This is a genomic window from Marinobacter pelagius, from assembly GCF_900114925.1.
Lineage (GTDB): Bacteria > Pseudomonadota > Gammaproteobacteria > Pseudomonadales > Oleiphilaceae > Marinobacter > Marinobacter pelagius.
Genome location: NZ_FOUR01000005.1, coordinates 57,672 through 114,796, shown reverse-complemented (window position 1 = coordinate 114,796; position 57,125 = coordinate 57,672). Strand labels below are relative to the sequence as shown.

Here is a 57,125-nt window from a genome sequence, read left to right as displayed (position 1 = left end):
AATCGACGATCTCGGTAATCGATTCCCAGCAGATTCTCGTCTTCTCCAAGGGCAACCCGGATCTCCATCTGGCCACAGTGATAGACCGATTGCGGCTGCGATCCGGCTCCAGATTGCCCGGTGGCGGCACAGCCTCCAAGCAGTCCGGCAATGATCAGAACAGCTGTCCCTGTGCGGTATCGTACAAACATGATCTCTCCATTGATCCCGATAACAAGGCGGGTATTGTAAGCCGGTCGTGCCGGCACCGCCATGACACAGGTCCGCTGGCCGAGTTCCGGATTCAGCGGTATGGTAGGTGACCTGATTCATACCACTGAGGTTGCTGCCATGCCCGTCCGGCTCTACCAGTTCGCCATCTCCCATTACAGCGAGAAAGTCCGCTGGGCCCTGGACTACAAGGGTATCCGCTACCAACCGGTGAGCCTGCTGCCCGGCCAGCACGTCAAAACCGTCCGTGCGCTCACCGGCAAGGCTTCCTCGGTCCCGGTCCTGGAACACGATGGCGAGATCATCCAGGGCTCCTCCGCAATCATCGACTACCTGGACGAGACCTTCCCGGAGCACCCGCTGACGCCGTCCGATCCGGCTATCCGGGAGCAGGCCCTGACCTGGGAACAACGCCTGGATGACGAGGCTGGCCCGGCAGTACGTTGCTGGGCCTATCATTACCTGTTGCAGCGCCCCAAGCTGGTAGTTCCCATGCTGGCTTCCGGCACGCCCTTCTATAACCGTATTTTTCTGAGTCTGGCCTTCAGCCGGGTTGATGAGATCATGCGTGACTGGATGAAGATCAACCAGAAAACGGCGGATGCCTCACAGCAGGTTCTGGAAACCCTGCTCACCGAACTGGCGGACACCTACCAGCGCCAGCCCTACCTGGCCGGCGACCATTTCTCCCGCGCCGACCTCGCCGCCGGTGCCTTGCTCGCGCCGCTGTTCCAGCCGCCGCAATACCCGGTGCCCTGGCCGAAACGGCAGCGGCTGTTGCCGGACATGAGGAACACGCTTGACCAGTGGCAGGAACAGATCGAGCCACTGGCCCGCCTGTACCGGGAACACCGCCAGCGCTGATCCGGAAACTGGCGTAAAACGTCAATGGGCCTGACGCAAACCGACAATGCATTCCTGCCCGCCTGTGCCAATATAGACTCCAGGTAATGACCGGATCGGGACAGGTTATGGTTTTGATGGACATGATGCAGGCCGTACTCGAAGACAGCGGCCTGATGGCACTCTGGCAGCAAGTTGCGCCCTGGATAGCCCTGGATGAGCGCCAGCTGATTTTCGTGTTTGCCACGCCGGTCTTCATCGCCGTGGCTGTCTGGGAATACCTCAAGATCCGCCACGATCCCCGGCTGATGGATGCCCGGGAAGCGGTCCGGAACTTTGCGCTCGGCGCCGGTTACCAGGTCACCGAGCTGCTGTTTGCCGGCGTGATCGCCTTCCCGGTTTACGCCCTGTGTTATCACTACCGGCTGTTTAATCTCGAACTCACGTGGCTCACCGGCTTCCTGACCTTCCTCGGCGTGGATTTCTGCTTCTACTGGATGCACCGGGCCAGCCACCGGATGCGCTGGTTCTGGGCCGCCCACGTGGTACACCACTCCTCCGAGCGGATGAACTTCTCCACCGCCATGCGCCAGAATGCCACCAACATCTTCAATGGCATGTGGATCTTCTACCTGCCCCTGGCCCTGATCGGCTTCAATCCGGTCTGGATCGGTGTCGCCTATGCCTTTTCCCTGGTGTACCAGTTCTTCATCCACACCACCCTGGTGGGCCGGCTGCCCGGCTGGATCGAACTGGTGTTCAATACTCCCAGCCATCACCGGGTCCACCACGGCCGCAACCCCGGCTACATTGACCGCAATTATGGCGGCACCCTGATTGTCTGGGACCGGCTGTTCGGAACCTTTGTGGACGAGGACGCCAAGGAACCGCCCGACTATGGCATTACCCGGCCGGTGCCCTCGAACAACCTGCTGGTACTCTGGACCCACGAGTACGTGGACCTGTTCCGGGACATGGCGCGCCCCGGCGGCATCTGGTCACGGCTGGGCCACCTTTGGCATGCCCCGGAATGGCAACGGCCGGATGCCTCACGGGACTCCCGACAAACCCGGGACTGACCCCACAGGAGTGGTCTGTTGTCTACTTTGAGCGATCCGGGTTCGAATACGCGCCCGGCCTGTGGCATGATCCTGTTCCAGTACTAACGGACTGAACCGAACGCCGAGGACCCATGGCTACAGCTTTTGATGTGTATTCCCGCCGGCACCGTACCTGGCGAAGATTCCGTACCGGCCTGGCGGGGCTGATATTGGCGACCCTTGCCGTATCCACCAGTGCCGAGATGCTGACCGCAGCGGTCGCCGCGAACTTCACCGGCACCATGGAAAAGCTGATCCCCGTGTTCGAGCAGAATACCGGCCACCAGATCCGGGCCAGCTACGGCTCAACGGGTAAGCTCTATGCCCAGATTCGCCAGGGTGCCCCCTTCGACGTGTTTCTGGCAGCGGATCGGGAACGCCCGGAATTGCTGGAAGAGCAGGAACTGGGGGTCACCGGCAGCCGCTTCACTTATGCCCGTGGTCGACTGGTGCTCTGGAGCCGGTCCGAGGACGCCTTCCAGGACCCCGAGGCCTATCTCGCCGCCAGCACCGGGCCCCGACTGGCCATTGGCAACCCCCGCACGGCACCCTATGGCGTCGCCGCCATGGAAGTGCTCGACGCCCTGGGCCTGAAAGACACGATCCAGCGGCGCCTGGTCCGCGGTGATTCCATTGCCCAGACTTTCCAGTTCGTGGCCACCGGCAATGCCGAGGCGGGCTTTGTCGCCCTGGCCCAGCTTCGGGCCTGGGACGGCGATAGCGGTGCCAACTGGGTAGTCCCGGCCTCGCTGCATCAACCCATCGATCAGCAGGCCATCCTGCTGGCCCGGAGCAGGTTCCCGGAAGCCGCCAGGGCCTGGCTGGAATTTCTGGGCAGCGAAGAAGCGCGGGCAATCATTGAAAAAGACGGCTACGATACCGGTGACACGCCGGAGCCCTGAAGCCGGCTGACAAAGGCGACGGAGATTTCATGGGCCCGGAATGGCAGGCCGTCTGGCTGACACTGAAACTGGCAGGCATCACCACACTACTGTTACTGATCATCGGCACCCCGCTGGCCTGGTGGCTGGCCCGCAGCCAGCACTGGTCGCGGCAACCGGTATCCGCCCTCATCGCCCTGCCCCTGGTGCTGCCGCCCACCGTGCTGGGCTTTTACCTGCTGATTGTGATGGGCCCGGATGGCCTGGTGGGTCAACTGACCGAACAACTTGGACTGGGTCTGCTGCCGTTTACCTTCGAGGGTCTCGTGGTTGCCTCGATCATCTACTCCCTGCCGTTCACCGTGCAACCGCTGCAGAACAGCTTCATGACCATTGACCAGCGCCTGCTGGAAGTGGCCGCCACGCTCCGGGCCTCGCCACGGGACCGCTTCTTTACCGTGGTCCTGCCGCTGGCGCGCCCGGGTTTCCTGAGCGCCGCAGTGCTGACCTTTGCCCATACCGTGGGCGAATTCGGCGTGGTACTGATGATCGGGGGTAATATTCCGGGGGAAACCAAGGTGCTGTCAGTGGCCATATATGATCATGTCGAGGCCCTGGATTATGGTGCGGCACACTGGCTGGCCGCCGGCATGCTGGCGTTTTCCTTTATCGTCCTGTTGAGCCTGTACAGCCTCAACGGCCGCCTTCAGCCCGGGGTAATGAAATGACCGTTTCCCGGGGAGTCCAGGCACGTTTCCGTTGCAGCTTCGGGGCATTCCGCCTGGACGTCGACCTCGACCTGCCGGGCAGTGGCGTCACCGCGCTGTTCGGGCATTCAGGCTGCGGCAAGACCACCTTGCTGCGGTGCATCGCCGGGCTCCAGCCCGCCGATGGCGCCCTGACCGTCAACGGTGAAACCTGGCAGGACGGTTCCCGGAGCCTGCCGGTGCACCAGCGTTCCCTGGCCTATGTCTTCCAGGAAACCAGCCTGTTCCCGCACCTGAGCGTGCGCCGGAACCTCAATTACGGCTTCCGTCGCATTCCGGAGGCCCGGCGCCAGGTGGGTTTCGACCAGGCAGTGAGCTGGCTGGGGCTTGACCACCTGCTGGACCGCATGCCCGAGCGCCTGTCCGGCGGTGAACGCCAGCGGGTTGCCATTGCCCGGGCGCTGCTGACCAGTCCGGACCTGCTATTGATGGACGAGCCGCTCTCGGCCCTGGATGCGCGCAGCAAGCAGGACATCATGCCCTACCTGGAAACCCTCAGGGATTCCCTGGCCATTCCCATCCTCTATGTGTCTCACTCCACCGCGGAGGTCGCCCGGCTTGCGGATCACATCGTGATGATGGATAACGGCCAGGTGGTTGCCGAGGGGCCGTTGCAACAGACCCTCGCCCGCACCGACCAGCCGTTTGGCCTCGAGGAGGACGCCGGCGTGATCATGGATGCCGTCATCGGCCAGCGGGATGAGCAATGGCATCTATGCCGGGCGGATTTCGACGGTGGCCACCTGTGGTTGCGGGACGACGACACCCTCGACACCGGCCAACGGATCCGCGTGCAGGTACTGGCAAGGGACATCAGTATTGCCCTCAGCCAACTCACCGAACAGAGCACCCAGAACCTGGTGCCGGCCACCATCGATGAAATTGCCGCGGACCTGAGCCCGGGCACCTCAATGGTCCGGCTCATGGCGGGTAATACCCCCTTCCTGGCCCGGCTCACCAGCCGGTCGGTTCACACCCTGTCACTGCAGCCCGGCCAGCGGGTCTGGATGCAGGTGAAGTCGGTTGCCATCGTCGACTGACACCCCGGGCACGAGCTATGGCCTCTTCGGCCGCAGCCGGTAACGGCCCCAGCGTTTAACCTGTAGGCACTGAATCCATCCGATGCCCACCGACAGGAGACGTCATGAACCGGGTCCACCATCGCGTGCAAAGTGGCACTATCACGCTCCATGCCGTCACCGAGGGCGACCCCGGCAATGAAGCCCTGGTGCTGGTCCATGGCTACCCGGACAATCACCACGTCTGGGACCGGGTCGTCGAGCAACTGGTTCCGGATTTTTACCTGGTGCGCTATGACGTCCGGGGCGCCGGGCTTTCCGATAAACCCGGCAAGACCCGGGACTACCGGCTCCAGCAACTGGCGGGCGATCTTGAGGCCGTTGTCGATCAGCTGCTGCCCGGCCGCACCTTTCACCTGGCGGCTCACGACTGGGGGTCGATCCAGAGTTGGGAATCGGTGACGGCCGGACCGCTCATGGATCGGATCCGCTCCTACTCCTCGATCTCCGGCCCCTGCCTGGATCATGTCAGCTACTGGCTGAGGGAACAGTCGACGGACCTGCGGGGCGGGGGCGCCGCCAGAGTGCTCAGGCAGCTGGCCAGTTCCTGGTATGTGTTCCTGTTCCAGTTACCGGTGGTGCCCGAAACCCTTTGGCGGCTGGGACTGGATCGGGCCTGGCCCGGCATTCTGCGGAAATACGAAGGTATTGCCGATGCCCGCTTCAGCGAACTGCAGCAGGGTGACGGCATGTTCGGTGTCAAACTCTACCGTGCCAATTTCCTGACCCGACTGTGGCGCCCGGCACTGCGCCATGCCCGGTGCCCGGTGCAGCTGATCATTCCCAGAGGGGATAACTACGTGGGGAAGCAACTGTTTGACCAGCAGGTGCGGTGGACGGGAAAGCTGACAAGGAAGGAGGTGGACGCGCCGCACTGGGCGCCACTGACTGCGCCCGGCCCGGTGGCGGACGCAATCAGGGAATTCGCAATGAGCCGGGCAGGTTAACGGGTGCCGTACACCACCATGGTCTTGCCCTTGACCCGCACCAGGCCCTGGTCCTCCAGGGTCTTGAGCACCCGGCCCACCATCTCCCGGGAGCAGCCGACGATCCGGCCGATCTCCTGGCGGGTGATCTTGATCTGCATGCCATCGGGGTGAGTCATGGCATCCGGCTCCTTGCACAGGTCCAGCAGGGTACGGGCCACCCGGCCGGTAACGTCCAGGAATGCCAGGTCGCCCACTTTGCGGGTGGTCTGACGCAGGCGGGAGGCCATCTGTTCGCCGATGAAGTACAGCACCCTCGGGTCCTGCTGGGCGATCTCGCGGAACTTGGTGTAGCTGATCTCGGCCACTTCGCACTCGGTCTTGGCCTTGACCCAGGCACTGCGGGAATCCATGTTGTCGAACAGACCCATCTCACCGAAGAAGTCCCCGGCATTCAGGTACGCCATGATCATTTCCCGGCCGTCGTCATCCTCGATGATTACGGTGACGGAACCCTTGACGATGTAGAACAGGGAATCGCTCTTGTCACCGGCGTAAATAATAGTGCTCTTGGCGGGGTAGCGACGGCGGTGGCACTGGGACAGGAAATAGTCCAGGTGCTTGGTTTTCTGCTCAACCGGCTTGACGATAGTAGCCATAGTGCGAGTCATGCCTCCTCAGATACTGGCGGGTCCCGATGGTTATTCTTCACCCGGCTTTCCCTGCGGGTTCGTTAATTTTTCTTCAAAAACACGCCAACTTATAACAAGAAGGCCAATGGCGGGCAACCGGAAAGAGCGCACTCCTTGACCTCGATACCGTTTTCGGCGGCTGCCCGGGGATTCCGACTGTGCTAGCATCCGGCCTCATTGACACCCAGTTCTGACCAACGGAGACCATCACGACATGAAAGCGACCATCGACTGGACCGGCAATGCCAGCTTCAGGGCTACCAGTGGCAGCGGCCACAGCGTACAGATTGATGGTCCGCCCGACCATGGTGGCGAGAACCTGGGGCCCCGCCCCATGGAAATGCTGCTGATGGGACTGGGCGGGTGTTCCGCTTTTGATGTGATGAGTATCCTCAAGAAGAGTCGACAGGATGTGACGGCCTGTCATGCGGAACTCGAGGCGGAACGTGCCGACGCCGTGCCGGCGGTGTTCACCAGAATCCATCTGCATTTCGTGGTGACCGGGCACAACCTCAAGGAAAAACAGGTCCAGCGGGCGGTGAGCCTGTCGGCGGAGAAATACTGTTCCGCTTCCATCATGCTGGAAAAGGCCGGCGTGGAGATCACCCACAGCCACGAAATCCGCGAAGCGGAATAAGGCCTGTCCAGCCAGCCGGAACCGGCGGGAATTACGGATGCTAAAATGTCATTGCAGATACTATTCAACGTCACTCGCGGTGTGCATAATACGCGCCTTCTCCGCCGGTCTGCGCAAAAGGTGAACAATGAGTCACCCGGTCAGTAGTCGGTGGCGGCCTCGGCAGGGCTGACACTACAAGATAGTGCCCTGCAGTCATTCATCTCCAATGTCCGGAGGGGCTGAGCATGGAAACCAAACTCCAGCTGCACGGTTTCAACAACCTGACCAAATCCCTGAGCTTCAACATCTACGACATCTGTTACGCGCAGACCGAAGAACAACGCGAAGCCTATATTGATTACATCGACGAGATGTACAACGCCGAGCGTCTGACCCAGATCCTGACCGACGTGGTCAAGATCATCGGCGCCAACATCCTGAATATCGCCCGCCAGGACTATGAGCCCCACGGGGCGTCCGTCACCATGCTCATCGCCGAGCATGAGCTTACCGATGGCGAAGCCAACAACGAGGAATCCCCGGGTCCGCTGCCAGACACCATCGTGGCGCACCTGGACAAGAGCCACGTGACCGTGCACACCTACCCGGAGAGCCATCCCCACGATGGCGTCAGTACCTTCCGGGCCGATATCGACGTGTCCACCTGCGGCCTGATCTCGCCGCTGAAGGTGCTGAACTACCTGATCCACAGCTTCGACTCCGATGTGGTCACCGTGGACTATCGCGTGCGCGGCTTCACCCGGGACGTGGACGGCACCAAGCACTACATCGATCACGACATCAACTCGATCCAGAACTACCTGACCGAGGATACCCAGAACGCGTATCAGATGATCGATGTAAACGTGTACCAGGAGAACCTCTTCCACACCAAGATGATGCTGAAGAACTTCAACCTGGATAACTACGTGTTCGGCGTCAACGCCAGCGACCTGGATCCGGCCGAAGCCCAGTCCATCGAGGACCGGCTGCGGCGGGAAATGCTGGAAATCTTCTATTCCCGGAACGTGGAATAGTCTCTCCGGCGGCGGTCTTTCGGGATCGCCGCCGTTTCTTCAGTTTTTTTGATCTGCCCCGCCAGAATTCTGCGTTTTCATCTCTCCGGACTCCCGTGTCTAATACAGACATACCTGAACGCAAGGAGGACGAGATGACGCTTCGCTCCGTTAAACAGACCATTCCCGCACTGGAAACCTCTGATGGTGCCGGTGTCCGCATCAAGCGCTCCCTGGGCCAACACCAGTCGGTCCGGCTGGACCCGTTCCTGATGCTGGATGAATTCGGCTCCGCCGAGGCAGCCGACTACATTGCCGGCTTTCCTTCCCACCCCCACCGCGGCTTCGAGACGGTCACCTACATGATCGAGGGGCACATGCTCCACGAGGATCACCTGGGGAACCGCGGGGATCTTCGCAACGGGGGTGTCCAGTGGATGACCGCAGGCAGGGGCATCATCCATTCGGAAATGCCCCAGCAGGAAGAGGGCGTGATGCGGGGTTTCCAGCTCTGGCTGAACCTGCCGGCGGCGGAAAAGATGACCGATGCCGGTTACCGCGACATCCAGCCTGAGGACATTCCCGAGATCCCCGTGACGGGCGCTCGCATCAAACTGATTGCCGGAGAGCTGACCCTGGACGGCACCCGCCATCAAGGTGCGGTGACCGGTGGCAGCACCGAGCCGCTGTACGCCGACATCCACCTGGACTCGGAAGGACAGGTAACGCTCCCGGTAGCCGCGGGCCACAACGCCATGCTGTACCTGTACGAAGGGGAAGCCCGCCTCGGCGATCAGGCCCTGCGTCGCAGTGCCGCCAACGTGCTGGGTGAGGGTGACCGGATTACCGTCACTGCCGGGGCCAGCGGCGCCCGCCTGCTGCTGATCGCCGGCAAGCCGATTGGAGAACCAATCGTGCAGTATGGTCCGTTCGTGATGAACACCCGCGAGGAAATCGAGCAGGCACTGAGGGACTACCGGGACGGGCGGCTGACCGCCTGATGAGGCTTCAGCCGTAGGTCCGTCGGCTCATCAGGCGCTGAACCATGGGCCGAAGCACCAGGTCCATGGCCAGCGCCATCTTCGGTCCCGGTACCACCAGGGTATCATGGCGAGACACACTGCTGCCGGCAATCAGTTGCAGCAGCTGGGTGAATTTCACTTCCGAGGGATCCCGGAACCGGATCACCACCATGCTCTCGTCCTCGGTGGGCACATCCCGGACCACGAATGGATTGGAGGTGTCTACCAATGGCACCCGCTGGAAATTGATGTGGGTATGGGAGAACTGGGGCACGATATCGTGGACGTAGTCGTCCATGCGATTGATGATGGTCTGGACCACCGCCTCCTGGCTGTAGCCCCGTTTGTGGGTATCCCGATGGATCTTCTGGATCCACTCCAGATTCACAATGGGAACCACCCCGATCAACAGGTCCACGTACTGGGCGATGTTGTAGTTGTCGCTCACCACCCCGCCGTGTAAGCCCTCGTAGAACAGCAGGTCGGTGTCTGCCGGCAGTGGCCCCCAGGGCGTAAACGTCCCGGCCTTGTGGCCGGCGGCAATCAGGGTATGGTCCTCGTCGTGGACATACCGGCGGAAACGGCCATTTCCGGTGTGGCCGTAGTCGTAGAACAGCGCCTCGAGTCTGTCGATGTGATTGGCGGCCAGGGCAAAGTGGTTGCGCTCACCGAACTGCCCCTTCGCCGCCAGCCGGGCCATCTGTTCCCGGTTGTAGCGGTGGAAGCTGTCACCACTGACCATGGCCGGGCGCAGCCCCTCACTGGCGAACATCCGGCTGAAGATCTGCCCGGTGGTCGTGGTGCCGGCACCGCTGGAGCCGGTCACGGCAATGATCGGATGGCGCTTGGACATGGGCTCGGCCTGTTCCGGTTTACAGAAGGCTGTCGAGGGAACGGGGCTTTTCCACCACGAATCCCTGGGCGTAATCTACGCCCAATTGCCTCAGCATATCCAGAACCTCGCGGGATTCAACCCGGGAAGCGATCACCTCCCGCTTCATGTAGTGCGCCATCTCCACCATGGACCTCACCATGGCCCGGTCCGTCTCGCTGGTGGTGAGCTGGCTGGTGAAAGCACTGTCGATCTTGATCAGGTCCACCGGCAGGGAGCGCATGAAATTGAACGAGCTGGGGCCACTGCCAAAATTGCCCAGGCAGAACCGGCAGCCAAGCTCCTTCATCTCGCGGATGAACTCCGCCACCGCATCGATATCGTTGATGGCGGACGCCTCGGTCAGTTCAAACCAGATCCGCTCGATGGGTGCGTCCTTCTCGCTCAGCTTCTCGTAGATGAATTCCAGCAGGGACTGATCATTCAGGCTGAATCCGGACAGGTTGATACACACACCACCGAGGTGGCGGGGATCCGGCTGTCGCGCCTGCAACCAGTCGAGCATCTGCCCGACCACCCAGCGATCCACCGCCTGCATGCGGTCATAACGCTCGGCCATGCGGACGAAATCCCGACCCGTGATCAGGGTGCCGGCGTCGTCATACATGCTGATCAGGATCTCGTACTGGGGCGACATGGAGGTCCGCCCGTGCAGGGGAATGATCTTCTGGCACCGCAGCAGCATGCGCTCCTCGTTCAGGTCCCCGAGGCTGGCGACCTTGGCGGCGATCTGTTCCTGACGGGACTGATCATGCTCATCCGGCACGTATTCCACCGCCTGGCCATGGCCCTGCTGTTTGGCCGCAGCCAGTGCCTGTTCCGACGCCCTCAGCCAGCGCTCGGCATTCACCAGGCCCGGCAGGGTCGGCACGATACCGGCACTGGCAGACAACCGGTAGCTGCGACCACTGAAACTGAATTCGGCGGCCTCGATCGCCTTGATCAGGTTACCGGCGGTTTCCCGGGCATCCTCTCCCGGCACCAGCATCGCAAACTCGTTGCCGGCCAGGCGTGCCACCGGCATGCCGTCGCCCACGTGGCTGCACAGAAGATCGGCCACCTGCTTCAGGGCATCATCCCCGGCCTGGTAACCGGCGGTATCGTTGAGAATCCGGAAGCGCCGGAGATCCAGCCGCACCAACGCCCGCTCGTCTTCCCGCCGGGCCAGTTGCTGGTCCAGCATGCGCTCGAATTCCCGCCGTCCCAGCAGGCCGGTCAGCTCGTCGTGGGTTGAGGCCCAGGACAGCTGATCATAGACCTTGCGCACCATCCGATCGATGCTCTCATCCACCAGCGGGCGTTCGTACTGGTTATCCGGCACGATGATGCCCTTGCGCATCTGCCGGGCCAGCGCCTCCAGTTCCAGTTCCACCACCCGCATCCCCTGGTGGTTCACAAACACGAAGCGACTGAAGCCCCGGGCAACCCAGACCAGCCGGATGTACTGGGGCTTGTCAGGATTATCCTGGTCCCGCAACCAGTCTCCGGTCCGGAGTTGCTGGGCACGGTTGATCCAGCGCTGGAGACTGCGCTGCTCGCGGTCTGAAAGTTCCCGCTGCTCTTCCTCGGCGGTGCGGGCCGGCGGCACCTCCACTAGTTCCGGCTGCTGATCGGGGCGGCGCACCAGGAACTGCTTGAGCTCATTGCGGATCTGGGACGAGGGCATGTGGTTGCTCGAAATCGACGCCAGGCCATCCTGGATCACCCTGAGCAACTCCGGCAGATTGATGCTGCTGCCCGGATCGTCGGCAAAGGCCAGCAGCGAATCGATCACCGCCAGGTAATCCTGCCACAACTGGCTGTCCGGACCCTGCCGAATCCAGGTCAGCGACAGCAAGTCCCGCCAGCCGCCGTCAAGCAGGCTCAGGACCGCCTTCGGTACCTTGCGGCCCGCCAACCGCTGGTTGAGAACCTCGGCCACCGCCTTCTTGGATTCCGCCACTTTCTGGGCGCCTTCGGCAGCGGCGGTGACCCGCTCGACGTTGCGACGGTAAACCAGGTTCTGACGGTCAATCAGGGTATCGAGCTCCCGGACGGTCTGCTCGAAGACTCCGGTGTCCTGCTCGAAATCGGTGTTGATCTTCCGGATCAGTTCATCCACCCGGCGCTGCACTACCGGGTTCACCCGGCCACCTTTCACACCAAGCTGGGCCAGGCGGTTCATGACACCGCGCACCGGGCTGTCCTGATCATCGAAAAAGGCCGGATCACGCATGACCACCTTGAGCACCGGCACTTCCAGCTGTCGGAGCCGGCTCTGGGCATAGTCACTGAGCTTGGGGCTCTCCACCACACTGCGGAAGAATCGGTCGACCACATCCAGGGTTTCCTGCTGCTCTTCATTCAACCGGTGGTCGCCGCTCTCCCGAACCCGCTCCACTACCCGTTGCTTGAGGGGCACCTCCTCCGCCACGGCTTCCCGGGCCTGTAGCTGGAGCTGCTGCAGTTCGCGCTGTAATTCACCCGCCGACAACGGCTGGGCATTGGGAGGGAACGGCATGGGTTCGGCGTCACCACCCGCAAGCCGGCTCGCGGACAGGGTGGAAATCAGGTTGCGAACCGTGGCGAAGGCAGTCTGGGCCGCCTGGGAATAGCCCCGGAATTCCTGGCCGGCACGCCCGGGGGCAGCTCCGCTGCGGCCAGTTGACGCCTCCCGGATAGGCTGTACCTGGGCGGCGTCCGCCTTGGGTGCCTCGGGACGCACTTCCGGCGGTTTCGTTTTCTTGGGCTCCGGCTTGTTGACGGTCTTCTCGCTGAGGTACTTGCTCAGGTCCAGGTCCGGCAACACGCCGTGGCGGATAAGGATGTTATTGAGCTCCTCATACAGCGGGCCAAGCTGTTGCAACACCGTCTGCTCGAACACCTTGAGACTGACCTTCTCCACGTCCCGAGACAGCTTCAGCTGACTGAGGCCGGCATGGAAGGCCTCGCACACCAGTGCCGGCCCCAGTGGATTGTGATGTCCGGTGGCATTGGCGATGCCCAGTTTGTCCAGCCGCAGCTTCAGTTGCAGGAGGTCACCACGGTACTGGGTATCGGCCTTGGTCACCATCACCCGGATGGTCAACCAGTCCTCGAATTCGCCCTTGTCGACGATGGAGAGTTCCGAGCCGGGAAAACCCTTGGGGGCCGGCTTCAGGGGCGATTCCAGGTTTCTCGACATGTGGTGCCAGATCACCCGCTGCCGGGCCTGGATCTGACCGGAAGCGTCCATGAATTCGTTGGCCAGCTGGTCATTGGCTGCTCGCTGGGCGGCCTGTTTCAGGCCTGCAACCATCTGTACGAAGCAGGCATCCATGAGCGGTTCGATGAACTGGGTCACCGCCCTGGCACACTGGTGCAGGACAAACTGGATGCGGTCATTGGGCGCATGGAGAGAGGAGCGTTCCTGATGCCGTGAGCCACCGCACTGGGCAATCATGGCGTCGAGCGCCTCGGGATTGGAGCGGGTGAAGTTCACCCCCATGGCACCGTCAATGCGGCGCACGATGCTGACGTGCAGCTCATGGGCACGCAGTCCATCGGCACTTCGGAAGCGCACGATCAGTTCCGGCTGTGCGCCACGGCCGAGAACCTGGTCCAGCTTTCGGGAGGTGTCGCCGGAATAGCGAACGAACAGACCTTCTGCACAAAAGTCCGCAATCTGGCAAGGCCAGGATTCACCGGCGCCCAGATCGATCTGGGCAGCCAGCTTGATGGGTTGGCGGGGACTTCTACGACGTTCTCTTGAATCCATGAACAACCTGATTTTTTCGTACCACCAGCCGACCCTGGGGCAACCCGAGTCCGGTTTGGGTCCCTGAAACGGTGGATAACGCCACCGGCTACTATGGGCATTATGGCTGTAATATAGTGGCGGGATCCCGAATGGAAACCGGCCCAAGTATAACACCCAGATCCATGAAACAGCTTAGTCAGATCTATCTTCTTTTGCTACTGATAACCGGCCTGACCGGGTGTACGACTATTGGCTACTACACCCAGGCAATTACCGGTCACTTCGGCCTGATGACCCGTGCCGAACCGGTGCCGAAGGTTATCGGTAACGCAGAAACACCCGCCGATATCCGGGACAAACTGGCACTGGCGCTGGAGGCGAGACAGTTTGCCCGTGAGCAACTGGCGCTGCCCGTGGAGGATGCCTTCCTGGAATACGTGCAGCTGGAGCGCCCCTGGGTGGTGGTGAACCTGGTGGCAGTCCCGGAATTTTCCCTGGAACCGCACCGCTGGTGCTACCCGTTTGTCGGGTGCCAGGCCTACCGGGGCTATTTCAGCCTGGAGGATGCCAGAGAGGAGCAGGCACGGTTCCGGGCGAACGGTTATGACACCTTCATCGGAGGTGTCACCGCCTACTCAACCCTGGGCTGGTTCGACGATCCCCTGCACAGCGGATTTACCCGTCTCAGTGAGGATCGCATGGTCGCCCTGATGTTCCACGAACTGGCCCACCGGGTGGTCTACATTGCCGAGGACACCACCTTCAACGAAAGCTTTGCCACCTCGGTGGAACTGGAGGGGCTCCGGCAGTGGCTGAGCCAGCGGGGCGAGGCCGACCGGTTCGACGAGGCGCTGGCGCGACTGCAACGGCGGAACCAGACCCTGGATCTTGTCCGCGCGGCCACGAGCGGTCTGGAGGCGCTCTACCAGCAGTCGGACAGCCTGGCAGAGGACACCCTTCGGGCACGAAAGCAGGCGATACTCTCTCGGCTTGCGGAGGATTACCGGGAGCTCTCGGAGACCTGGACCGAGCCCGGCCCGTTCGGCCCTGCCCCGGTCACTCTCAACAACGCCAATCTGGCCCTGTTCCGGCAGTACAACCAGTTCGTACCCGGCTTCCGACAGCTGTTAGCCGACCATGGGAATGACTTCCCGGCGTTTTACCGGGCAGTGGAGGAGCTGGGGCAGCAGCCACCGGATCAGCGCACAGCCGCCCTGGAGCGGCTGTCACAGAGGTTTGAAGAAAACCTTTGAGTTGCGTTGGCTGTTATAGGACGCCAGCTTGGGGCCCGGCAGGGACTGGACAGTGGAGGGCTGGAACCCCCGTTCCCGGAACCAGTGTTCGGTCTGGGTGGTAAGCACGAACAGTTTCTGGATGCCCTGGCCCCGGGCCAGCTTCTCGATCATGGCCAGGATGTCGTCACCCCTGCCAGCCCGGCGATAGGAGGGGTCAACGGCAAAGCAGGACAGCTCACCGGCACTTTCCTCCGGATAATGGTACAGGGCGGCACAGCCGACGATGGTGCCATCCCGCTCCGCCACCACGAACCGGTCGATCTCGGTTTCCAGCATTTCCCGGGAGCGTCGCACCAGGATCCCCTGCTCTTCCAGAGGCTGGATCAGCTCGAGGATACCGCCGATGTCCTCCACCCGGGCCTGGCGGATCTGCTCGTAGTTGTCGCCGCTGACCAGGGTGCCGGAGCCGTCCCGGGTGAACAGCTCACCCAGCAAGGCGCCGTCTTCCACGTAACTGATGATGTGGGCCCGGCGGACACCCTTGACGCAGGCATCGCAAGCCGCCTTCAGGAGATCGGCATCGTGCCCGGTGACCGCACCCGCTGCCAGGCGCTCCGAGGCCTGACGGGCCGACAGTTCCCGGATCAGCGAGCCATCTTCCTCCAGCAGCCCCTCATCATCGATGAATACGATCAGTTTCTCGGCCTGCAGAGCGGCGGCAACCTGGCTGCCAACATCCTCGTAGGACAGGTTGAAGGTATCCCCCGTGGGCGAGTAGCCCATAGGAGGCAGGATCACGATATGCCCCAGTTCCAGCAGCTTCTCGATCCCACTGGCGTCGATGCGCCGGACCCGGCCGGTGTAACCGAAATCGATGCCGTCGAGCACCCCCACGGGGCGGGCAGTGACGAAATTGCCACTGCTGACCCGGATCCGGGCATTGTGCATGGGCGAGTTGACCAGTCCCATGGACAACTGGCTCTCCAGGTAGGCGCGAAGGCCGCCGATGGCTTCCATCACCATCGGCAGATGCTGTTCCGGGGTGATCCGCAGGCCCCGCTCAAACCGGGACTGGGCGCTGGCATTGTCCAGGCGGGCCTGGATCTGTGGCCGGGCTCCAAAGGCGACTACGAGGCGCACACCCAGGCTGCTCAGCAGGGCAATATCATGGATGATATTGATGAAGTTGCCGTGCTCGATGGCATCACCCGGAATGGTCAGCACCACGGTCCGGCCGCGGTGGGCATTGATGTAGGGCGATGAGTGGCGGAAACCGTGCAACCAGTCGTTCGATTTCAATTCCGCATCTCCGTCACAGGCAAAACTCCTCGATCAGTCCCCGGAGTATCCGCACCGTCGGCTCGAGCTGGGACAGTTCCAGGTATTCATCCGGCTGGTGTGCCTGGTCAATAGAGCCGGGGCCCATCACCAGGGTTTCCAGTCCCAGCTTCTGGAGCCAGGGCGCTTCGGTGGCAAAGGCGACCGCATGGGCGGTGTGGCCGGTGAGTTTTTCACAGGTCCGGACCAGCGCGGCATCGGCCGGCGTCTCGAATGGCGGCACCCCGTCAAACAGGGGTTCAAAGACCAGCCCAAGCTCCCGCCGCTCGGCAACTGGCTGGACCCGGGCCAGGATCGCCTGCCTCAGGTCCTCCATAGCCATGCCCGGCAGTGGCCGGAGGTCGAAATGCAGTTCGCACTGGGCACAGATCCGGTTGGGATTATCACCACCGTGGATACAGCCCAGGTTCAGGGTGGGAAACTGGACTTCAAAGTTGGGGTTCCGGTACTGCTGCTGCCACTGGCTCCGGAGTGTCAGCAGTTCGGTCAGGGCCTCATGCATCCCCTCCATGGCGTTGCGGCCCAGGGCCGGGTTGGAGGAATGGCCGGACTGCCCCTCGAACTTCAGTCGCTCCATCATGATGCCCTTGTGCATCCGCACCGGCCTGAGACTGGTGGGCTCACCGATGACCGCATAACGGGCCTTGGGCTTACCGGCCTCGGCCAGGGCTCGGGCACCGTTCATGGAGCTCTCCTCGTCCGCCGTCGCCAGAATGATCAGCGGCTGCTTGAGTGTCGCGTCCGAATAGGCTTTGGCGGCCTCGATCGCCAACGGAAAGAAGCCCTTCATGTCGCAGGTACCCAGACCGTACCAGCGGTTATCCCGCTCGGTCAGGGTGAAGGGGTCGCTCTGCCAGCGCTTGTCATCGAAGGGCACGGTATCGGTGTGGCCGGACAGCACCAGCCCGCCGGGCCCGCGTCCGAGGGTGGCAATGAGGTTGAACTTGCCGGGCATGCCGGGCACCTCGAGGATTTCCACCACGAAACCGAGGGGTTCGAGCCATTCGGCGAGGGTGCGAACGACCGCTTCGTTACTGTGGTCCCACTCGGGCGAAGCGCTGCTGATTGAAGGCAGGGAAATCAGCCGGGCCAGCATGTCCCTGAGTTCCGGAACCGCCGCTTTGGTGTCTGCGGACTGTGCCATAGTATCCTCTCAGCCCCGTCCGGGGTGATCGTTGGTGATCACGAGTGATCAGGTGTCATTCGCTGCGGCCACGGCGCCAGACCTCGAAACCGGATACCGCGCTCAACAGCATCGGGTAGGCCACTTCGCCACCGGCAACCACCCGTGCCACTTCCAGCTCACGCTCCGAGACACTGACCAGGCGCCCCTCCACCACATTGTCATTGGACAGGGTCACCCGCACCGGGCGACCGATCCAGCGGCTGGCCGTTGCAACCGGCTCGGCATACCAACCCGCCACTGCCGGGTTCTCGCGAGTATCGGCGGACGTCTCCGCAGCCTCGTCAACCGGCTCGGGCTCCGGCGGCAGGGCCTCCAGGTAAATATCCGGGACGCCAGCCCCATTGTAAGCCACTTGCCAGCCAGCCTCCTGACCTTCGGCGTCCGCATCCCTGACCGGTATGCCCAGCCAGGGCTCTGATGGCTCGATGCTCAGGTTCAGTTCGCCACCTTCCAGCAGCCACTGCCGGTAGAGGGCCAGCAGCTGTTCACTGGCCGCCAGCCCACGGGCGTTCAGCCCCTGTTCCAGCGCCCCGATGGCACGGCGCGCCCACTCCATGGTATCCAGGCCCGCTTCCCGGGAACAGTAGGCTGCAATCCGACGCATCAGGCCGCCATCCCTGAGTATAACGGCCATCGGCTCATCGGTACTGGCCAGGGTGTCTGCCGGTGTCGTCAGATCAATCCGGGCACCGGGCCAGTCCACTTCCACACTGCCGGTCCCGGCGGTGTTCAGCTCGGCGGATACCCTCGAGGCCGTCTGCCGTACCAGGAGCTCGCCTGCCAGGCCGGTGATGCCCATGCGCATCAGATCGCCACTGCCCAGTTGCTGCCTCGGATCCGGCGCGCAGGGCAGCACCAGAAGTGCCGGATCGCCCTCGACGCTGGTGCCTTCGGCAGTCACCCAGTTGCGAAACATGTTGGCGTCCAGCACCAGCCCCAGGCCCTCGGCCCGGAGTGACCATTGTGCCGGCAGGTTGTCCGGATCGGCCAAAGCCGTGAGCAGGGCCAGCGGTGAACCGGCATCGAGTTCGACACGGCCCGATTCCAGCGGCTGGGTCAGTCGGAAATCCTGCCACCGGGCATTGGTCAGCAACAGCCGCCCATCCATGCCGGAGCCCACGGTACCCCGCTCAAGCACCCCGTAATCGTCCAGGGCCAGGCGTGCTTCCGCCATACGCTGGTCAGTCAACCACCAGACGGCGCCCTTGAAGGCCGCAAAGGTCAACAAGGCCAGGACAATCAGCAGGGTCAGCAGCCGCTTCATCCGGATACTCCTCGGGTGGATCAGTTGCGTGAAATCAGGGTACCGACACCCTCATCGGTAAAGATTTCCAGCAGGCAGGCATGGGCAACCCGGCCATCAATGATGTGGGAGGTGCGGACACCATTCTCCACGGCACTCAGGGCGCAGCGGATCTTGGGCAGCATGCCGCCATGGATGGTGCCGTCCTCGATCAGTTCGTTCACCTGCTGGGCGGTCAATCCGGTAAGCACCTTGCCGTCCTTGCTCTTCAGGCCGGAAACATTGGTCAGCAGGATCAGCTTCTCGGCTTTCATGGCTTCGGCCACCTTGCCCGCCACCAGATCGGCATTGATGTTATAGGAGGCCCCGTCCGGCCCTACCCCGATGGGGGCAATCACCGGGATGACATTGCTGCGGGTCAGCATCTCGATGACATCCACGTTGACACTGGCAACCTCGCCCACGTGGCCGATGTCGATGATCTCCGGCCGCTCCAGCTCCGGGGACCGGTTGACCACCTCGAGCTTGCGGGCCCGGATCAGGTTGGCATCCTTGCCGGTCAGGCCGACCGCGGTGCCACCATGGGCATTGATCAGGGAGACGATTTCCTTGTTCACCTGGCCGCCAAGCACCATCTCCACGACATCCATGGTTTCGGAATCGGTGACCCGCATGCCGTTGACGAACCGGGACTCGATGTTCAGGCGCTCCAGCAGTTCGCCAATCTGGGGACCGCCACCGTGGACCACGATCGGATTGATGCCGACCAGCTTCATCAGCACCACGTCCCGGGCGAAGCTGCTCTTGAGATCCTCGTTTTCCATGGCGTTGCCGCCATACTTGATCACCACCGTCTTGCCGGTGAACCGTTGGATATAGGGCAGGCCCCGGCTCAGTACTGAAGCCACCTGCATTGCTGTTTCACGATCCAGCGCCATGTTGTTCCTTACCTTTGAAAAAAACGTTGATCCCCGCCCGGGTCTGCGGGCGTCCGACATCGTCAGAAATCGGTCACAATATCGGGGGCCACCTGCTGCAGCTGATCCCGGAACACATTCCTGATCCGGTCCAAGGCTTCCTGGGTCTCGCCCTCGAACCGCAGCACCAGCACCGGCGTGGTATTGGAAGCCCGGCACAGCCCCCAGCCATCGGCGTAGTCTACTCGAATACCGTCGATGGTACTGATGTTGCCGTCACCAAAATCCCCCTCGGCAGCGAGCCGCTCAATAATGGCGAACTTGCTGCTTTCGGTCACTTCGACATTGAGCTCGGGGGTACTGACATCCTCGGGAAAATCCTCGAACACCTCGTCACAGTGGCGATCCTCGATACCGAGGATTTCCAGCAACCGGGCAGCAGAATACAGGCCGTCGTCAAAGCCGTACCAGCGTTCGCCAAAGAAGATATGGCCACTCATCTCACCGGCCAGAAGGGCACCGGTTTCCTTCATCTTGGCCTTCATCAGGGAGTGGCCGGTTTTCCACATGATCGGCCGGCCACCGGCCTCGGAAATGACATTGGCCAGGCGCCGGCTGCACTTGACGTCGTAGAGCACGTCGGCGCCAGGATTGCGGGACACCACATCCCGGGCGAACAGCATCAGCAGCCGGTCGGGCCAGATGATCTTGCCGGTATTGGTCACCACGCCGAGCCGGTCACCGTCGCCATCGAAGGCAACACCGAGATCGGCACCCTCAGCCCGGACCCGGGCGATCAGGTCATCCAGGTTCGCCGGTTTGCCGGGATCCGGGTGGTGATTGGGGAAATCCCCGTCCACTTCGCAGTACAGGGGAACCACCTCACAACCGAGCTCCTCGATGAGCAGGGGCGCCAGTTCACCGGCGATGCCGTTTCCGGCGTCCACCACCACTTTCAGGGGCGCGGCCACCGCGATGTCGCCCACGATGCGATCCAGATAGGCCCGGCGCACATCCTGGGTGGTCTCCTCACCCTGCCCGCTCGTCAGATCACCCGACTCGGCCCGCTGGTACAGCTGCTGAATGGCCTCCCCGGACAGGGTCTCGCCACCGAGCATGATCTTCAGACCGTTGTAATTGGCCGGGTTATGACTGCCGGTTACCATTACTCCGGAACCGGTCTGCAGCTCATGGGTCGCGAAATAAAGCACCGGCGTGGGTACCGCGCCGATGTGGATAACGTTGCAACCGGCCGCCATGACTCCCTGAGCAAGGGCATCGGCCAGTCCGGGGCTGGAGTGGCGGCCGTCATAGCCGACACACAGGGCGCCGATACCCTTGTCCACCGCCTCGGAGCCGATGGCCTGGCCAATGACCCGGACCACATCCTCGGACAGGGTCTCACCGACAATGCCCCGGATATCGTAGGCCCGGAAAATCTCGGGGGACAGCTCCACCGCCGGAGTCTCAGCCGGGGGGGCCTCCGGAGCCGGTTCATCCTGCAAGGGACCGGTGTCGCCGCTGAAACCCAGCACGTCCTCATCCCCGTCCATCATGTCGATGTCGAGCACGTCTTTGTCCTGGAACAGTGGCTCTTCCTCCGTTGCGGCCTTGGCCCCACCACCCCCTTTCCTGGCGGGCACCGGGGCCGAGGCCCGGGCGAGGCGCTTGTCGACTGCCTGGGACAGGCGGTAAAGGACCTCTCCGGTGGAGGCAATCATGTCCCACCGGAAACCGGGAGGCCTGGAACGTTCGCCCCCGAATACCTTCTGTGCCCATTGAACCAGGGCGGCGACATCCTGCCGCAGACTGCGTTGGGCACTGCCGAGCAGGAGCCACACCGCAACGGCCGCAATCAGCACCGGCACACCCACCATCAGGGCGATGACCACCATGTCCACCGGGGGCGCCGGCACCCTTGCTGGCCGATAGGACACCGACCAGTCAGGATTGACCAGAGGACGGCTGACCGCCTCGCCGTTACCGGAGCCCTGGCTGACAACAGTCCGGGCGCTACCGGACACGGTTTGTACCAGCGCAAGCTGGCCGCCCAACTGCGGATTGACCACAGACAGCAGCGGCTGCAGACGCGAGGCCTCGAACACCATCAGCAGACTGCCGGCGATGGTGTCGGCTCCGGGGTTGCGGACCGGAGTGGCGATCTGCACAAACCAGCGGTTTTCCCGCGGGAAGGCATCCGGGTACAGTTTGCTTCCGGCTTCCGCCGTGCGAGCCAGTTCCAGACCGGCAAACCCCAACAGGGCATCGTCATCGGCCGAACGGGGAATGGCTCCGGAGGGGAAAAGGTAGACTGCCTGGATACCGGGCAGGGCTCCGGCGAGCTGCTCTTCGGCAGCGGTCACGGATTCACCGCCCTGGACCGCCTGCCGGACGTAAGCCTGGGTCGCCAGCCCCTCGACACTCTGCTGCAAAAGCTCGAGATACCGGTTCAGCCGCTCGGCGGCCGCCTCCACCTCGTGACTCTGCTGCACCAACAGGCGTTCACTGCCCGAGGGCTGAACCACCATGAAGTGCAGCAAAACGACAGAGGCAATTCCGGCCAGTACGACAATCAGCGCCTGGCTGGCAGCGACCGAAGTCAGGCGCCTGAGGCGGGGTCCGGAAGCCTTGGCTCTGCCTTCACGCGCCTTCTCGCTTTTCGCCGGTTTGTCATCTGACGTGTCTTCTGAAGCCTTCTTCCAGCCGAACTTCATAGTCTATCCCGCGATGTTATTTTTCGTCCTGAACAGGCAGTTACCCGCCAAGTATAGCCGGCCGGGAATGGGCCGACATGAACCCGGATTAATCAATGGCTCCCGGTGGAGCCGAAGCCACCCTCGCCCCGTGAACTGGCATCAAATTCATCCACCACTTCGAAGTCGGCCTGCACCACGGGCACCAGGACCAGCTGCGCGACCCGCTCACCCACATTGACCGTGAAAGTGGTATTGCCACGGTTCCAGCAGGACACCATCAGCTCGCCCTGGTAATCGGAATCGATCAGGCCGACCAGGTTACCCAGCACAATACCGTGTTTGTGCCCCAGCCCGCTGCGGGGAAGAATCATCGCCGCCAGGGACGGATCGGCAATGTGGATCGACAACCCGGTGGGAATGAGTTGGGTCTGACCCGGCTCCAGCACCAGCGGCTCTTTCAGGCAGGCTCTGAGATCCAGCCCGGCGGAACCTTCGGTGGCATACTCGGGGAACGGAATACTGGTACCGATCCGGTCATCGAGAATCCGGACCTGCAGGGTCTTTTTGGTCATGAGGTTGCTTCCAGGTGTTCGCCAATCAGGGCCACCAGACGGGTGGCGATGGTCTGTTTGCTGTCCGGTCCGATCTGCTCCTGACCGCCGGGCCAGAACACGGTGACCGCATTGTTGTCGCTGTTGAAACCCAGCCCCGGAGCGGAAACGTCGTTGGCGACGATCATGTCCAGCTTCTTGCGGGCCATCTTGTCGGTGGCGTAGCGCGCCACGTCGGTGGTTTCCGCCGCAAAGCCCACGGTAAACGGGGCATCGGCACGCCCGGCCACCGTGGCCAGGGTATCCGGGTTCCGCACCAGCGCCAGGGACATGGCTTCGGTGGATTTCTTGATCTTGTCACCGGCACAGGTCTCCGGACGATAGTCGGCCACCGCCGCGGTCGCGATGAAAACGTCACAGCCCTCATCCACCGCGGCCATGGACTCCGTGAGCATGTCCTGGGCGGTCATCACCGGCCGTACATCCACGCCCAATGGCGGCGCGAGGGTTACCGGACCACTGACCAGAGTGACCGTGGCGCCGGCCGCCCGGGCGGCACCGGCCAATGCATAGCCCATCTTGCCGGAGCTATGGTTGCTGATGTACCGGACCGGGTCCAGCGGTTCCCGGGTCGGGCCCGCGGTAATCACCACCCGCTTGCCGCTCAACGGTCCCCGGCGCTCATCCAGAATCAGGGACGCCAGGGCCTCCGGCCCCAGCATCCGGCCGGGACCGGTATCGCCACAGGCCTGATCGCCCTGATCGGGGCCCCAGACCGTAACCTGGGGATCTTCGTTCAGCATCGCCAGGTTGCGCTGGGTCCGGAAACTGCGCCACATGGCCTGGTTCATTGCCGGCGCCAGGGCAATGGGCGCATCGGTGGCACAACAGACGGTCGTCAGCAGGTCATTTGCCAGGCCGTTGGCCAGCCGGGCCATGAAATCGGCCGAGGCCGGTGCCACCACCACCTGCTCGGCCCACTTGGCCAGCTCGATATGACCCATACCGGCTTCCGCCTCGGGGTCCAGTAACGAGGTCCGGACCGGTTCACCGCTGAGCGCCTGGAAGGTCAGCGGGGTCACGAACGCCTCGGCCCCGGAGGTCATCACCACACGAACCTCACAGCCGGCCTTTTTCAGCAGCCGTACCAGTTCGGCACTCTTGTAGGCGGCGATGCCACCGGTCACTCCCAACAGAATTCGTTTGGCGCCCATACCGGCTCCACAATTCCTTATATTGAAAAGGGTTATAAGATAGCACGCCCGGTTATCAGTAACAGCCAGGGCGGAAATCTTAACATTTACCGAATGTTACTTTTTCGAGTAACCTTTGTAACCCTGAGACGCCATTCCCGGTGCAGGAAGCACCGCACAACCACCAACAGATGCAAGGAAGCCAGGCATGCCCACTTCACTCTGGCCGGCCGACGAGCGCCCCCGTGAGCGCTTGCTGGCGCACGGCCCCGAATCCCTGTCCGACGCCGAGTTACTCGCCATCTTTCTGCGCACAGGCACTGCCGGCATGCCGGTGATGGCCCTGGCAAGGCACCTGATTGACGAATTTGGCGGCCTGCGGGGGCTGCTGACCGCTTCCCGCCGGCAGTTCTGCCAGGTCAAGGGTCTGGGCACGGCCAAGTACGCCCAGGTGCAGGCTGCCCTGGAGATGTCCCGTCGGGTGATGGACGAACCGCTGCGCCAGGGTGATCCGCTGCGCTCACCGGCCGACACCCGCCGGTTTCTGACCAGCCGTCTGGGGACCTATCCCCACGAAGTCTTTGCCGGCCTGTTCCTGGACAACCGCCACCGGGTCATTCAGTACCGGGAACTGTTCCGGGGCACCATCGACGGCGCTGCCGTCTACCCCCGGGAGGTGGTTCGCCAGGCCCTGGAGGACAATGCCGCTGCGGTCATCTTTGCCCACAACCACCCCTCGGGTGTGGCCGAACCCAGCCAGGCCGACATTTCCCTGACCCGACGCCTGAAAGAAGCCCTTGGGCTGGTGGATATCAGGGTTCTTGACCATATGGTTATCGGCCACGGTGAGGTAATATCCCTCGCCGAAAGAGGATTGATGTGACTGTCAGCAAAATGACGCCCCTCAGACTGGCCAAATTCCCAACAATTTTTTGCGTTGGGTGGCGAGTTCTGGTATAAAAGCGTCCCTTTCTGGCGGCGTCTGGCAGGCAGCGTTCCGTTTAAAGGCGCGAACAGGGAGCAAACTGGCTCCCCGGCAACCAGAGACGCATTAAAAACGAATTCGTATTGATTGAGACCACTGCTCAGGTCGGAGGCAAGTATGTCCAGAGTTTGTCAGGTTACCGGTAAGCGTCCGGTATCCGGTAACAACGTATCCCACGCGATGAACCACACTCGTCGTCGTTTTCTGCCGAATCTGCAGAACCATCGTTTCTGGGTTGAGTCCGAGAAGCGTTTCGTGAAGCTGCGCGTATCCACCAAGGGCATGCGCATCATCGATAAAAAAGGCATTGACGCTGTGCTGGCCGATCTTCGTGCCCGCGGCGAGAAATTTTAAGGAGCCGCATCATGCGCGAGAAAATCAAGCTGGTTTCATCAGCAGGTACTGGTCACTTCTACACGACCAAGAAGAACAAGCGTAACACTCCGGAAAAAATCGAGATCAAAAAGTACGATCCGGTTGTCCGCAAGCACGTTGCGTACAAGGAAGCCAAGATCAAGTAATCCTGATCCGGCCTTCACAAAAAAACCCGGCAGCCGCCGGGTTTTTTTGTGCCTGTGAAAATCATCAGAAGGTTTCCAGGTAGCCCTTCGGCAACGCCACATCCATGGCAATGGGCAAGTGATCGGAAACCGGATAGCTCACCACCTCTGACCGGCGGATTTCCAGGCTCGGGCTGACCAGGATGTGATCCAGCGCTTTCTCCGGCCGCCAGCTCGGGAAACTGTGCGCGGTCTCCGGCAAGGGAATCAGGTCGGTTTCCTTCAGGGGGGTCCGGGTCAAAAGCTGCTCGGCGTGGGCGTTCATGTCGCCCATCAGCACCACATGCTGGTAATCGGCAATCTGCTCCCGGATATAGCCCAGCTGTCGCTGCTGCGCGGCCTTGCTCAGGGACAGATGCATCAGCACCAGCACCAGGGGATCCTCTTTCGCGCCGTAACGGGCAATGATGGCCCCCCGCCCGGGAATCAGCCCCGGCAACCGGTGCTCGGTGACATCCAGCGGGCGGAACCGGCTGAGCAGGCCGTTGGAATGCTGGGCGATCTGCCCCATGTTGCGGTTCAGCTGCTGGTACCAGTAGGGGATCCCGGCCGCCTCGGCCAGGTATTGCACCTGGTTGATAAAACCGCTGCGCAGGCTGCCGCCATCACATTCCTGCAGTGCCACCACATCATAATTGCTGACCAGCCGGGCAATCCGGTCCAGGTTCTCGATCCGGTTACGATGGGGCAGGACATGCTGCCAGCTGCGGGTAACATAGTGGCGGTAGGACGTGGTATTGATGCCCACCTGGATATTGAAGGTCAGCAGCCGGATATGGCGGTGAGGTTCAAACTCCGGAACATGCTCAAAGCCGGAGCAACGACCTCGCGGCTCCTGCTCCGACTTGAGAATTCCATCGATCTGTTTGCGAATACGCTTGTACATAGGACGGCAGTCTCTTCCTGCCTGCAGGGCCCGGTGGCAAGGCTGTGCCACCGGGCTATCTGTCATTGCCCGGCGCTGTTTTCCTTCTCTACCAGGTAATCCACAACTTTCAGCACGGCTTCGTGACCACCGGCCATGGAAGCCGTCACTGTATACTTCCCATCAACCAGCATAGTCGGTGTCCCGGTAACCCGCGCGCCGCGAATCTTGGCCTGGGCCTGCTGCATCTTCGCGTTCACACCGAAGCTGTTGTAGTTCTTGAGAAACTCTTCCGGATCCACGCCATGGCCGGCCACAAAATCCGCCAGGGATTCGCCATCGTTCAGAGGCCGGCGCTCACCCGCCAGGGCCTTAAACAGGGCATCATGCACCTTCTCCAGCTCACCCATGGACTCAAGTGCGTAAAACGCCCTGGCATGGGGCTCCCAGGACTGACCCAGTGCGGCCGGAATACGAACGTAATTCACATAATCCGGTGCATCGGCCTCCCAGGCCTCGGCCAGCGGCTTGAAGTTGTAACAGTGGGGGCAGCCATACCAGAACACCTCAGCCACCTCGACCCCGCTCTCGCTTGCGGTGCGCACCGGCGTATCAAGCTTGCGGTAATGAACGCCCTCTTCCCAGCTCTGGGCACTGGCGGTTCCCGTGACGGCGACGGCCATCGCCAGCAAAGCTGCCACTCCAAGTGATCTGATCATTCAACGTCTCCGATTTCCTGAATGCATTTTGTGAGGGATTATGACCCAGCAATCGGCAAAAGTTCCACAAGGGGGCCGACCGTGGCGTATTACAGCATGGTAAGCAAACAACAAAAAACCCCGCCAGGGCGGGGTTTTCCAGCAACACGTTCCGAGATCAGTTGAGGCCGGAAACGTAGTTGGCGACAGCCTCGATTTCGGCGTCGGTCAGCTTGGCGGCAACGTCCATCATGATGGCTGCGTTGGCACCGGCGGCGCGGGAGCCGTCACGGTATGCGTTCAGCTGCTTGATAACGTATTCGGCACTCTGGCCACCCAGTGCGGGGTAGCCACCCGGCGCATTACCCTTGCCCTGCGGGTTGTGACAGCCCGCGCATGCCGGCACACCGCTCGCCAGGTTACCGCCACGGTACAGAGCTGCGCCCTGATCGATGGTGTCCGGGCTGGCCTGGCTCACGATCATCTCCTGGCTGTCGAAGTACGCCGCCAGGTCCTGCAGATCCTGCTCGGACATGTTATCCAGCAGACCGGTCATTTCCGGGATGGCGCGGTCGCCGGACTTGATGGCCACCAGCTGGTCATAAAGGTATTTCTCGCCCAGCCCGGACAGCTTCGGGTATACACCCATTACCGGCTTCTGGCCGCCCTGGCCGTGGCAACCGGCACATACCGCTGCGTTCTGTTCACCTGCCTGGGGATCTCCTGCTCCGTGTGCCAGCGTTGTAAGGCTTACACCAAGAACAACTCCTGCGATCAGTTTTTTCATGCTCGCTCCGCTTCTCTCATCTTAAAGGTATTCTTCATCATGCAGCCGGCAGGCGCTGACCAGGCAGGCTCAAAACCGGGACTGAAAGCGGCCACGCACAGCGCGCCGCCCGGAATTGGTGTAGCATTATACATTAATCGCCAATAACTGAAATCCAAAGGAAAGCCAACCGTTGTGGACCCTGATCTGACTCAAAAATCCATCTCTTTTAACAGCGCCCGATTCCTGATCAGCGCGTCCCGGCTGGACGAGTGTCCGCCCGATCTGGGGGCGGAAGTTGCCTTTGCCGGCCGATCCAACGCCGGCAAATCCAGCGCGCTCAATGCCATCACCGCCAACGGCAAGCTGGCCCGAACCTCCAAGACCCCGGGGCGCACCCGCCTGATCAACTTCTTCTCCCTGAACCGGGAGGGATGTCGGCTGGTAGACCTGCCGGGCTATGGCTACGCCAAGGTATCGCGGGACATGAAGGACGACTGGCAGCAACACCTGGGCCATTACCTGAACGACCGCCGGTGCCTGCGGGGCCTGGTCCTGGTCATGGACATCCGCCACCCGTTGACCGACTTCGACCAAATGATGGTGGAATGGTGCGAACATAACCACCTTCCGCTGATGATTCTTGCCACCAAGGCCGACAAACTGAAATTCGGCCAGGCCAAGACCGCCATGCTGGGAATTTCCAAACAGCTGAAGAACTACCAGTGCGTTGAGCACCTGATCATGTTCTCGGCCACCTCCAAGCGGGGCGTCGAGGAGTGCCGGGAGGCACTTACGGAATGGCTGGAGGCGGAACCGCCGGAACTGGCATAAAAAAACCGGTCTGCCAGGCGACAGACCGGTGAAACGTCAGGGTTTGCGACGTGCTAAAACCTGAGAACTCACTCAGGAGACGCAAGGAATGTCCGAATTCCCAACGTCACTTATATGATCGGCGCCCACGCAGGAAGTTCCCGAATCGCTCAATTTTTGATCGATATTTCGCCTTTTACTTACCCTGTTCGGCTCAGACACCTGTACCGGTCGGCTCCGGAAGCGACGGCCGGTACTTTTCCCGCAAGGCCATCACCTGTTCCCGGTATCCCGGAGTCAGATAGGGAATCTCCAGGGTGAGCACCTGGTAAATGCCCTGCTTGAGTTCTGTCAGGCTGAGACTGGCCGGCTCATCCGCCGCGTGGGCCGTTTTCAGGAATGCCATCCAGTTGGTGATCACCAGCCAGACGTTCAGGGACATGGCCGAACGCAGGTCCTCGGGCTGGGGCTCGATGATGCCCGCCTCCGACATCTTCTCGAAAATCTGGCTGATGGCCGCCAGACAGCGGTTGGTGAATTCCCGATAATCCTTGCGCAGGCGAGTATCGCTATCGAGCAGGTATTCCAGGTCCCGGTGGAAAAACCGGTAACTCCAGAGCCCGTCAAACACGGATTCAAGATAGAAGGTCAGATCCTCCAGGGTCAGCGGTCGGTCCCGGGGAATATCCAGGTAATAATCCACCAGCTTTTCGTACTCCAGGAAGATCTCGTAGATGATGTCCGACTTGTTGCGGAAGTGGTAATAGAGGTTGCCCGGAGAGATCGCCAGATGGGCGGCAATGTGATTGGTGGTGACATTGCGCTCGCCCCGTTCGTTGAACAGCTCGAGACTGGCAAGGAGGATCTTGTCTCTGGTTTTCATAAGGTTATGAGCACTTGTAGTGGTCTTTCGGTCGACTGGCCCGATCGGCCATCGGCGCTTGCTTGACTGCCTAGAGTATATACTCTAATAATACTCCCTGATGCAAACTGGCTGTTTTTTGGCCACACCACAAAACAGGTTGCCGGCCCCGATGCCGGTTACCCAGGGGAGAATGTCATGGCTGCTACCGTCGTCCAGCTCACGGAAAGCAAGAAACACATCCAGCATACCCACCGGGTATTCGCAGCTCAGAAAAAGGCCTTCCGGGGCAATCCCGCGCCGTCGCTGACCGAGCGGCAGGACAATCTGAAGCGACTGAAACGCGTCCTGCTCAGCAACCAGGACCGGCTGGTGGAAGCTATTGACCGTGATTTCAGCTGCCGTTCCCGGGATGAATCACTGATTGCCGAGGTGATGCCGTCGATCCAGGGCATCAACTACACCCTGAAGAACCTCGGCGACTGGATGAAACCGTCCAAACGCCATGTCTCGGTGCTGTTCCAGCCCGCCAGCAACAAGGTGCACTACCAGCCCAAGGGCGTGGTGGGCGTGATCGTGCCCTGGAACTATCCCCTGTACCTGGCGGTTGGCCCGCTGGTGGCTTCCCTGGCCGCCGGTAACCGGACCATGATCAAGATGTCCGAGTACACCCCGCACACCTCGGCACTGTTCAAGGAAATCATCGAGGACAACTTTGCCGAGGACCTGGTCGCAGTGATCAATGGCGAGGCAGATGTGGCCGCCGACTTCTCCTCACGCCCCTTCGACCATCTTCTGTTCACCGGCTCCACGTCGGTCGGCAAGATGGTGATGCGCGCGGCAGCGGAGAATCTCACGCCGGTGACCCTGGAGCTGGGCGGCAAATCCCCGGCCATCGTTTCCCCGGATGCGCCCATGGAAGATGCGGCCCAGCGCATTGCCTTCGGCAAGGCCTTCAATGCCGGGCAGACCTGCGTCGCGCCGGACTATGTGCTGTGTCCGGCAGACCGGGTGCAGACTTTTGTGGATGAGTACCGTACCCGTTTCGCGGAAATGTACCCGAGCCTGCGGGACAATGACGATTACACCGCGATCATCAACGAGCGCCAGTACGAGCGTCTGCAGGGTTATCTGGAAGACGCCAGGGAGAAAGGTGCGGAGCTGATCGAGATCAATCCGGCCCGGGAGGACCTGAAGGATGGCACCCGGAAGATTCCGCTGACTCTGGTGCTGAAGGCAACGCCTGATATGAAGGTGATGCAGGACGAGATTTTCGGTCCGATCCTGCCGGTGGTGGCCTACGGCACCCTGGATGAGGCCATCCACTACATCAATGACCGTCCGCGCCCGCTGGCGCTGTATTTCTTCGGTTACAACAAGGGTGAGCAGCAGCACGTGGTGGAGAATACCCACTCCGGCGGCATGTGCATCAACGATGCGCTGATGCATGTGGCCCAGGACGATCTGCCGTTCGGTGGTATCGGGGACTCCGGCATGGGGCACTATCATGGCCGCGAGGGTTTCCTGACTTTTTCCCATCACCGGGCGATCTTCACCAAGCAGAAGTTCAACAGCGGCAAGTTTGTCTATGCCCCGCACGGGACCGCCATGCACAGGCTGGTTTACCGGTTCTTTATTCGCTGATTCTTTTGCCTGTGAGTCTGGGTGCCTGTCGGCGATGGGCATTCCTTTCCGGGACACGCCGTGAATACGTCCCTGTAGGCTTGAGCAAAACATCCCTGTTTTGCACAGTCCCGGAAAGGAATGCCCATCACCGACGCCCGGATTGGTTGCAGGCCGCATTACAACAATAAAAGAGAAAGGTCCCATGAACGATCAACCCGAAGTACGTTCAACTTCCTCCGATTTCGCCAACCTTGACCGCCGAAGTTTCCTGAAAACCGGACTCGGCGGAGCCATTTTTCTGGGTACCGTCAGCGCCACCGCCGGTCTAAGCGGCTGTAGCTCTACCCCCGCCGGTCGAGTCAGCGCAGTGGGTACCCGCATGGATGCCAGTTACGAGTTCCGTTTCCTGACTTCCGACGATATCCAGCTGTTTGAGGCCCTGCTCCCGGCGATTATCGGCCCCGGGCTGCCGGAGCAGCCGCAGGCCAGGCGCATGGCGATCGCCGGTACCATCGAGCGGATCGATGCCGGCATCCATAACTTTGGGCCGGCGAACCAGAAGGAACTCCGACGTCTGTTCGATCTGCTCAATTTCGGACTGACCCGCGTCACCATTGCCCGGGTGTGGTCGAGCTGGCCCAAGGTGACTACCGAGGAGGCCGATGCCTTCCTGGAGCGCTGGCGTACCAGTGGTATCGGCCTGTTCAACAACGGTTATATTGCCCTGACCAAGATCAGCAACGTGGCGTTCTATGGTTACGAGGATTTCTGGCATCTATCCGGTTACCCGGGGCCGCCAAAATGGGCGGTGGATGCCTTACCCCAATTCCAGAACGCGTAACCCCCAGCTGATTGACGGAGCCAACCATGCAGTTAAAAGATCGAATCGCCCAGGGCCTGGAATCCGGCTGGAAAGTCACCGATGGCGCCACCCTGACTGAAAACCGCACCCTTGAAGCCGATGTTGTGGTGATTGGCACCGGCGCTGGAGGCGGCACCACCGCCGAGATCCTGGCCAAAAGCGGCCTGTCCGTCATCCTGGTGGAAGAGGGCCGGCTGTATTACCAGAAAGACTTCAAGATGGACGAACTCAGCGCCTACGCCAGCCTGTACCAGGAAGGCATGAGCAGGGTCACCAAAGACGGCGCCATCGCCATCCTCCAGGGCCGCTGCGTTGGCGGTTCCACCACCGTGAACTGGACCAGCAGCTTCCGCACCCCGGACGCCACCCTGAACTACTGGGCCGAACGCTTCGGCCTCGACGCCCTCGCCCCGGACGCCATGGCGCCCTGGTTCGATGGCCGGGAACAGCGCCACAACATGGAACCCTGGGCGGTGAAGCCCAACGTCAACAACGACATCCTGCGCCAGGGCTGCGACCAGCTCGGTTACACCTGGCAGGTCATTCCCCGCAACGTCAAAGGCTGCTGGAATCTGGGCTACTGCGGCGTCGGCTGTCCCACCAACGCCAAACAGGGTGCCCTGCTGACCACCGTCCCGGGGGCACTGGATAACGATGCCCACCTGATCCACGGCCTGCGGGCGGACAAACTGGTGATGAACCAGGACCGCATCGACCACCTCCAGGCCAGCGCCATGGCCGCCGACGGCATCACACCCTCCGGCGTCACCGTCACCCTGAAAGCCCGGCACTTCGTCGCCGCCGCCAGCGCCATCGGCACCCCGGGCCTGCTGCTGCGCTCCGGCATCCCCGACCCGCACAACCGTATCGGCAAACGCTCCTTCATCCACCCGGTCAACGCCTGCGTCGCGGAAATGCCCGAAAAAGTCGAACCCTTCTATGGCGCGCCCCAGTCCATCTACTCCGACCACTTCAACTTTAGTGGCGGCGTCGACGGCCCGGTGGGTTACAAACTCGAAGTGCCCCCGTTGCACCCAGCCATGTCCAGCGGCGTCATCCCCGGCCACGGCGACACCCAGATCAACACCATGGCCCGCCTGCCCTGGATGAACTCCGTCATCGCCCTCCTCCGGGACGGCTTCCACCCCGACAGCCCAGGCGGCACCATCGGCCTGCGCGACGACGGCAGCCCCTACCTGGATTACCCGGTGACTGACTACCTCTGGGACGGCCTGCGCCGCGCCTTCTACACCATGGCCGAAATCCAGTTTGCCGCCGGCGCCAAACGCGTCCGCCTCATGCACCTGGATTCCGACTGGTACACCAGCTGGACCGACGCCAAAGCCGCCATCGACCAGCTCCCCATGGAACTGCACCGCGTCCGCCTGTTCACCGCCCACCAGATGGGCGGCTGCGGCATGGGCGCCAATCCGGAGGAATCGGTGGTTAACGGCTTCGGGGAACATCACCACGTCAGCAACCTGAGCGTCCACGACGCCTCGATCTTCCCGACCAGCATCGGCGCCAACCCGCAGTTGTCGGTGTATGCACTTTCAGCGCGGAACAGTACAAGGCTGGCCAACCGACTCAAGGCCTGATCGAATCAGCATGCCCCGTTCTTCACGCAAAGTCGGGGCGACCTGCAACACCGTTCGCCGGGCCGATCGGGTGGGGCTTTCCGGAAATGTGCGGAGCCATGGATGGCGGAGCTCAGGCGCACAGGGGTGAGCCAAGCGTTTATGAAGCGCAGCTTCATGTGCAGGCGAACGACAGCAATCTGTGATTGCTGGCTGGACCCCGCAGGGGTGCTTGAGCGTTTCCCGGACAGACCCTCCCAATTGGCCACACTCCATCAATCGCATGCCTAAGCCAAAGCCCCGGAATCCCACCCCCGGCAACTACAGAACAACCAGGAATGCTGATATGATTGCACCGAGCGAAGAAAGGAGCTGTGCATGTCCAAAGTCATCTACCCGGGCACCTTCGACCCAATCACCAACGGCCACACCGACCTCATCGAACGCGCCGGCCGCATGTTCGACGAAATCGTCGTCGCCGTCGCCTACAACCCCAAGAAACAGCCCCTCTTCGACCTCGAAGAACGCTGCGAACTGGTCAGACAAGCAACGGCCCACCTCCCCAATGTGACTGTTACCGGCTTCAGCAACCTGCTGGCCGACTTCGTCCGGGAACAGGGCGCCACCGTCATCCTGCGGGGCCTGCGCGCCGTCTCCGACTTCGAGTACGAATTCCAGCTGGCGGACATGAACCGCCGCCTGGCCCCGGAAGTGGAAAGCGTCTTCCTGACGCCCTCGAACCACCTGTCCTACATCTCCTCCACCCTGATCCGGGAAATCGCCTCCCTGGGCGGAGATGTATCAGAATTCGTCGATCCCGCCGTTGAGGCCGCTCTGAAAAAGAAGTTCAACTGAGCCTGAGGTACCCGCAAGATGGCCCTGATGATTACCGACGAATGCATCAACTGCGACGTCTGTGAACCGGAATGCCCGAACGAGGCAATTTCCCCGGGTGATGAGATCTACGTGATCGATCCGAACAAGTGCACCGAGTGCGTTGGCCACTACGACGAACCCCAGTGCCAGCAGGTATGCCCGGTAGACTGCATTCCACTGGATCCCGAGCGCCCGGAAAGCCACGAACAGCTGATGGAGAAATACCATCGCCTGACCGGCAACTGAATACCGGATTGAGCAACCGGATACAGAAAAGCCCCGGATTCAGGGGCTTTTCTGTATCCGGGCCTGAAAGAATCAGAGCAAAGGCGGCAACGGAATCTCGATGCCGTTCACCGTCAGCAGCAGATCTTCCATCTGCCCTTTCATCACCAGGCGGTCCCCTTCCTGGACCAACAAGCCCTGCTTGATCAGCGGCGCCAACTGCAGCATCACCGCCGGATGCTCCTCGGCCAGCGCCAGAGGCAGGGTCAGGTTCAGATCCCCGGTCAGCCCCTGCATCACCAGCAGCATTGACGACGCCTGCTCCGCATCCAGCTCAGGGTGGCGGATTTCCATCTGGCCCCGGATATCACCCTCCGGAGTGGCGACACTGAGTTCCGGAATGGCCATGGAAAAACCCGCCGCTGCCAGGCGCCGAAACGCCTCGTTGATCTGCTGCATGGCCTGCATCTGACCCTCGAACCCGGTGTTTTGGCCGCTCTCCAGGGTACTGGCCTGAAGCTCAGCCATCCCGTTCGCCAACTGGTTCCAGCTGGCGACCTCCAGATTGTCCAGGGCAAAGATCAGCCGGTGCGGTCCATAGGCGCCATCCACGACGTCCACCTGACCCAGGTTGAACTCGACCCGGGAATCCAGGCGGGTGTCGTCGTCCCGGGGTTCACTGGTACTGGTGACAATCACGTCCGACAGACTGACCGGCGAGCCGCCGACCGGGGAGACTCCCAGGGAATCCAGCCGCAGTTCCCCCTGCCCGGTCCAGACATCGCCACTCAGATGCGCCAGGGACTGGTCCAGCTGCAGGCCCACAATCCGGACATCCATATCCGGATCGGAGATCGTCAACTCGGGCAGATCCAGCTTCAGCGTCACCTCACCCCAGAGGCGGGTTTCCAGGGTCAATGTGGGATCCTCGTCCGGAAACCAGTCAGTCTCCATTGAGGACCAGCCGCCGGCCGGCTCGAAGGTCATCAGGCTGCCGGTTATCCCGTGAGTGACGTGGGCGACGAACTCCAGGGGGCGGTTCTCACCGGCTTCGGGATCCTGCAGCACCAGGGTGCCATGCACCTCTGCGCCCATGATGCCGCGCTGGTAATCTCGGGTATCCACCTGCATGAACGGCTGAGTGTCGTTCACCTCGGTGACCGCCCGCTGCCACTGATGCTCGGTCAGGTATCCAACCCCCCAGGGCAGGATGCCACCACCAGCCAGCAGTACCACACCGGCCACAATCCATGCGCGCTTCACTGGCGCCTCCGTTTGTCAGGTTTTGCCCGTCAGTCGCTCGAGCAGGACCAGCTGGGATGCAAAACGTTCCTCATCCTCGGCCGGCTGATTCTGGATGTAGCTGCCATCCGGCTGCAGCATCCAGGACTGGCAGTTGTCGGCCAGGTAGGTATCCAGGTCTTCCCGGAGGCGGGCCACCAGTGCCGGGTCCTCGATAGGGAAGGCAGTCTCCACCCGGCTGAGCAGGTTCCGCTCCATACCGTCGGCGCTCGAACAGTACACCTCCGGCCGACCGTTGTTGCCGAAATAATAGACCCGGGTGTGTTCCAGGAACCGGCCGATAATCGAACGGACCCGGATGTTATCCGACAGCCCGGGCACTTCCGGGCGCAGGCAACAGATCCCGCGGATGATCAGATCGATCTTGGCCCCGGCCTGGGACGCCCGGTACAGCGCCTTGATCAGCTGGATCTCGGTCAGACCGTTGAACTTGAGAATGATCCGGCCCTTCTCGCCAAAACCCGCTTCCCGGTCGATCAGGCTCAGCAGCCGACTGTGCAGGGTGAACGGCGAATGGAACAGCTTCTTGATCTTCAGGGCCTTGCCCATGCCGGTAAGCTGCTGGAACAGTTTGTTGACGTCATCACCGATCGACTCGTCACAGGTCAGGAAGCTGTAGTCGGTGTACAGCCGGGCATTGGCCGCGTGGTAGTTGCCGGTGCCCAGGTGCACGTAACGACGCAGGCGACCCTCTTCACGGCGCACGATCAAAATCATCTTGGCGTGGGTCTTGTAGCCCACCACGCCGTACACCACAATCACCCCGGCCTCCTGCAGCCGGCTGGCCAGCTCCAGGTTCTCCGCCTCACTGAACCGCGCCCGCAGTTCGATGACGGCGGTGACCTCCTTGCCACGGCGGGCCGCATCCGCCAGGGCCTCGACGATCTCGGAATCGGCGCCGGTGCGGTACAGGGTCTGGCGGATGGCCAGCACCTGGGGGTCCTTGGCGGCCTGGCGCAGAAGATCCACCACCGGACTGAAGTTCTGGTAAGGATGCAGCAGCAGGATCGGACGCTTGCGGATGGCGTCGAACATCGACTCCTTGCTGCGGATCTGCCGGGGAATGGACGGCGAGAACCCGGAATAGGTGAGATCCGGCCGGTCCACCAGGCCCCCCACCGCCATCAGCCGAGTCAGGTTCACGGGCCCGTGCACCTGGTACAGGTCCCGTTCGGTCAGGCCGAATTCAGTCAGCAGGAACTGCACCAGCTCCTGCGGGCAGTTGTCGGCCACCTCCAGACGAACACCATCACCGAAACGACGGCTGAGCAGCTCACCACGCAGGGCCGAGGCCAGGTCCTCCAGATCGTCTTCCAGCTCGAGGTCGGCGTTCCGGGTCAGGCGGAACTGGTAGCAGCCCTTCACTTCCATACCGGGGAACAGTTCGTCGGCATGGGCGTGGATCATCGAGGACAGGAACACCAGGTTGTCACCGCCATCGCAGACCTCGTCCGGCAAGCGTACCAGGCGCGGCAGGGACCGCGGTGCCGGCACGATCGCCATGCCGGTCTCCCGGCCGAAGGCGTCCTTGCCGTCGAGCTCAACAATGAAGTTCAGGCTCTTGTTGACCAGGCGCGGGAACGGGTGGGACGGATCCAGCCCGATGGGGCTGACCACCGGCAGGATCTCTTCCTCGAAGTAGTTGCGCACCCACTCGGCCTGTTCCGGCGTCCATTCCCGGCGGCGGACGAAATGGATATTTTCCCGCTCCATTTCCGGAATCAGGACATTGTTGAGGATGTCGTACTGTTCGTGGATGTACTCGTGGGCGACCCGGCTGATCTCGCCGAGGGCCTGCTCCGGCATCATTCCGTCGGCACCGATGGTTTCCCGGCCGTACTTCATCTGCTGGCGCAGACCGGCAACCCGGATCTCGAAGAACTCGTCCATGTTGCTGCTGAAAATACAGCAGAAGATCAGACGGTTGATCAGCGGATGGGTGGTGTCCAGGGCCTGCTTCAGTACCCGGTAATTGAACTGCAGCAGACTCAGTTCCCGGTTGAAGTAGTTCTCGCTGGCATCCAGGTTGATCTCTTCACCAGTGGGAGGGACTTCCACCGGCGCCGGAATGCTCTGGTCACCGTCCACCACCGCCTGTGTTTTCGCTGTTTCAGTTGTCATCGTTCCTCGATTCCGCGCTTGCGCCCCGATCCGCCGGGGCTGCGTTCCAGTGTGTCAGGATCCGCGCCGCTGTTCCCGCATCAGGCGGGCGGCCCGAACCGCAAAATAGGTCAGGATGCCGTCGGCGCCGGCCCGGCGCATGGCCATCAGGCTCTCCATCATTACCGCGTCGCCATCGAGCCAGCCATTCTCCGCCGCTGCCATGTGCATGGCGTACTCACCGCTCACCTGGTAAACAAAGGTGGGCACCTGAAGTTCCTTCTTTACCCGGTGCACGATGTCCAGGTAGGGCATACCGGGCTTGATCATCACCATGTCGGCGCCCTCGGCCAGATCCATCGCCACCTCGTGCAGAGCTTCATCGCTGTTGGCGGGATCCATCTGGTAGGTGGCCTTGTTACCTTTGCCCAGGTTGGCCGCGGAGCCCACCGCATCCCGGAACGGGCCGTAGTAGCTCGACGCATACTTGGCAGAATAGGCCAGGATCCGGGTGTTCACATAACCGGCGGTCTCCAGGGCGTCGCGGATGGCGGCAACGCGGCCGTCCATCATGTCCGAGGGTGCCACCACATCGGCGCCGGCATCGGCGTGGGACAGTGCCTGGTTCACCAGGGCTTCCACGGTGACATCATTCAGCACATAGCCGTCATTATCGATGATGCCGTCCTGGCCATGGGTGGTGAACGGATCCAGTGCCACGTCGGTTATGACTCCGAGCTCCGGAAAGGCTTTTTTCAGGGCACGCACCGCCCGCTGGGCGAGACCGTCGGAATCCCAGGCGCCGGAGCCCGACAGGTTCTTCTTGTCCGCCGGCACCACCGGGAACAGGGCGACCGCCGGAATTCCCAGATCCACCAGCTCCGCGGCCTGTTCGACCAGCAGGTCAATGCTCAGGCGCTCCACACCGGGCATGGACGGCACCGTCTCCCGCTGCCCTTCCCCTTCCAGCACGAAGACCGGATAAATCAGGTTGTCCGGTGTCAGCTGGTTTTCCCGGACCAGCCGGCGGGAAAAGTCACTGGCCCGGTTGCGGCGCAAACGGGTCGCGGGGAACGAACGGGATGTGGGACTTGGCACGGGTAACCTCCTGGTAAAGCAACAGTGTAGGGATGGACTGGTTGCCTGGCGCCGGAACGCCTGCTCTCGCCATGATACACGGCAAGAGCCCGTGGTTGCAGTTGCCGGGGGGACACTAGCAGGGATCGGTGACAGATATATGACAACAGGGCCCGTATGAGGCAACGGACAGAGTCGGCCAAATGCTCAACCAGCTGCTATTATCAGCAGCAAAATATCGGGGAACGGCCGATCACGGGACAAGGGGCGGAGCAGCTCCGCCCCTGGCCGAAATCAGAGGGAACGATTGTTGAATCCCACTTCCACCTTGCGAGGCGAGTCGGAACGGAAGGCGGTATCCACTTGCTGGATTTGGCCGCCCTGCTGCAAGAAGGCTGCAATATCCGCCTCCAATTGCGCACGTACCCGGGCCCGACCGGCGACGGAATGGGTGTCGTCGCTGTCGCTGCTCCAGTTTCCTGACTGCTCCAGGTTGCTTTCGTCGAATTCACTCATGGTCTTCTCTCCATCAACGAAAACAGATCCGAAAGTGATGTCCGACCCCGGCGGGCGAACACACTCTGTTTCGACGAAAATACCGCCTGCGGCCTCGTCTTGGCGTCTTTATAATCTCGTTTTGTTTACCGCGCTATTTCCTGGCAACGTCTTTTTTGTAATTTTTTGTAACCGGAAATAAGCCCATGATTTTACATGGCAAAATAACAGGGGACGCGCACCCTGATTCGTTGACACAAGAAATGAATAATGATTCACTGCTTATAAGGAGCCGGCATGGCCTATCGCGAAACGGAGAAAATGCGCCAGCGCAAGGCGCAGGCACGCCAACGCATCATCGACTGCACCTATGAATGCGTCGCCAACGGAGGGTTCCGCAGTGCCCGCATCACCCGCATTGCGGGCCTGGCCGGCGTTGCCACGGGAACTATTTACCGGCATTTCGAATCCAGAGAGGACCTGTTTGCGGAAATCTTCCGGACCGCCACCCAGCGTGAAGTGGACAAGGTCGCGGAAGCCCTGACTACCGACGGGGATGCCGCCGTCAGGCTTGAGGCCGCGCTCCGCCAGTTCGCGGAACGGGCCATGCGCGGGCCGATGATGGCCTGGGCACTGATTGCCGAGCCGGTGGACCCGAAACTGGAAGAAGAACGGCTGGTCTATCGCAGGGCCTACGCCGAACTGTTTGAAAAGGCGATCCGGGATGGCATCGAAGAAGGCTGCATTCCGGATCAGGACGCGCGCCAGAGCAGTACCTGCCTGGTCGGCGCCATTGCTGAAAGCCTGGTGGGCCCGCTGTCACCGACACTGGCCGGCCAGATAACCATTGCCGATATCGACAAAAATAAACTGGTCGACTCCATCATCCGTTTTTGCATGCAGGGGTTGACCGGCACCAGGAGATAGCCATGACCGCCCGTCAGCCCAAGCCCGAAGCAAGCGCACCCTTCACCGGGGACCGCTACCTTGCGGTGACCCATGAAGTCACCAACCAGCCGCCGGCACTGGAGAACTACAACCTGTTCGACCACGACCAGGCCCTCCGGGAGGCCGCGGAACGGGAAGGCGCCGGCCACGCCGTGGAGACCCTGCGCGCCTTTGGCGATCTGGCGGGCAAGGCTGCCACCATCGATCTCGGTTTTCGAGCCAACACCAACAAACCGGTCTTCAATACCCACGACCGGTTCGGCCATCGCATCGACGAAGTGGACTTCCACCCGTCCTACCACGAACTGATGCGCATCGCCCTGGAAAACGGCCTGCACAGCAGCCCCTGGACCAACCCCGGCACCGGCGCCCATGTCACCCGTGCCGCACGGTATTACATGCACTCCCAGGTCGAGGCGGCCCACTGCTGCCCGGTCACCATGACCTTTGCCGCCATCCCCTCGATCCGCAAACAACCGGAACTGGCCCGGGAATGGGAGCAGAAAATCCTGGCCAACAGCTACGATCCCCGCAACGTGCCGCACACTGAAAAGGCCTCCGTCACCATCGGCATGGCCATGACCGAGAAACAGGGCGGCAGCGATGTCCGGGCCAACAGCACCCTTGCCTACCCGGTGGGTACGGAAGGCCCCGGCCAGGCCTACGAACTGGTGGGCCACAAGTGGTTCGTCTCCGCCCCCATGTGCGACGCCTTCCTGGTCCTGGCCCAGGCACCGGGCGGGCTTTCCTGCTTCCTGATGCCCCGCTGGCGCCCGGACGGGACCAAGAACCCCTGGCAGGTGCAGCGCCTGAAGAACAAGATGGGCAACGTCGCCAACGCCTCCAGCGAAGCGGAACTGCGCGGCGCCCTGGCCTGGATGGTCGGCGAAGAAGGCCGCGGCGTGCCCACCATCATCGAAATGGTGGCCATGACCCGCTTCGACTGCATGATCGGCAGCTCCGCCGGCATGCGCCAGGCCGTGGCCCAGGCCACCCACCACTGCCGCCACCGCAGCGCCTTCGGCAACCGCCTGATCGACCAGCCGCTGATGCAGAACGTCCTGGCCGACCTCGCCCTGGAAAGCGAAGCAGCGCTGGCCTACACCATGCGCATCGCCCGCGCCCTGGACAACCAGGACCAGGAACACGAACGCCTGCTCGCCCGCCTGGCCACGCCGGTGGGCAAATACTGGATCTGCAAACGCACCCCGAACCATGCCTACGAGGCCATGGAATGCATCGGTGGCAGCGGCGTGATGGAAGACTGCATCATGCCCCGCCTGTTCCGGGAATCCCCGGTCAACGCCATCTGGGAAGGCAGCGGCAACGTCCAGTGCCTGGACACCCTCCGGGCCATGCAGAAAGAACCGGACACACTCGACGCCTTCTTCCGCGAGGCCGCCGAGGCCAAAGGCAGCGACGCCCGCTTCGACCGCTTCCTGGCGCAGCTGCAGAACGACTTCGCCGACATCAGCGATTTTCAGTACCGCGCCCGCAACCTGGTGGATCGCATGGCCCTGGCCATGCAGGCCTCACTGCTGATCCGCAACGCCCCCAGCACCGTGGCCGACGCCTTCTGCGCCTCCAGACTGGAGAGCAACGGCGGCATGAACTACGGCAACCTGCCCTCGGGCACCGACGCCGCGGCCATTATCAAACGGGCCACCCCTGTAGTAGGCTAATCGGATGTTGCCCGGGGCGTAATTACAGACAGCCCGGGGACTCCACCTGATTTGTTGGGGGTCCGGTGGGGAATGGCTTTCCAAAACTGTGCGCAGCCATGGATGGCGGAGCTCAAGCGTCACATGGACGTGCCGAAGGAGCGGGTTTTGGAAAGCCATTCCTCGCCGGATCCTGCACCTTAGCCGGAACACCTATGTCAGAAGCACTCCGAAAACTGCTCAACGAAAGCAACCGCCAGCAGCCCGTCATCACCCCTCATGTGGGCGTGATGACCCTGCACTTCCAGCTCTACGGCTGCGAGGACCTCAAAGCCAAACGCAAGGTGTTTACCGCCCTGCGGGCCATATGGGGCAAGGAACCCGACCTGGCGGTGGCCGAAACCGCCGACCAGGAAGCCCTCGACTGCGCCACCTGGACCGTCGCCGCGCTGGGCACCTCCTCCCAGCAGATCAGCCAGCGCCTGGACATGGTTGAAAAAGCCATCCAGGAACGCATTGATGCTGCCATACTGGAAGTGCAGCGCGAAATTCTCTGACTCCACGGGGCCCGGACCCAGTGGCGTGTGGCGCAGCCGCCTGCCAGGCCGTATACTACGCCCCCTCAGGGACGTCAGCGCACCTGCCAGATGCAGGTTTACAGTTATGCCAATGCCGGACATGATGCCGGCCGAATCCGGGGGGCATCCGGAACCAGCCCCGCGGACGACCACTGATTCTGTGTGGTGCCTATGACCGGAAAGAAAAAATCCGCCCAGGCCTCGGTCGAGGCGATGTACCGTGTATTCACTGTGCCCGAGGCACCGGAATCCACGCTCAGCCGTATCGACCAGGACATCTCCCGCAACCTTGCAGGCTTCCTGCAGGAGCATATCGTTGCGGTCGAGCGGGACCTCTCGGAAGTCGAGAAAGACTTCGCCGAGTACAACATCCCGGAGAAACCCGTGTTCGTGTCCGAGCAGGCCCAGTTCCTGCTGGACAAGCTCGTGGCCAACTCCGTACATACTGCGTCCCCGGCGTTCATCGGGCACATGACCTCGGCACTGCCGTACTTCATGCTGCCGCTGTCCAAGATCATGATCGCCCTGAACCAGAACCTGGTGAAGACCGAAACCTCCAAGGCCTTCACGCCCATGGAGCGCCAGGTGCTGGGCATGGTTCACCGGCTGGTGTACCAGGAAGACGGTTCCTTCTACCGCAAGTGGATGCACGACCCCCGCCATACCCTGGGCGTCATGTGCTCCGGCGGCACCATTGCCAACCTGACCGCCCTGTGGGTCGCCCGCAACCGCGCCTTCCCGGCGGAGGGCAGCTTCCGTGGTCTGCACCAGGAAGGCCTGTTCCGGGCCCTGAAATACTACGGGTATGAAGGTGCTGCCATTTTGGTGTCCCGCCGCGGCCACTACTCCCTGCGCAAGGCCGCCGACGTGCTCGGCCTCGGCCGTGATGCCCTGGTGCCAGTGGACACCGACGATGAGAACCGTATCCAGCCGGATGCCCTGCGGGACAAGTGCCTGGAATTGCAGAAGCAGAAGATCAAGGTCATGGCCATTTGCGGCGTGGCCGGCACCACCGAAACCGGCAACGTGGATCCGCTGGATGCGGTGGCCGACATTGCCCGGGAATTCGGCGCCCACTTCCACGTAGATGCCGCCTGGGGCGGGCCAACCCTGTTCTCCCGCACCTACAAGACCCTGATGCGTGGCATCGAGAAGGCGGATTCCGTCACCTTCGATGCCCACAAACAGCTGTACGTGCCCATGGGCGCCGGCCTGGTAGTGTTCAAGGACCCCACCCTGCCAACCGCAGTGGAACATCACGCCCAGTACATCATCCGTAAGGGCTCCCGGGACCTGGGTAGCACCACCCTGGAAGGCTCCCGGCCCGGCATGTCCATGCTGATCCATTCCGGCCTGAAGATCCTCGGCCGCGAGGGCTACGAGATCCTGATCGACCAGGGTATCGAGAAGGCCCACACCTTTGCCGACATGATCAACGCGGAACCGGATTTCGAACTGGTCACCAAGCCGGAACTGAACATCCTCACCTACCGCTACTGCCCGGAGGACGTGCAGCAGGCGCTGGCGGTGGCGGATGAGCTACAGGCGGAAAAGCTGAACACCTGCCTGAACCGGATCACCAAGTTCATCCAGAAAACCCAGCGGGAGCGGGGCAAGGCGTTCGTCTCCCGGACCCGGCTGGAGCCGGCCCGTTACTACCACTTCCCCTGCATCGTTTTCCGGGTGGTGCTGGCCAACCCGCTGACCACAAAGGAAATCCTTGCGGATATTCTGAAGGAACAGCGTGAGCTGTCGAAAGAAGAAGGGATCTCTGACGAGATGACCATCCTGCACCAGATGGCCGACGCGGTCCTCAAGCAGCAAGAGCCCAGCGCGCGGCAGGCCTGATGTCTAAGACGCCAGAAAATCTCTAAGGCGGGTTAACCAACTCCGTTGAGAAGGGTGCGACTGCCACCAAGCAAGCCTTGCGGACGAATCATGGCTTCGGCGAGCCGGGCGGGGGACGTTTCAAAAACTGTGCGGAGCCAGGGATGGCGGAGCCAAGCGTACAGGGACGTATTCACAGCGTGTTTTTGAAACGTCCCCCGCCCGGCTCGCTTCTCCGAAACTTGCAGGCAAGACTTCAGTAAAGCGCCTCTTCGTCATCCAGCACATCGTGGATGATATCCAGGAACATCCGGTCCGCCTCGCTCCAGTTCTCCGGAATCCGGATATTGGTGCTGGCACTGATTTCCTCGGCAATCAGCTCGTTGGCGTTGGGCTGGCCGCGGTGTTTGCGGGCGATTTCCATGGACTTAACGGCAATGGTCGGATCACTCAGCACCTTCTTGATGAAGGTCCTCAGCTCGTCAATCATCTTCGCCTGACGGCTTTCAACGGATGAACTCATACTTCACTCCCCGGACAGATAGGCTCGGGGGTGAAACACCCCCTTTTCAGATAGTATGACCAAACTGGCTTTATACAACCAGCCCGGTCAGATCAACAAGCCCCGGAGAGTGAAGAACAGGATTGCAGCCATGATGGCAGAGGCCGGCACAGTGATGATCCAGGCTGCGGCAATCTTGACCAGGTGTGAGCGCTTGACCATTTCTTCCTTGTAGATCTTCTTGAGGCGCTTGCGCTCGGACTTGGACAGCGGCACCTGCTGCTTCTGTTTCTTGGCCTGCTTGAGCAGGCTTTCCATTTCTTCCACCGAGGCATTGCGGAAATCGTCCAGGAAGGGCTTGAGGCGCTCCTGCTCGTCCGGGTCGTGGTGCTCGATGATCTTGTGCAGCTGGGTTGCGTAGTTGCGCTTCAGGTATTCGCGCAAAAAGCCGACACCAAAGACACCGCCGATGGCGATATGGGTGGAGCTGACCGGCAGGCCCAGCTGGGAGGCCAGGATGACCGTCAGCGCCGCGGACAGGGCGATACAGAAGGCCCGGGTCTTGTCCAGTTCGGTGATCTCGCTGCCCACGGTCTTGATCAGGCGCGGGCCGAACAACATCAGGCCGACGGCAATACCCAGAGCGCCGACCATCATCACCCACAGGGGGATGCTGGCGGAGGCGACCACCGCGCCGGCGGACAGGGCATCGTTGATGGCTGCCAGCGGACCGATGGCGTTGGCCACGTCGTTGGCACCGTGGGCGAAGCTGAGCAGGGCAGCGGCGAAGATCAGCGGCCAGGTAAAGAGGGTGTTTACGCCGGCGGAGCTGTTCTCCATGGTGGAGGCCTTGCGGCCGACGAGGGTACGAACAATCACAAACACCACCGCGGCGGCGACCAGGCCCACCAGGGAAGCCTCGAGGAAGTCGACCTTGATGATCTTCTTCACGCCCTTGATCATCAGGTAGGTGCCGAAGGCCCAGGCCATGATGGCCACCAGCCAGGGCACGAAGGTGCGTGCTGCCGGCACCACGTCCTGGCGGTAGAGAACGGTTTTCTTGATGGCAAACAGGAACAGGGCCGCAAGCGCCCCGCCAAGCACCGGCGAGATGACCCAGCTCGCGGCAATCTTGCCCATGACCGCCCAGTCGGCAATGCCCCAGCCACCGGCGGCAATACCGGCACCGAGGACCCCACCGACGATGGAATGGGTGGTGGATACCGGTGCGCCCATCCAGGTGGCCAGGTTCAGCCACAGGGCACCGGCCAACAGTGCTGCGGTCATCAGCCAGATAAAGGCCCGGCCATCGCCCAGCGTGGACGGATCGATGATGCCGCCCTTGATGGTGGACACCACATTACCCCCGGCAATCAGTGCCCCGCCAGCCTCGAAGACTGCGGCTATCAGAACCGCCGCCCCCAGGGACAGCGCGCCCGAGCCCACCGCAGGGCCCACGTTGTTGGCGACATCGTTGGCACCGATGTTGATCGCCATGTAGCCACCGATGACGGCCGCAGCCATCAACAGCATACTGCCGGGCATTCCATCGCTGAAAGAACCAACAGTCAGCCAGATGCCAAGAAGGAACAGGAGGCTGATTCCGACCCTGTATCTTTCCGTGGTGGGGCTGGTGAGGACGGTATCCAGGAATCCGGTTGAACGGGCCATAACAGATCAGGTCTCATTTGGTCAGAATGTAAACAGGCCGGTGGGCCGCGCGGCAACTATAATTTTTTTGTCACGAAATTGAAACCTGGCGGTCATGTGGATACGCAGCATCCGCAACTGTGATCCAGGACCGCGAACGCGGAACCAATTGGCGCATAATGGCCAGATATGACGCTAAAAAATACAATAAAGCCCTGAATCCCCTATGAATCAGCCCCAGTCCATCAGCCACCAGGCCGCCGGTGCGCGCGAGGATGCGCAAGTATCGCGGCTGCTGACGTGGCTGTCGCTCGCGGCCATCATTTTCCTGGTGGGTATCGGGCTCAAGGCGTGGTACTCCGGGCATACGCTGCATGCCTGGGTGCTCTGGTCCTGTTCCGTCCTGGTGGGACTGAACATGGTGTACTTTGCCCTGAGCGGTAACGGGGCGCGCCAGAAAGGCGGCCTGATTGTGGTGGTGGGCCTGCTGTTCGCGTACCTGATCGCCTCCGGCGGCGAGAGCAATACCGGTCCACTGTGGTTCTATGTCTTTCCACCGCTGCTATTTTTCCTGACCAGCCTGAAAGCCGGCACGGTGGTGCTGCTCATCTGTTACCTGGTGGCCGCGCTCGTGTTCCAGTTCCCCGACCTGCCGTTTGTAACCGCGGAATATTCCAGTGACTTCAAGATCCGCTTCTTTGCCACCCTCACGTTCGAATCCATCTTCTGTTTCGTACTGGAGGCAGGGCGACTCCGGGCCCGCAATGAACTGCTGGAACTGGTGGTGACCCACGAGCACGCCGCGAGGACCGACGAACTGACCGGCCTGTCCAACCGTCGGGACATGCAACACCGGCTGGCCAGCGAGTTTTCACGGTACCAGCGTGCCGGGCACCATTTCTCCATCGTGCTCATCGATCTGGATCTGTTCAAGAGCATCAATGATGAATACGGCCATGACGCCGGCGACGCCGTCCTGCGCCAGTTTTCGGCCCTGCTGCGGGACATCGTCCGCCAGACCGACGTGGCCGCCCGCTGGGGCGGCGAGGAATTCCTGCTGCTGCTTCCGGACACGTCGCTGCTCCAGGCCCTCACCCTGGCCGAACGGTTGCGGGCGGAGGTTGCCCAGGCACCTTTCCGGTTCAAAAGCCACTGCCTGCCGGTCACCATCAGCGCCGGGGTCTGTTCCATCGCCAAGGCGGCCTCCATCGATGAACTGCTCAAACAGGCCGATCTCAACCTCTACAACGCCAAGGACGCAGGGCGCAACCGGATCGCGCCACGGGTTCGCAGCCGGGGTGAGGACCACCCCATGGGTTCGCCGGCTTGAGAGCGGGCATCTCGATCGCTATGATCAGGCGCGACTCGGGCACAGGGCCCGAATACGGCAACTTTCACAGGACTGACAATGACAGCGATCCGAATTCTGGTCGGGAGCGTTTACGGCGGCGCCCTGATGACCGCACGGGAGATCCGGAAGGAGCTCGAGGCGGACGGCCACCAGGTCACCGTGCTGGAGAATCCGACACTCCCGGACATTACGTCCAACGACGAGCCCTTACTGGTCTGCACTTCCACCACGGGCCAGGGCGAGATCCCGGAGAACCTGCTGCACTTCTATGTCGAGTTGAGAGAGCAACTGCCGCAGCAACCCGGGCGCCCCTTCGGCATCATCGTGCTGGGCGACAGTTCCTACGGCGACACCTTTTGCGGAGCCGGTGAGCTGATGGAAGAAGCCCTGTACGAGACCGCCGCCCGGAAAGTGGGAGATACCCTGCGTATCGATGCCATGGAAACCATGGAACCGGAAAGCGAGGCGCTGCCCTGGGTCCGGGACTGGATCAAAAAGCTCTGAGCGGTTGCAACAAACCCATGGAAGGTCGATCCGGCGCTTGAGCCACCGGTAACGACGGGCCATACTCGGGAGACAATGATAAGAAATGCGACAACCTGTGACCCCGACCCGCCCGTTCCGGCTTCTGTTCACCCTGATGGTATTGTCGGTCCTGGCAGTCCCATCCTTTGCTGCTGGCAACAGCGTGCGTCCGGACATGGACTTCCTGCTGACCGCCCCGGACTCACCGGCAACCCCGTCGCAGGCTCTGGCGATGGACGGCTGGCAGTCACTGGAAGACCCGAGCCCGAACTTCGGTTATATCCGAAAAACCGTGTGGCTGCGCTTCCCGGTTCCCGAACGGGGCGATATCAATCTGCTGGAAATCGGTTACGCCCACCTGGACCACATCCGTTTCTTCCTGCTGGAAAACGGCGAGATCGTAAGCGAGGCCACGGCCGGCGACCGGCTGCCCTTCCTCGAACGCCCGGTACTCTATCGAAACTTCCTGTTCCGCTTCGATCATGCGCCTGAAGCCAACCAGCAGATCCTGCTGGAAGTCCGCACCAGTGGAGCGGTGCAGGTGCCGGTGCATCTGTGGCACGACAAGGATTTCTTCGAGAGCGCGTTTTTCGAGGATCTGATCCATGCCGTCTATTACGGCATCCTGATTACCGTCATCTGCTTCAACCTGTTCATCTTCATCGCGCTGCGGGAAAAGATCTACCTGCTGTACGTGCTCTCCACCCTGGGTTATCTGGTGATCATCGGCAGCCTGAATGGCATCGCCTACCAGCTGCTGTGGCCTGCCAATCCCGAGATACAGAACCGGTCCATGGTGCTGGGCATTCCCTTTGCCATGGTCTTCACGCTCTGGTTTGCCCATGCGTTTCTCCAGCTGAGGAACCAGAGTCCCGCCACCGCCCGGGTGGTAAGCTTCGCCATTATTCTCAATACCATCGCGGCGGCGGCCACTTTCCTGACCGACTACAACACCGCGATCCGGCTGGTGGTCGCCCTGACCATACCCAGCTGCCTGCTGCTGACACTGCTCGGCCCGCAGCAATGGCTCCGGGGCAACCGGCAGGCAATTTATTACACCCTGGCCTGGGGTGCGCTGACCCTGGGCAGTGCGGTGACCGCCGCCAACAAGTACGGCCTGCTACCCAACAGCTTCCTGAGCGTTTATACCATGCAGATCGGCTCGGCCCTGCAGGCCGTCCTGCTTGCCCTGGCCATGGCGAGCAGGATCTACCAGGAACGCCAGGACAAGGTGCTGGCCCGGGAAGCCGAGCTCCGCGCCCTCGAAGCCCGCCGAAGCGTGGAACTGAGGCTGATGGATCAGGCCCTGCATCACCCCCTCACCGGCCTGCCGAACCGCAGCAGCTTCGAGATGATGCTCAATGACCTGATCATGCGGCATCCGGAAAAACGCTACGGCGTTGCCGTGGTGCATCTGAACAACCTGTCTTCGGTCACCAAGACCCTTGGCCACCGCAATACCGACCGGATCCTGGAACTGGCGGCCCTGCACTACAACTCCGTGGTCCAGGCCATACCGGGAGCTATGCCGGTCGAGCAGACCGATGAGCGCAACTACTTCCTGGCTTCCCTCGACCAGCAGTCCTTCGGTTTCATCGTCGAGGCGACCCTGGCCGAAGCCTCGCCCCGGGCCGTGGTCACCGGTCTGGACAGCCTGCGCCAGTCTATCGATTACCTGGGCATGCAGGTTCCGCTCGACCCGCGGATGGGCGTGGCCATCTTCCCGGACCACGGCAGCGACGCCAACACCCTGATCCGCCGTGCCATCATCGCCGAGGGTTCCGAGCGGGCCCGGGATCGGGGCATGGCGTACTACAAGCCGTCCCGGGATGCCTACAGCGCGGATCGGCTGACCATGGTTTCGGAACTGCGCAAGGCCCTGGACGATCATCAGCTGGCGCTCTACCTGCAACCCAAGCAGTCCCTGACCACAGGCCAGGTGGTGGGAATGGAGGCGCTGATACGGTGGCCGGGGCGCCAGAAGAAGGTAAGCCCGGACGAAATCGTCCTGCTGGCTGAGCAGACCGGGCTGATCAAGCCGCTGACCCGCTGGGTGCTGGAAGAGTCACTGCGCCTTCGCACGCAGTTGCTGGAGCAGGGCTGGGATCTGGAGCTGTCCGCCAACATCTCGCCCAACAACCTGAGGGAAGCGGATTTCTCCCTTTATGTGCAGCGCCTGATGAATCAGTACGATGGCCACCGGGGTGCAGTCACCTTCGAGGTCACGGAAACCTCAATGATGCTGGACCCGGCCAACTCGCTCGAGGCCCTCAATGCCCTGAACGCGGCCGGAATCCGGGTTTCCATTGATGACTTCGGCTCGGGCTACTCCTCCCTGTCGTATATCAAGCAGCTGCCCGCCAGCGAGATCAAGATCGACCGCTCCCTGGTCACCGACCTGCCCAGCCAGGCCGAAGACCGAGTCATCGTCCAGACCACCATCGACATGTGCCACAACCTGGGCTACCAGGTCGTGGCCGAAGGCGTGGAGGATCAGGCGACCGCGGATCTGCTGAGAGACATGGGCTGCGACATGATCCAGGGCTACCTGGTGACACCGCCGCTGCCGGTGGACGAGTTGCTGGACTGGCTCAACACCAATGGCCACCAGCCCTCTCGCAAACTGGGCTAGTGTCCGGGCGAGGCATTAGGAACGTTTGCGGATCAGCGCTTCCTGGGTGGTGGATGCCACCAGCACGCCGTCCCGGTTATAGAAGTTGCCCCGGTTGAAGCCCCGACCACCGGAGGTGCTGGGGCTGTCCTTGTCATAGAGCAGCCATTCGTCCATGCGGAAATCCCGGTGGAACCAGATGGCGTGGTCCAGGCTGGCCACCTGCATGTTCTTGCTGGTGAAGGTCAGGCCATGGGGTTGCATGGACGTGGCCAGGAAATGGAAATCGGAAGCATAGGTCAGCAGGCACCGGTGCAGTACCGGATCCTCGGGCAGCGGCCCCTGGGCCCGCAACCAGCTTTGCCTTTGGGGCGGTCGCTTCTCCGGCTGCAACGGATTGACCGGATCTACCGGGCGGATCTCGATGGGGCGATCCCGGGTCAGGGTCTCGCGGAAGCGCTCGGGCACATGCGGAGCCAGGATCCTGCCGAGCTCCTGCTCGGACTTGAGGCTTTCCGGCTCAGGCGCATCGGGCATATCGAACTGGTGCTCGAAGCCCGGCTCCTCACCCTGGAAGGACATGGAACCGGTCAGAATTTCCTTGCCATCCTGACGGGCAATCACCCGGCGTACGGAGAAGCTGCCGCCGTCCCGGACCCGCTGCACCTCGTAGTCGATGGGCATGCTGTGATTGCCCGGCCGCAGGAAATAGGCATGCAGAGAGTGGCACAGACGACCCTCAACGGTGCGGCTGGCCGCCATCAGCGCCTGGCCGAGAACCTGGCCACCGAACACGTTGGGAAACCCCAGGTCCTCACTGTCGCCCTGGAAGTGATCGTCGCCGATGGGGGAAAGGTCCAGCAGCTCCACCAGCTTCTTTGTGACTTCTAGCATGCCTGCTCCTGTCAATTAATTAGCTCACGAAGGGGTTTTCTACCCCAAGTACGGCTTTTTCGCAATGACAAGCAGGCATGGCCTGTGATGACACCACTACCACAGGCCATGACGGGCTCAGTTGTGGATGGGCGGTACTTCCTTCGACAGCGCCTGTTTTTCCACGGCGAAGCGACCCGTCACTGCGAATCCCAACACCTCTCCGGCACTATTGCGGAACAGGGCACGCACACTGGTCCCCTCGGTTTCCACTTCCCACTGGCCGTCGGCCCCGGACGGGGGCGGGCACACGGCCGTCGGGCAGCATGGAGTCTTGATCATCACCGGCATGGTGCCGTAGCTCACCTCGGTGCGCTCGCCAGTCAGGGTCTTGGCCAGCGCCCGGGCACAGGCCATCAGCGGCAGCACGTAAAGCAGCACATGGCCATCCACCTCGGCGCAGTCCCCCAGGGCATAGATATCCGGGGCGGAGGTTTCCAGAGCGCGGTTCACCTTGATGCCCTTGCCGACATCGACGCCGGCACTTTCGGCCAGGCCCGTGCGGGGATGCAGACCCACAGCGGAAAGGACAACGTCCGCCTCGAGACTCTCGCCGTTGGCCAGGGTCAGCCGGACGCCACCGTTGTGACGATCGATCCGGTCGACCACGGTCCCCAGATGAAAGCGGACCCCCAGGTTTTCCAGCTCCTGCTGCACCGCATTGGCGGCCGGCTCCGGCAACAGGCCCGGCATCACCACTTCCGATGGCGCGATAACGTCCACCTCGTAGTCGCCATTGCGCAAATCGTTGGCGAACTCGCAGCCGATCAGACCGGCACCCATGATCGCCACCTTCTGGCCATCCGCCAAAGCTTCACGAAAGGCCCGATAGTCCATCAGGTCATTGATGGAGAACACATGCTCCTGGCCATCACCGGCAATGGTCAGACGAATGACATCCGCACCCCAGGCCAACACCAGCTTGCTGTACTTCAGTCGTTCGTCGCCGATGATCAGTTCGTGAGCCTCGGGATCAATACCGGTCACCGTGGTGAAGGTCCGTAGCTGGACACCGAACTGCTCCTCCATGGCGTCGGTGGACGCCTGGGCCAGACCATCGGCATCCTTGCCCTTGGTGAACCCGGTGGACAACATGGGTTTGGAATAGCTGACGCCGTCATCAGCGGTAACCATGACCACCGGGGTATCCTTGTCCTGTTTGCGGAACTCCCGGACCAGGGAGTAGCCGGACAAACCGGTCCCGACAATAACGATGGGGGCCTGTTCAGACATAGCGGTACTCCCGTGCGTTAACCGATCTCGATCATCTCGAAGTCTTCCTTGCCCACACCACAATCCGGGCACACCCAGTCCTCGGGGACATCTTCCCACTTGGTGCCCGGCTCGATACCGTCTTCCGGCCAGCCCTCGGCCTCGTCATAGATAAGTCCACAGACCACGCACTGCCACTTCTTCATCAATACTCTCCCCGAACATTCGTTTGTGGATGAATATCATACCGGCCCCCTTCCCGGACACCAATGCCATTACGGACGGCCACCCGGAGAGTTTTCTGCCAATAGCCATAAATACAGATATTCGCCCCCACAACCGCCCCTCCCTTCTGACCAGCCACTCCGGTATAATCGCCCGTTTTAGACAGGATCCGACCGTTATGACCGATACCGTCGCCGAAATGAACCAGGTCATGGCCGAGGCCGACTGCCTGGTTGACGAACAGCAGGTACAGGCTGCCATCGGCAATCTGGCTGACGACATCACCGCCCGTCTCAAGGACAGCAATCCGCTGGTGTTCTGTGTAATGAACGGGGGCCTGATCCTTACCGGCCAGCTGCTGACCCGGCTGACCTTCCCGGTCCAGGCCGAGTACCTTCACGCTACCCGATACCGCCAGGAAACCACCGGCGGCATTCTGGAATGGAAGCTGCAGCCCGAAGCCGACATGAATGGCCGTACCGTGCTGATCGTCGATGACATTCTCGACGAAGGCACCACCCTGTGCGCGATTGCCGACTACTGTCTCGCCCATGGCGCATCCGAGGTCCTGACTGCGGTGCTGGTGGACAAGCAGCACGACCGCAAGGCCCGCCCCGGCCTGAAGGCCGACTTCACCGGCCTGGAAGTGGAAGACCGCTTCCTGTTCGGTTATGGCATGGACTACAAAGGCTATTGGCGCAACGCCCCCGGGATCTATGCCGTCAAGGGACTCTGAGCACCAACCGGGCATTCCGCTGACCCGCTGGTATCGTTCCCTCGCCGCAGCCAGCCTTCGCAACCCGGAGGTTCGCGGCCCGGCCCGCTACTGGCTCCAGCTGGAGGGTTCGTTCACCCGTGCCCTCCAGAAAGAATGCCGCGAATCCTTCCACGTCGAGATCCAGCGCGAAGGCTTCGGCCGTCCCTCCCTCGAGGAGGCGCAACGGCTGGCCATACCCGAGCGCGAGCAGGCGTGGATCCGCGAGGTCCGGCTGTGCGGCGACGGGCGCCCCTGGGTGCTGGCCCGCACCATCATCCCCCTGGACTGCCTGGAGGGGCGCAACCGCATCCTGCGCAACCTGGGCAACAAACCCCTCGGCGCCTACCTGTTCAGCAGCCCCCGCTGGCAACGGGGCCCCCTGGAAACCGGGCTGTGTGCGCCGCAGGGCAGCGAACAACCTCGCCTTGCCCGACGCTCGATCTTCCATGACGGGAATCATTCCCTGCTGGTGGGCGAATACCTGCTGCCGATCCTGTATTCCTGAGCCCGACCTTTAACTGGCCGGAACCGGCTGGCTATAATCCGCAGATTTATCCGTTTTTCCATTTGCTGCAACCGGATGCGTGCCATGATCCCGAACGCCATGCCCGACCACGTCCAGAGCCGCCTGACTGATTACGCCAGGCTGCTGCGAATCGATCGCCCCATCGGCTCACTGCTTCTGCTCTGGCCCACCTACTGGGCACTCTGGCTCGCCGGGGACGGCAACCCCGGCATCGGCAATATCATCGTCTTTACCCTGGGCGTTTTCTTCATGCGCGCCGCCGGCTGCGCCATCAATGATTTTGCCGACCGGGACTGGGACAAACACGTCAAACGCACCAAAGACCGCCCACTGACCGCCGGGCGCATCCAGGCCTGGGAGGCAGTTGCCCTGTTCGCCGGCCTGTGCCTGATCTCGTTCCTGATGGTGGTTCTGTTCACCAACACCCTGACCCTGTATCTGTCCTTTGGCGGGGTCATCCTGGCGTTCATCTATCCGTTCATGAAACGCTATACCCACCTGCCCCAGCTTTTCCTGGGTGCCGCCTTCTCCTGGGCCATCCCCATGGCATGGGCGGCGGAAGCCAATGAACTCAGCCAGCTGACCTGGCTGCTGTTCACCGCCAACGTACTCTGGACCGTGGCCTACGATACCCTCTACGCCATGGTCGACCGGGACGATGACCTCAAGGTCGGCATCAAGTCCACCGCCATCCTGTTCGGGGATGCCGACAAGGCCATCATCGGCATCCTTCAGGCCCTGGTCATCCTGATCCTGGTGATGGTCGGCCACCGGGCGGAGCTGGGCGCGTTCTACTACCTCGGCGTTGCCGTCATGGCCGGCCTGTTTGCCTATCATCAGTACCTGGCCCGGGACCGGGCCCGCGAGGGTTGCTTCAAGGCGTTCCTGAATAACAACTGGGCCGGCTTTGCGGTCTTTGCGGGACTGGTGATCGACCTGTTGTTCGGCTGAGGCTGTCATATACTTGTCATACTTCGACGTTGTAATGAGGCAGCAACAAATCAAGGTCTGACACAGGTTACACACCATGAACGGAAAAACTGTCCTGATCGTCGATGACGAGGCCCCCATCCGGGAAATGATTGCCGTGGCCCTCGAAATGGCAGATTACGACTACATTGAGGCAGCGGATGCCCGGGAAGCCCATGCCCTGATTGTCGACAAACAACCGGATCTGGTCCTGCTCGACTGGATGCTACCGGGCACCAGCGGCGTCGAGCTGGCCCGGCGACTGAAAAAAGACGAGGCCACCGCCGACATCCCGATCATCATGCTCACCGCCAAGGTCGAGGAAGACAACAAGATCCAGGGCCTGGAAGTGGGAGCCGATGACTACATCACCAAACCCTTCAGCCCCCGCGAACTGGTTGCCCGCCTCAAGGCCGTGTTGCGCCGCGCCACCCCGCCCGGCGTCGACTCGCCAATCGAAGTAGAGGGCCTCACCCTGGACCCGGTCGGCCACCGGGTAACCACCGAGGAAGGCGCCCTGACCATGGGCCCGACTGAATACCGCTTGCTCCAGTTCTTCATGACGCACCAGGAACGGGTCTATACTCGCTCCCAGCTTCTGGACCAGGTCTGGGGCGGCAACGTCTACGTCGAGGAGCGCACTGTCGATGTCCACATCCGGCGGCTGCGCAAGGCGCTGGGAGACAAGTACGACCACCTGATCCAGACTGTTCGGGGAACCGGTTACCGCTTCTCCACCAGAGCCGCATAAGCACTGCCGGCCACTCATTCTGCATCAGGCCGGAACTGACACAAGGCAGCTTTCGATGCACCACAACTGGTCACGCTACCTGCGGATAATCATTGCCGGGCTCGCCATTACCACACTGGTGGGCTTCATTTTCGACAGGCCCCTGTGGGGCCTGACCTTCGGGCTGGTGGTCTACCTGTGGTGGACCCTGGTCCAGGCACGCCGACTCTATCATTGGCTGGCCAATCCCAGCGGCACCGATGAAGCGCCCCAGAGCATTGGCATGTGGGGCGACATTTTCGATGGC

General features: G+C 61.8%; 54 protein-coding genes and 1 pseudogene (2 of these 55 cut by a window edge). 31 read left to right on the top strand and 24 right to left on the bottom strand.

The features are described 5' to 3' along the window. Positions 1-191: pseudogene (locus tag BM254_RS11460) on the bottom strand (META domain-containing protein) (its annotated part extends 751 nt beyond the left edge of the window); the annotation flags it as partial. A 61-nt stretch (positions 192-252) separates the two neighbouring features. Here BM254_RS11460 and BM254_RS11455 point away from each other — a divergent pair. The 6 genes from BM254_RS11455 (at position 253) to BM254_RS11430 (ending at position 5,827) form a co-directional block, all read left to right on the top strand. Further along, positions 253-1,074, top strand: a complete 822-nt coding sequence (locus BM254_RS11455) for a glutathione S-transferase family protein (RefSeq protein WP_245777435.1) — start codon at positions 253-255, stop codon at positions 1,072-1,074. Positions 1,075-1,181: 107 nt separating this feature from the next. Then, positions 1,182-2,132: a sterol desaturase family protein gene (locus BM254_RS11450; protein WP_092003448.1), complete on the top strand. Its 951-nt coding sequence runs from the start codon at positions 1,182-1,184 to the stop codon at positions 2,130-2,132. A gap of 113 nt (positions 2,133-2,245) precedes the next feature. Then, positions 2,246-3,055, top strand: a complete 810-nt coding sequence (gene modA / locus BM254_RS11445; RefSeq protein ID WP_175497257.1) for a molybdate ABC transporter substrate-binding protein — start codon at positions 2,246-2,248, stop codon at positions 3,053-3,055. Positions 3,056-3,084: 29 nt separating this feature from the next. Next, on the top strand, positions 3,085-3,762 hold the full coding sequence (gene modB, locus BM254_RS11440) for a molybdate ABC transporter permease subunit (protein WP_092003445.1): 678 nt from the start codon (positions 3,085-3,087) through the stop codon (positions 3,760-3,762). Continuing rightward, positions 3,759-4,841: a molybdenum ABC transporter ATP-binding protein gene (modC, locus tag BM254_RS11435; RefSeq protein WP_092003442.1), complete on the top strand. Its 1,083-nt coding sequence runs from the start codon at positions 3,759-3,761 to the stop codon at positions 4,839-4,841. The genes modB and modC overlap by 4 nt, the downstream gene beginning before the upstream one ends. Positions 4,842-4,945: 104 nt before the next feature. Next, a complete protein-coding gene (locus tag BM254_RS11430; RefSeq protein WP_092003439.1) occupies positions 4,946-5,827 on the top strand; it encodes an alpha/beta fold hydrolase in 882 nt (293 codons plus the stop codon). Here BM254_RS11430 and crp read toward each other — a convergent pair. After that, positions 5,824-6,465 carry a cAMP-activated global transcriptional regulator CRP gene (crp, locus tag BM254_RS11425; protein WP_007153756.1) on the bottom strand — a complete coding sequence of 214 codons (642 nt, stop codon included), beginning with the start codon at positions 6,463-6,465 and terminating at the stop codon, positions 5,824-5,826. The two genes, BM254_RS11430 and crp, sit on opposite strands and share 4 nt — an antisense overlap. Positions 6,466-6,712: 247 nt before the next feature. Here crp and BM254_RS11420 point away from each other — a divergent pair, with 247 nt between their 5' ends. The 3 genes from BM254_RS11420 to BM254_RS11410 all read left to right on the top strand — a co-directional run bounded on the left by BM254_RS11420 (position 6,713) and on the right by BM254_RS11410 (position 9,134). After that, positions 6,713-7,135, top strand: coding sequence for an OsmC family protein (locus BM254_RS11420; RefSeq protein WP_092003434.1), 423 nt, complete (start codon positions 6,713-6,715; stop codon positions 7,133-7,135). A gap of 227 nt (positions 7,136-7,362) precedes the next feature. Continuing rightward, positions 7,363-8,154, top strand: a complete 792-nt coding sequence (gene speD, locus BM254_RS11415; protein ID WP_092003430.1) for an adenosylmethionine decarboxylase — start codon at positions 7,363-7,365, stop codon at positions 8,152-8,154. A gap of 134 nt (positions 8,155-8,288) precedes the next feature. Then, on the top strand, positions 8,289-9,134 hold the full coding sequence (locus BM254_RS11410) for a pirin family protein (protein ID WP_092003427.1): 846 nt from the start codon (positions 8,289-8,291) through the stop codon (positions 9,132-9,134). 7 nt (positions 9,135-9,141) lie between these two features. On the opposite strand, the gene BM254_RS11405 is transcribed toward BM254_RS11410, so the two are convergent. Both BM254_RS11405 and BM254_RS11400 read right to left on the bottom strand, forming a co-directional pair. Then, the gene (locus BM254_RS11405; RefSeq protein ID WP_092003424.1) at positions 9,142-10,008 is read right to left on the bottom strand and encodes a phosphoribulokinase; all 867 of its coding nucleotides are present in this window, start codon (positions 10,006-10,008) and stop codon (positions 9,142-9,144) included. A 19-nt stretch (positions 10,009-10,027) separates the two neighbouring features. Then, positions 10,028-13,783, bottom strand: a complete 3,756-nt coding sequence (locus BM254_RS11400) for a DUF1631 family protein (RefSeq protein WP_092003421.1) — start codon at positions 13,781-13,783, stop codon at positions 10,028-10,030. Between the two features lie 164 nt (positions 13,784-13,947). On the opposite strand from BM254_RS11400, the gene BM254_RS11395 reads away from it, so the two are divergent. Next, a complete protein-coding gene (locus BM254_RS11395; protein WP_092003418.1) occupies positions 13,948-15,018 on the top strand; it encodes an aminopeptidase in 1,071 nt (356 codons plus the stop codon). On the opposite strand, the gene argA is transcribed toward BM254_RS11395, so the two are convergent. The 7 genes from argA to coaBC all read right to left on the bottom strand — a co-directional run bounded on the left by argA (position 14,992) and on the right by coaBC (position 24,145). After that, a complete protein-coding gene (argA, locus tag BM254_RS11390) occupies positions 14,992-16,299 on the bottom strand; it encodes an amino-acid N-acetyltransferase (protein WP_092003415.1) in 1,308 nt (435 codons plus the stop codon). The two genes, BM254_RS11395 and argA, sit on opposite strands and share 27 nt — an antisense overlap. Positions 16,300-16,312: 13 nt before the next feature. Next, positions 16,313-17,482, bottom strand: coding sequence for an acetylornithine deacetylase (gene argE / locus BM254_RS11385; RefSeq protein WP_092003412.1), 1,170 nt, complete (start codon positions 17,480-17,482; stop codon positions 16,313-16,315). A 55-nt stretch (positions 17,483-17,537) separates the two neighbouring features. After that, complete coding sequence (locus BM254_RS11380) at positions 17,538-18,788, bottom strand: acetylornithine deacetylase (protein ID WP_092003409.1); 1,251 nt, start codon at positions 18,786-18,788, stop codon at positions 17,538-17,540. 20 nt (positions 18,789-18,808) lie between these two features. Then, the gene (gene argB / locus BM254_RS11375) at positions 18,809-19,705 is read right to left on the bottom strand and encodes an acetylglutamate kinase (RefSeq protein WP_092003406.1); all 897 of its coding nucleotides are present in this window, start codon (positions 19,703-19,705) and stop codon (positions 18,809-18,811) included. Between the two features lie 62 nt (positions 19,706-19,767). After that, on the bottom strand, positions 19,768-22,398 hold the full coding sequence (locus BM254_RS17960; RefSeq protein ID WP_092003401.1) for a phosphomannomutase/phosphoglucomutase: 2,631 nt from the start codon (positions 22,396-22,398) through the stop codon (positions 19,768-19,770). Positions 22,399-22,490: 92 nt separating this feature from the next. Then, positions 22,491-22,952: a dUTP diphosphatase gene (gene dut / locus BM254_RS11365; RefSeq protein WP_092003398.1), complete on the bottom strand. Its 462-nt coding sequence runs from the start codon at positions 22,950-22,952 to the stop codon at positions 22,491-22,493. Next, a complete protein-coding gene (coaBC, locus tag BM254_RS11360; protein WP_092003395.1) occupies positions 22,949-24,145 on the bottom strand; it encodes a bifunctional phosphopantothenoylcysteine decarboxylase/phosphopantothenate--cysteine ligase CoaBC in 1,197 nt (398 codons plus the stop codon). The genes dut and coaBC overlap by 4 nt, the downstream gene beginning before the upstream one ends. 187 nt (positions 24,146-24,332) lie before the next feature. Between coaBC and radC the strand changes: the two genes are divergently transcribed. From radC to rpmG, 3 genes are all read left to right on the top strand, one after another. After that, the gene (gene radC, locus BM254_RS11355; RefSeq protein WP_092003392.1) at positions 24,333-25,007 is read left to right on the top strand and encodes a RadC family protein; all 675 of its coding nucleotides are present in this window, start codon (positions 24,333-24,335) and stop codon (positions 25,005-25,007) included. 219 nt (positions 25,008-25,226) lie between these two features. After that, a complete protein-coding gene (gene rpmB, locus BM254_RS11350; RefSeq protein ID WP_008173462.1) occupies positions 25,227-25,463 on the top strand; it encodes a 50S ribosomal protein L28 in 237 nt (78 codons plus the stop codon). Between the two features lie 11 nt (positions 25,464-25,474). After that, entirely contained in the window at positions 25,475-25,630 is a 156-nt protein-coding gene (gene rpmG, locus BM254_RS11345) for a 50S ribosomal protein L33 (protein ID WP_008173465.1), read from the top strand. Positions 25,631-25,694: 64 nt separating this feature from the next. Here the strand turns inward: rpmG and BM254_RS11340 are convergent, their stop codons facing one another. From BM254_RS11340 to BM254_RS11330, 3 genes are all read right to left on the bottom strand, one after another. Then, positions 25,695-26,555: an endonuclease/exonuclease/phosphatase family protein gene (locus BM254_RS11340; RefSeq protein ID WP_092003389.1), complete on the bottom strand. Its 861-nt coding sequence runs from the start codon at positions 26,553-26,555 to the stop codon at positions 25,695-25,697. A 62-nt stretch (positions 26,556-26,617) separates the two neighbouring features. After that, a complete protein-coding gene (locus BM254_RS11335) occupies positions 26,618-27,253 on the bottom strand; it encodes a thiol:disulfide interchange protein DsbA/DsbL (RefSeq protein ID WP_092003386.1) in 636 nt (211 codons plus the stop codon). Between the two features lie 157 nt (positions 27,254-27,410). Further along, positions 27,411-28,019: a c-type cytochrome gene (locus BM254_RS11330; RefSeq protein WP_092003383.1), complete on the bottom strand. Its 609-nt coding sequence runs from the start codon at positions 28,017-28,019 to the stop codon at positions 27,411-27,413. Positions 28,020-28,193: 174 nt separating this feature from the next. Between BM254_RS11330 and yihA the strand changes: the two genes are divergently transcribed. Continuing rightward, the gene (gene yihA, locus BM254_RS11325; protein ID WP_092003380.1) at positions 28,194-28,832 is read left to right on the top strand and encodes a ribosome biogenesis GTP-binding protein YihA/YsxC; all 639 of its coding nucleotides are present in this window, start codon (positions 28,194-28,196) and stop codon (positions 28,830-28,832) included. A 193-nt stretch (positions 28,833-29,025) separates the two neighbouring features. Here yihA and BM254_RS11320 read toward each other — a convergent pair whose 3' ends face one another. Beyond that, complete coding sequence (locus BM254_RS11320) at positions 29,026-29,694, bottom strand: TetR/AcrR family transcriptional regulator (protein ID WP_092003376.1); 669 nt, start codon at positions 29,692-29,694, stop codon at positions 29,026-29,028. Between the two features lie 177 nt (positions 29,695-29,871). Here BM254_RS11320 and BM254_RS11315 point away from each other — a divergent pair, with 177 nt between their 5' ends. The 5 genes from BM254_RS11315 to BM254_RS11295 all read left to right on the top strand — a co-directional run bounded on the left by BM254_RS11315 (position 29,872) and on the right by BM254_RS11295 (position 34,860). After that, positions 29,872-31,317 (top strand): coniferyl aldehyde dehydrogenase, encoded by a 1,446-nt coding sequence (locus BM254_RS11315; RefSeq protein ID WP_092003373.1) that lies wholly within the window; start codon positions 29,872-29,874, stop codon positions 31,315-31,317. 184 nt (positions 31,318-31,501) lie between these two features. Beyond that, entirely contained in the window at positions 31,502-32,140 is a 639-nt protein-coding gene (locus tag BM254_RS11310; RefSeq protein ID WP_092003370.1) for a hypothetical protein, read from the top strand. A gap of 26 nt (positions 32,141-32,166) precedes the next feature. Then, positions 32,167-33,759 carry a GMC family oxidoreductase gene (locus tag BM254_RS11305; RefSeq protein ID WP_092003367.1) on the top strand — a complete coding sequence of 531 codons (1,593 nt, stop codon included), beginning with the start codon at positions 32,167-32,169 and terminating at the stop codon, positions 33,757-33,759. A 357-nt stretch (positions 33,760-34,116) separates the two neighbouring features. Further along, positions 34,117-34,593: a pantetheine-phosphate adenylyltransferase gene (gene coaD / locus BM254_RS11300; RefSeq protein ID WP_092003364.1), complete on the top strand. Its 477-nt coding sequence runs from the start codon at positions 34,117-34,119 to the stop codon at positions 34,591-34,593. A gap of 18 nt (positions 34,594-34,611) precedes the next feature. Then, entirely contained in the window at positions 34,612-34,860 is a 249-nt protein-coding gene (locus BM254_RS11295) for a YfhL family 4Fe-4S dicluster ferredoxin (RefSeq protein WP_092003362.1), read from the top strand. A 72-nt stretch (positions 34,861-34,932) separates the two neighbouring features. On the opposite strand, the gene BM254_RS11290 is transcribed toward BM254_RS11295, so the two are convergent. From BM254_RS11290 to BM254_RS11275, 4 genes are all read right to left on the bottom strand, one after another. Beyond that, positions 34,933-36,102: a DUF945 family protein gene (locus BM254_RS11290; protein WP_092003359.1), complete on the bottom strand. Its 1,170-nt coding sequence runs from the start codon at positions 36,100-36,102 to the stop codon at positions 34,933-34,935. Between the two features lie 15 nt (positions 36,103-36,117). Beyond that, positions 36,118-38,262: a polyphosphate kinase 1 gene (ppk1, locus tag BM254_RS11285; protein ID WP_092003356.1), complete on the bottom strand. Its 2,145-nt coding sequence runs from the start codon at positions 38,260-38,262 to the stop codon at positions 36,118-36,120. Between the two features lie 54 nt (positions 38,263-38,316). Beyond that, on the bottom strand, positions 38,317-39,339 hold the full coding sequence (gene hemB, locus BM254_RS11280) for a porphobilinogen synthase (protein WP_092003352.1): 1,023 nt from the start codon (positions 39,337-39,339) through the stop codon (positions 38,317-38,319). Positions 39,340-39,612: 273 nt separating this feature from the next. Beyond that, positions 39,613-39,834, bottom strand: coding sequence for a hypothetical protein (locus tag BM254_RS11275; protein ID WP_092003349.1), 222 nt, complete (start codon positions 39,832-39,834; stop codon positions 39,613-39,615). A 276-nt stretch (positions 39,835-40,110) separates the two neighbouring features. Between BM254_RS11275 and BM254_RS11270 the strand changes: the two genes are divergently transcribed. From BM254_RS11270 to panP, 4 genes are all read left to right on the top strand, one after another. After that, entirely contained in the window at positions 40,111-40,740 is a 630-nt protein-coding gene (locus BM254_RS11270; RefSeq protein WP_092003346.1) for a TetR/AcrR family transcriptional regulator, read from the top strand. 2 nt (positions 40,741-40,742) lie between these two features. Continuing rightward, positions 40,743-42,443: an acyl-CoA dehydrogenase family protein gene (locus tag BM254_RS11265; RefSeq protein ID WP_092003343.1), complete on the top strand. Its 1,701-nt coding sequence runs from the start codon at positions 40,743-40,745 to the stop codon at positions 42,441-42,443. A gap of 194 nt (positions 42,444-42,637) precedes the next feature. Next, positions 42,638-42,979, top strand: a complete 342-nt coding sequence (locus tag BM254_RS11260) for a DUF503 domain-containing protein (protein WP_092003340.1) — start codon at positions 42,638-42,640, stop codon at positions 42,977-42,979. 192 nt (positions 42,980-43,171) lie between these two features. After that, entirely contained in the window at positions 43,172-44,848 is a 1,677-nt protein-coding gene (gene panP, locus BM254_RS11255) for a pyridoxal-dependent aspartate 1-decarboxylase PanP (protein WP_092003933.1), read from the top strand. Between the two features lie 235 nt (positions 44,849-45,083). Here the strand turns inward: panP and BM254_RS11250 are convergent, their stop codons facing one another. Beyond that, complete coding sequence (locus BM254_RS11250) at positions 45,084-45,350, bottom strand: hypothetical protein (RefSeq protein ID WP_092003337.1); 267 nt, start codon at positions 45,348-45,350, stop codon at positions 45,084-45,086. A gap of 87 nt (positions 45,351-45,437) precedes the next feature. Beyond that, entirely contained in the window at positions 45,438-47,000 is a 1,563-nt protein-coding gene (locus tag BM254_RS11245) for an inorganic phosphate transporter (protein ID WP_092003334.1), read from the bottom strand. A 205-nt stretch (positions 47,001-47,205) separates the two neighbouring features. Between BM254_RS11245 and BM254_RS11240 the strand changes: the two genes are divergently transcribed. The 3 genes from BM254_RS11240 (at position 47,206) to BM254_RS11230 (ending at position 51,487) form a co-directional block, all read left to right on the top strand. Then, positions 47,206-48,309, top strand: coding sequence for a GGDEF domain-containing protein (locus BM254_RS11240; RefSeq protein WP_092003331.1), 1,104 nt, complete (start codon positions 47,206-47,208; stop codon positions 48,307-48,309). Between the two features lie 78 nt (positions 48,310-48,387). Next, positions 48,388-48,834, top strand: coding sequence for a flavodoxin (locus tag BM254_RS11235; protein ID WP_092003328.1), 447 nt, complete (start codon positions 48,388-48,390; stop codon positions 48,832-48,834). An 85-nt stretch (positions 48,835-48,919) separates the two neighbouring features. Continuing rightward, the gene (locus tag BM254_RS11230) at positions 48,920-51,487 is read left to right on the top strand and encodes an EAL domain-containing protein (RefSeq protein ID WP_092003325.1); all 2,568 of its coding nucleotides are present in this window, start codon (positions 48,920-48,922) and stop codon (positions 51,485-51,487) included. Positions 51,488-51,502: 15 nt separating this feature from the next. Here the strand turns inward: BM254_RS11230 and tesB are convergent, their stop codons facing one another. From tesB to BM254_RS11215, 3 genes are all read right to left on the bottom strand, one after another. Further along, the gene (gene tesB / locus BM254_RS11225; protein WP_092003322.1) at positions 51,503-52,360 is read right to left on the bottom strand and encodes an acyl-CoA thioesterase II; all 858 of its coding nucleotides are present in this window, start codon (positions 52,358-52,360) and stop codon (positions 51,503-51,505) included. Between the two features lie 117 nt (positions 52,361-52,477). Further along, positions 52,478-53,632 carry an NAD(P)/FAD-dependent oxidoreductase gene (locus BM254_RS11220; protein WP_092003319.1) on the bottom strand — a complete coding sequence of 385 codons (1,155 nt, stop codon included), beginning with the start codon at positions 53,630-53,632 and terminating at the stop codon, positions 52,478-52,480. Positions 53,633-53,649: 17 nt separating this feature from the next. After that, positions 53,650-53,817, bottom strand: coding sequence for a rubredoxin (locus tag BM254_RS11215; protein ID WP_008173532.1), 168 nt, complete (start codon positions 53,815-53,817; stop codon positions 53,650-53,652). A 197-nt stretch (positions 53,818-54,014) separates the two neighbouring features. Between BM254_RS11215 and BM254_RS11210 the strand changes: the two genes are divergently transcribed. The 5 genes from BM254_RS11210 to phoR form a co-directional block, all read left to right on the top strand. Further along, positions 54,015-54,572, top strand: coding sequence for a hypoxanthine-guanine phosphoribosyltransferase (locus tag BM254_RS11210; RefSeq protein ID WP_092003316.1), 558 nt, complete (start codon positions 54,015-54,017; stop codon positions 54,570-54,572). Further along, positions 54,553-55,098, top strand: a complete 546-nt coding sequence (locus tag BM254_RS11205) for a chorismate--pyruvate lyase family protein (RefSeq protein ID WP_092003313.1) — start codon at positions 54,553-54,555, stop codon at positions 55,096-55,098. Before BM254_RS11210 ends, BM254_RS11205 begins: the two co-directional genes overlap by 20 nt. Positions 55,099-55,182: 84 nt before the next feature. Next, the gene (ubiA, locus tag BM254_RS11200; RefSeq protein ID WP_092003308.1) at positions 55,183-56,070 is read left to right on the top strand and encodes a 4-hydroxybenzoate octaprenyltransferase; all 888 of its coding nucleotides are present in this window, start codon (positions 55,183-55,185) and stop codon (positions 56,068-56,070) included. A gap of 76 nt (positions 56,071-56,146) precedes the next feature. Beyond that, positions 56,147-56,839, top strand: coding sequence for a phosphate regulon transcriptional regulator PhoB (gene phoB, locus BM254_RS11195; protein ID WP_092003304.1), 693 nt, complete (start codon positions 56,147-56,149; stop codon positions 56,837-56,839). A 55-nt stretch (positions 56,840-56,894) separates the two neighbouring features. Then, positions 56,895-57,125: the start of a phosphate regulon sensor histidine kinase PhoR gene (phoR, locus tag BM254_RS11190; RefSeq protein WP_092003302.1), read on the top strand. It continues 1,092 nt past the right edge of the window; the window shows 231 of its 1,323 coding nt (coding positions 1-231); it begins with the start codon at positions 56,895-56,897; its stop codon lies beyond the right edge, outside the window.

Excerpts from the sequence above, each read along its gene's own strand:
- BM254_RS11455 (WP_245777435.1), top strand. The coding sequence starts at position 253 with ATGACACAGGTCCGCTGGCCGAGTTCCGGATTCAGCGGTATGGTAGGT.
- BM254_RS11450 (WP_092003448.1), top strand. The coding sequence starts at position 1,182 with ATGGTTTTGATGGACATGATGCAGGCCGTACTCGAAGACAGCGGCCTG.
- modA (WP_175497257.1), top strand. The coding sequence starts at position 2,246 with ATGGCTACAGCTTTTGATGTGTATTCCCGCCGGCACCGTACCTGGCGA.
- modB (WP_092003445.1), top strand. The coding sequence starts at position 3,085 with ATGGGCCCGGAATGGCAGGCCGTCTGGCTGACACTGAAACTGGCAGGC.
- modC (WP_092003442.1), top strand. The coding sequence starts at position 3,759 with ATGACCGTTTCCCGGGGAGTCCAGGCACGTTTCCGTTGCAGCTTCGGG.
- BM254_RS11430 (WP_092003439.1), top strand. The coding sequence starts at position 4,946 with ATGAACCGGGTCCACCATCGCGTGCAAAGTGGCACTATCACGCTCCAT.
- crp (WP_007153756.1), bottom strand. The coding sequence starts at position 6,465 with ATGGCTACTATCGTCAAGCCGGTTGAGCAGAAAACCAAGCACCTGGAC.
- BM254_RS11420 (WP_092003434.1), top strand. The coding sequence starts at position 6,713 with ATGAAAGCGACCATCGACTGGACCGGCAATGCCAGCTTCAGGGCTACC.
- speD (WP_092003430.1), top strand. The coding sequence starts at position 7,363 with ATGGAAACCAAACTCCAGCTGCACGGTTTCAACAACCTGACCAAATCC.
- BM254_RS11410 (WP_092003427.1), top strand. The coding sequence starts at position 8,289 with ATGACGCTTCGCTCCGTTAAACAGACCATTCCCGCACTGGAAACCTCT.
- BM254_RS11405 (WP_092003424.1), bottom strand. The coding sequence starts at position 10,008 with ATGTCCAAGCGCCATCCGATCATTGCCGTGACCGGCTCCAGCGGTGCC.
- BM254_RS11400 (WP_092003421.1), bottom strand. The coding sequence starts at position 13,783 with ATGGATTCAAGAGAACGTCGTAGAAGTCCCCGCCAACCCATCAAGCTG.
- BM254_RS11395 (WP_092003418.1), top strand. The coding sequence starts at position 13,948 with ATGAAACAGCTTAGTCAGATCTATCTTCTTTTGCTACTGATAACCGGC.
- argE (WP_092003412.1), bottom strand. The coding sequence starts at position 17,482 with ATGGCACAGTCCGCAGACACCAAAGCGGCGGTTCCGGAACTCAGGGAC.
- BM254_RS11380 (WP_092003409.1), bottom strand. The coding sequence starts at position 18,788 with ATGAAGCGGCTGCTGACCCTGCTGATTGTCCTGGCCTTGTTGACCTTT.
- argB (WP_092003406.1), bottom strand. The coding sequence starts at position 19,705 with ATGGCGCTGGATCGTGAAACAGCAATGCAGGTGGCTTCAGTACTGAGC.
- BM254_RS17960 (WP_092003401.1), bottom strand. The coding sequence starts at position 22,398 with ATGAAGTTCGGCTGGAAGAAGGCTTCAGAAGACACGTCAGATGACAAA.
- dut (WP_092003398.1), bottom strand. The coding sequence starts at position 22,952 with ATGACCAAAAAGACCCTGCAGGTCCGGATTCTCGATGACCGGATCGGT.
- coaBC (WP_092003395.1), bottom strand. The coding sequence starts at position 24,145 with ATGGGCGCCAAACGAATTCTGTTGGGAGTGACCGGTGGCATCGCCGCC.
- radC (WP_092003392.1), top strand. The coding sequence starts at position 24,333 with ATGCCCACTTCACTCTGGCCGGCCGACGAGCGCCCCCGTGAGCGCTTG.
- rpmB (WP_008173462.1), top strand. The coding sequence starts at position 25,227 with ATGTCCAGAGTTTGTCAGGTTACCGGTAAGCGTCCGGTATCCGGTAAC.
- rpmG (WP_008173465.1), top strand. The coding sequence starts at position 25,475 with ATGCGCGAGAAAATCAAGCTGGTTTCATCAGCAGGTACTGGTCACTTC.
- BM254_RS11340 (WP_092003389.1), bottom strand. The coding sequence starts at position 26,555 with ATGTACAAGCGTATTCGCAAACAGATCGATGGAATTCTCAAGTCGGAG.
- BM254_RS11335 (WP_092003386.1), bottom strand. The coding sequence starts at position 27,253 with ATGATCAGATCACTTGGAGTGGCAGCTTTGCTGGCGATGGCCGTCGCC.
- BM254_RS11330 (WP_092003383.1), bottom strand. The coding sequence starts at position 28,019 with ATGAAAAAACTGATCGCAGGAGTTGTTCTTGGTGTAAGCCTTACAACG.
- BM254_RS11320 (WP_092003376.1), bottom strand. The coding sequence starts at position 29,694 with ATGAAAACCAGAGACAAGATCCTCCTTGCCAGTCTCGAGCTGTTCAAC.
- BM254_RS11315 (WP_092003373.1), top strand. The coding sequence starts at position 29,872 with ATGGCTGCTACCGTCGTCCAGCTCACGGAAAGCAAGAAACACATCCAG.
- BM254_RS11310 (WP_092003370.1), top strand. The coding sequence starts at position 31,502 with ATGAACGATCAACCCGAAGTACGTTCAACTTCCTCCGATTTCGCCAAC.
- BM254_RS11305 (WP_092003367.1), top strand. The coding sequence starts at position 32,167 with ATGCAGTTAAAAGATCGAATCGCCCAGGGCCTGGAATCCGGCTGGAAA.
- coaD (WP_092003364.1), top strand. The coding sequence starts at position 34,117 with ATGTCCAAAGTCATCTACCCGGGCACCTTCGACCCAATCACCAACGGC.
- BM254_RS11295 (WP_092003362.1), top strand. The coding sequence starts at position 34,612 with ATGGCCCTGATGATTACCGACGAATGCATCAACTGCGACGTCTGTGAA.
- ppk1 (WP_092003356.1), bottom strand. The coding sequence starts at position 38,262 with ATGACAACTGAAACAGCGAAAACACAGGCGGTGGTGGACGGTGACCAG.
- BM254_RS11275 (WP_092003349.1), bottom strand. The coding sequence starts at position 39,834 with ATGAGTGAATTCGACGAAAGCAACCTGGAGCAGTCAGGAAACTGGAGC.
- BM254_RS11270 (WP_092003346.1), top strand. The coding sequence starts at position 40,111 with ATGGCCTATCGCGAAACGGAGAAAATGCGCCAGCGCAAGGCGCAGGCA.
- BM254_RS11265 (WP_092003343.1), top strand. The coding sequence starts at position 40,743 with ATGACCGCCCGTCAGCCCAAGCCCGAAGCAAGCGCACCCTTCACCGGG.
- BM254_RS11260 (WP_092003340.1), top strand. The coding sequence starts at position 42,638 with ATGTCAGAAGCACTCCGAAAACTGCTCAACGAAAGCAACCGCCAGCAG.
- panP (WP_092003933.1), top strand. The coding sequence starts at position 43,172 with ATGACCGGAAAGAAAAAATCCGCCCAGGCCTCGGTCGAGGCGATGTAC.
- BM254_RS11250 (WP_092003337.1), bottom strand. The coding sequence starts at position 45,350 with ATGAGTTCATCCGTTGAAAGCCGTCAGGCGAAGATGATTGACGAGCTG.
- BM254_RS11245 (WP_092003334.1), bottom strand. The coding sequence starts at position 47,000 with ATGGCCCGTTCAACCGGATTCCTGGATACCGTCCTCACCAGCCCCACC.
- BM254_RS11240 (WP_092003331.1), top strand. The coding sequence starts at position 47,206 with ATGAATCAGCCCCAGTCCATCAGCCACCAGGCCGCCGGTGCGCGCGAG.
- BM254_RS11235 (WP_092003328.1), top strand. The coding sequence starts at position 48,388 with ATGACAGCGATCCGAATTCTGGTCGGGAGCGTTTACGGCGGCGCCCTG.
- BM254_RS11230 (WP_092003325.1), top strand. The coding sequence starts at position 48,920 with ATGCGACAACCTGTGACCCCGACCCGCCCGTTCCGGCTTCTGTTCACC.
- tesB (WP_092003322.1), bottom strand. The coding sequence starts at position 52,360 with ATGCTAGAAGTCACAAAGAAGCTGGTGGAGCTGCTGGACCTTTCCCCC.
- BM254_RS11220 (WP_092003319.1), bottom strand. The coding sequence starts at position 53,632 with ATGTCTGAACAGGCCCCCATCGTTATTGTCGGGACCGGTTTGTCCGGC.
- BM254_RS11215 (WP_008173532.1), bottom strand. The coding sequence starts at position 53,817 with ATGAAGAAGTGGCAGTGCGTGGTCTGTGGACTTATCTATGACGAGGCC.
- BM254_RS11210 (WP_092003316.1), top strand. The coding sequence starts at position 54,015 with ATGACCGATACCGTCGCCGAAATGAACCAGGTCATGGCCGAGGCCGAC.
- BM254_RS11205 (WP_092003313.1), top strand. The coding sequence starts at position 54,553 with ATGCCGTCAAGGGACTCTGAGCACCAACCGGGCATTCCGCTGACCCGC.
- ubiA (WP_092003308.1), top strand. The coding sequence starts at position 55,183 with ATGATCCCGAACGCCATGCCCGACCACGTCCAGAGCCGCCTGACTGAT.
- phoB (WP_092003304.1), top strand. The coding sequence starts at position 56,147 with ATGAACGGAAAAACTGTCCTGATCGTCGATGACGAGGCCCCCATCCGG.